At 64.7% G+C, this 43391-nt stretch carries 45 protein-coding genes and 2 pseudogenes; 15 read left to right on the forward strand and 32 right to left on the reverse strand.

All coding sequences use genetic code 11. The annotated features are described in order from the left end of the window. Window positions 1-139 precede the first annotated feature (139 nt). Window positions 140-400 (forward strand): annotated as a pseudogene (locus HB677_RS15365) (IS30 family transposase); the annotation flags it as partial. A 242-nt stretch (window positions 401-642) separates the two neighbouring features. Here the strand turns inward: HB677_RS15365 and HB677_RS15370 are convergent. Beyond that, a complete protein-coding gene (locus tag HB677_RS15370) occupies window positions 643-1143 on the reverse strand; it encodes a MarR family winged helix-turn-helix transcriptional regulator (protein ID WP_213816619.1) in 501 nt (166 codons plus the stop codon). Window positions 1144-1253: 110 nt separating this feature from the next. Here HB677_RS15370 and HB677_RS15375 point away from each other — a divergent pair, with 110 nt between their 5' ends. The 4 genes from HB677_RS15375 to HB677_RS15390 all read left to right on the forward strand — a co-directional run bounded on the left by HB677_RS15375 (window position 1254) and on the right by HB677_RS15390 (window position 4117). After that, window positions 1254-1814 carry an NADPH-dependent F420 reductase gene (locus HB677_RS15375; protein WP_213816620.1) on the forward strand — a complete coding sequence of 187 codons (561 nt, stop codon included), beginning with the start codon at window positions 1254-1256 and terminating at the stop codon, window positions 1812-1814. A 43-nt stretch (window positions 1815-1857) separates the two neighbouring features. After that, complete coding sequence (locus tag HB677_RS15380) at window positions 1858-2802, forward strand: VOC family protein (protein ID WP_255546662.1); 945 nt, start codon at window positions 1858-1860, stop codon at window positions 2800-2802. Next, a complete protein-coding gene (locus HB677_RS15385) occupies window positions 2799-3833 on the forward strand; it encodes an LLM class flavin-dependent oxidoreductase (protein ID WP_213816621.1) in 1035 nt (344 codons plus the stop codon). Before HB677_RS15380 ends, HB677_RS15385 begins: the two co-directional genes overlap by 4 nt. Before the next feature lie 119 nt (window positions 3834-3952). Beyond that, a complete protein-coding gene (locus HB677_RS15390) occupies window positions 3953-4117 on the forward strand; it encodes a hypothetical protein (RefSeq protein ID WP_213816622.1) in 165 nt (54 codons plus the stop codon). A 103-nt stretch (window positions 4118-4220) separates the two neighbouring features. On the opposite strand, the gene HB677_RS15395 is transcribed toward HB677_RS15390, so the two are convergent. Continuing rightward, complete coding sequence (locus HB677_RS15395) at window positions 4221-4439, reverse strand: hypothetical protein (protein WP_213816664.1); 219 nt, start codon at window positions 4437-4439, stop codon at window positions 4221-4223. 40 nt (window positions 4440-4479) lie between these two features. On the opposite strand from HB677_RS15395, the gene HB677_RS15400 reads away from it, so the two are divergent. Beyond that, on the forward strand, window positions 4480-5028 hold the full coding sequence (locus HB677_RS15400; RefSeq protein ID WP_255546663.1) for a hypothetical protein: 549 nt from the start codon (window positions 4480-4482) through the stop codon (window positions 5026-5028). Then, window positions 5025-5687, forward strand: coding sequence for an NADPH-dependent F420 reductase (locus HB677_RS15405; RefSeq protein WP_213816624.1), 663 nt, complete (start codon window positions 5025-5027; stop codon window positions 5685-5687). Before HB677_RS15400 ends, HB677_RS15405 begins: the two co-directional genes overlap by 4 nt. Before the next feature lie 264 nt (window positions 5688-5951). Here HB677_RS15405 and HB677_RS15410 read toward each other — a convergent pair whose 3' ends face one another. Then, window positions 5952-6728, reverse strand: a complete 777-nt coding sequence (locus tag HB677_RS15410; protein ID WP_213816625.1) for an alpha/beta fold hydrolase — start codon at window positions 6726-6728, stop codon at window positions 5952-5954. A 53-nt stretch (window positions 6729-6781) separates the two neighbouring features. Here HB677_RS15410 and HB677_RS15415 point away from each other — a divergent pair, with 53 nt between their 5' ends. Then, window positions 6782-7195: a MarR family winged helix-turn-helix transcriptional regulator gene (locus HB677_RS15415; protein ID WP_213816626.1), complete on the forward strand. Its 414-nt coding sequence runs from the start codon at window positions 6782-6784 to the stop codon at window positions 7193-7195. Between the two features lie 411 nt (window positions 7196-7606). On the opposite strand, the gene HB677_RS15420 is transcribed toward HB677_RS15415, so the two are convergent. The 4 genes from HB677_RS15420 to HB677_RS15435 form a co-directional block, all read right to left on the reverse strand. Then, the gene (locus tag HB677_RS15420; protein ID WP_307852621.1) at window positions 7607-8449 is read right to left on the reverse strand and encodes an aldo/keto reductase; all 843 of its coding nucleotides are present in this window, start codon (window positions 8447-8449) and stop codon (window positions 7607-7609) included. A gap of 193 nt (window positions 8450-8642) precedes the next feature. Then, window positions 8643-9596, reverse strand: a complete 954-nt coding sequence (locus tag HB677_RS15425) for an SDR family NAD(P)-dependent oxidoreductase (RefSeq protein WP_213816627.1) — start codon at window positions 9594-9596, stop codon at window positions 8643-8645. An 89-nt stretch (window positions 9597-9685) separates the two neighbouring features. Continuing rightward, window positions 9686-10573, reverse strand: a complete 888-nt coding sequence (locus HB677_RS15430) for an SDR family NAD(P)-dependent oxidoreductase (RefSeq protein ID WP_213816628.1) — start codon at window positions 10571-10573, stop codon at window positions 9686-9688. Between the two features lie 47 nt (window positions 10574-10620). Beyond that, window positions 10621-11364 carry an SDR family oxidoreductase gene (locus HB677_RS15435; RefSeq protein ID WP_307852622.1) on the reverse strand — a complete coding sequence of 248 codons (744 nt, stop codon included), beginning with the start codon at window positions 11362-11364 and terminating at the stop codon, window positions 10621-10623. A gap of 130 nt (window positions 11365-11494) precedes the next feature. On the opposite strand from HB677_RS15435, the gene HB677_RS15440 reads away from it, so the two are divergent. Next, the gene (locus tag HB677_RS15440) at window positions 11495-12127 is read left to right on the forward strand and encodes a TetR-like C-terminal domain-containing protein (protein ID WP_255546664.1); all 633 of its coding nucleotides are present in this window, start codon (window positions 11495-11497) and stop codon (window positions 12125-12127) included. Between the two features lie 518 nt (window positions 12128-12645). Here HB677_RS15440 and HB677_RS15445 read toward each other — a convergent pair. The 3 genes from HB677_RS15445 to HB677_RS15455 form a co-directional block, all read right to left on the reverse strand. After that, complete coding sequence (locus HB677_RS15445) at window positions 12646-13356, reverse strand: MerR family transcriptional regulator (RefSeq protein WP_213816629.1); 711 nt, start codon at window positions 13354-13356, stop codon at window positions 12646-12648. Then, window positions 13353-14258, reverse strand: coding sequence for a CPBP family intramembrane glutamic endopeptidase (locus HB677_RS15450; RefSeq protein WP_213816630.1), 906 nt, complete (start codon window positions 14256-14258; stop codon window positions 13353-13355). Before HB677_RS15450 ends, HB677_RS15445 begins: the two co-directional genes overlap by 4 nt. 250 nt (window positions 14259-14508) lie before the next feature. Continuing rightward, on the reverse strand, window positions 14509-15870 hold the full coding sequence (locus HB677_RS15455; RefSeq protein WP_213816631.1) for an MFS transporter: 1362 nt from the start codon (window positions 15868-15870) through the stop codon (window positions 14509-14511). 171 nt (window positions 15871-16041) lie between these two features. On the opposite strand from HB677_RS15455, the gene HB677_RS15460 reads away from it, so the two are divergent. Further along, on the forward strand, window positions 16042-16866 hold the full coding sequence (locus HB677_RS15460; RefSeq protein WP_213816632.1) for a helix-turn-helix transcriptional regulator: 825 nt from the start codon (window positions 16042-16044) through the stop codon (window positions 16864-16866). A gap of 20 nt (window positions 16867-16886) precedes the next feature. On the opposite strand, the gene HB677_RS15465 is transcribed toward HB677_RS15460, so the two are convergent. The 4 genes from HB677_RS15465 to HB677_RS15480 all read right to left on the reverse strand — a co-directional run bounded on the left by HB677_RS15465 (window position 16887) and on the right by HB677_RS15480 (window position 20794). Further along, window positions 16887-17309, reverse strand: a complete 423-nt coding sequence (locus tag HB677_RS15465) for a nitroreductase/quinone reductase family protein (protein WP_213816633.1) — start codon at window positions 17307-17309, stop codon at window positions 16887-16889. A 292-nt stretch (window positions 17310-17601) separates the two neighbouring features. Further along, a complete protein-coding gene (locus HB677_RS15470; protein WP_213816634.1) occupies window positions 17602-18483 on the reverse strand; it encodes an AraC family transcriptional regulator in 882 nt (293 codons plus the stop codon). A 79-nt stretch (window positions 18484-18562) separates the two neighbouring features. Beyond that, window positions 18563-19510: an alpha/beta hydrolase gene (locus HB677_RS15475; protein WP_213816635.1), complete on the reverse strand. Its 948-nt coding sequence runs from the start codon at window positions 19508-19510 to the stop codon at window positions 18563-18565. Window positions 19511-19924: 414 nt separating this feature from the next. After that, the gene (locus HB677_RS15480) at window positions 19925-20794 is read right to left on the reverse strand and encodes a helix-turn-helix transcriptional regulator (protein WP_213816636.1); all 870 of its coding nucleotides are present in this window, start codon (window positions 20792-20794) and stop codon (window positions 19925-19927) included. Window positions 20795-20932: 138 nt separating this feature from the next. On the opposite strand from HB677_RS15480, the gene HB677_RS15485 reads away from it, so the two are divergent. After that, entirely contained in the window at window positions 20933-21754 is an 822-nt protein-coding gene (locus HB677_RS15485; protein ID WP_213816637.1) for an SDR family oxidoreductase, read from the forward strand. 324 nt (window positions 21755-22078) lie between these two features. Here the strand turns inward: HB677_RS15485 and HB677_RS15490 are convergent, their stop codons facing one another. Both HB677_RS15490 and HB677_RS15495 read right to left on the reverse strand, forming a co-directional pair. Then, window positions 22079-22558, reverse strand: a complete 480-nt coding sequence (locus HB677_RS15490) for a DDE-type integrase/transposase/recombinase (RefSeq protein ID WP_213816638.1) — start codon at window positions 22556-22558, stop codon at window positions 22079-22081. 191 nt (window positions 22559-22749) lie between these two features. Next, complete coding sequence (locus tag HB677_RS15495; protein WP_213816639.1) at window positions 22750-23220, reverse strand: DUF2000 domain-containing protein; 471 nt, start codon at window positions 23218-23220, stop codon at window positions 22750-22752. Between the two features lie 110 nt (window positions 23221-23330). Here HB677_RS15495 and HB677_RS15500 point away from each other — a divergent pair, with 110 nt between their 5' ends. Next, window positions 23331-23810: an Lrp/AsnC family transcriptional regulator gene (locus tag HB677_RS15500; protein WP_213816640.1), complete on the forward strand. Its 480-nt coding sequence runs from the start codon at window positions 23331-23333 to the stop codon at window positions 23808-23810. Between the two features lie 272 nt (window positions 23811-24082). Here the strand turns inward: HB677_RS15500 and HB677_RS15505 are convergent, their stop codons facing one another. From HB677_RS15505 to HB677_RS15565, 13 genes are all read right to left on the reverse strand, one after another. After that, on the reverse strand, window positions 24083-24346 hold the full coding sequence (locus HB677_RS15505) for a hypothetical protein (RefSeq protein WP_213816641.1): 264 nt from the start codon (window positions 24344-24346) through the stop codon (window positions 24083-24085). Window positions 24347-24503: 157 nt separating this feature from the next. Continuing rightward, the gene (locus HB677_RS18970) at window positions 24504-24761 is read right to left on the reverse strand and encodes a TetR family transcriptional regulator (RefSeq protein ID WP_374193828.1); all 258 of its coding nucleotides are present in this window, start codon (window positions 24759-24761) and stop codon (window positions 24504-24506) included. 73 nt (window positions 24762-24834) lie between these two features. After that, entirely contained in the window at window positions 24835-26388 is a 1554-nt protein-coding gene (locus tag HB677_RS15515) for a multicopper oxidase family protein (protein WP_213816642.1), read from the reverse strand. Beyond that, on the reverse strand, window positions 26388-28031 hold the full coding sequence (locus HB677_RS15520) for a SulP family inorganic anion transporter (RefSeq protein WP_213816643.1): 1644 nt from the start codon (window positions 28029-28031) through the stop codon (window positions 26388-26390). Before HB677_RS15520 ends, HB677_RS15515 begins: the two co-directional genes overlap by 1 nt. Then, a complete protein-coding gene (locus HB677_RS15525; RefSeq protein ID WP_213816644.1) occupies window positions 28028-28390 on the reverse strand; it encodes a helix-turn-helix transcriptional regulator in 363 nt (120 codons plus the stop codon). Before HB677_RS15525 ends, HB677_RS15520 begins: the two co-directional genes overlap by 4 nt. Before the next feature lie 47 nt (window positions 28391-28437). Continuing rightward, window positions 28438-29574, reverse strand: a complete 1137-nt coding sequence (locus HB677_RS15530; protein ID WP_213816645.1) for an AI-2E family transporter — start codon at window positions 29572-29574, stop codon at window positions 28438-28440. A gap of 158 nt (window positions 29575-29732) precedes the next feature. Continuing rightward, window positions 29733-30407, reverse strand: a complete 675-nt coding sequence (locus tag HB677_RS15535; RefSeq protein WP_213816663.1) for a response regulator transcription factor — start codon at window positions 30405-30407, stop codon at window positions 29733-29735. Beyond that, window positions 30407-31651 (reverse strand): sensor histidine kinase, encoded by a 1245-nt coding sequence (locus HB677_RS15540; protein WP_213816646.1) that lies wholly within the window; start codon window positions 31649-31651, stop codon window positions 30407-30409. The genes HB677_RS15535 and HB677_RS15540 overlap by 1 nt, the downstream gene beginning before the upstream one ends. Beyond that, window positions 31648-32262: a DedA family protein gene (locus HB677_RS15545; RefSeq protein WP_213816647.1), complete on the reverse strand. Its 615-nt coding sequence runs from the start codon at window positions 32260-32262 to the stop codon at window positions 31648-31650. Before HB677_RS15545 ends, HB677_RS15540 begins: the two co-directional genes overlap by 4 nt. Further along, window positions 32262-32489, reverse strand: a complete 228-nt coding sequence (locus HB677_RS15550; protein ID WP_213816648.1) for a hypothetical protein — start codon at window positions 32487-32489, stop codon at window positions 32262-32264. Before HB677_RS15550 ends, HB677_RS15545 begins: the two co-directional genes overlap by 1 nt. Continuing rightward, entirely contained in the window at window positions 32486-33262 is a 777-nt protein-coding gene (locus tag HB677_RS15555) for a glycosyltransferase family 2 protein (RefSeq protein WP_213816649.1), read from the reverse strand. The genes HB677_RS15550 and HB677_RS15555 overlap by 4 nt, the downstream gene beginning before the upstream one ends. After that, window positions 33259-34143: a glycosyltransferase family 2 protein gene (locus tag HB677_RS15560; RefSeq protein ID WP_213816650.1), complete on the reverse strand. Its 885-nt coding sequence runs from the start codon at window positions 34141-34143 to the stop codon at window positions 33259-33261. Before HB677_RS15560 ends, HB677_RS15555 begins: the two co-directional genes overlap by 4 nt. 326 nt (window positions 34144-34469) lie before the next feature. After that, entirely contained in the window at window positions 34470-36287 is a 1818-nt protein-coding gene (locus tag HB677_RS15565) for a carboxylesterase family protein (RefSeq protein WP_213816651.1), read from the reverse strand. 101 nt (window positions 36288-36388) lie between these two features. Between HB677_RS15565 and HB677_RS15570 the strand changes: the two genes are divergently transcribed. Both HB677_RS15570 and HB677_RS15580 read left to right on the forward strand, forming a co-directional pair. Continuing rightward, a complete protein-coding gene (locus HB677_RS15570; protein ID WP_213816652.1) occupies window positions 36389-37015 on the forward strand; it encodes a TetR/AcrR family transcriptional regulator in 627 nt (208 codons plus the stop codon). 360 nt (window positions 37016-37375) lie between these two features. Next, a pseudogene (locus HB677_RS15580) lies at window positions 37376-38445 on the forward strand (alkene reductase). Window positions 38446-38786: 341 nt separating this feature from the next. On the opposite strand, the gene HB677_RS15585 reads toward HB677_RS15580, so the two are convergent. Continuing rightward, window positions 38787-39827, reverse strand: a complete 1041-nt coding sequence (locus HB677_RS15585) for an aldo/keto reductase (RefSeq protein ID WP_213816654.1) — start codon at window positions 39825-39827, stop codon at window positions 38787-38789. A gap of 122 nt (window positions 39828-39949) precedes the next feature. Between HB677_RS15585 and HB677_RS15590 the strand changes: the two genes are divergently transcribed. Beyond that, window positions 39950-40525: a TetR/AcrR family transcriptional regulator gene (locus tag HB677_RS15590; RefSeq protein ID WP_213816655.1), complete on the forward strand. Its 576-nt coding sequence runs from the start codon at window positions 39950-39952 to the stop codon at window positions 40523-40525. A gap of 723 nt (window positions 40526-41248) precedes the next feature. On the opposite strand, the gene HB677_RS15595 is transcribed toward HB677_RS15590, so the two are convergent. Continuing rightward, on the reverse strand, window positions 41249-41626 hold the full coding sequence (locus HB677_RS15595; RefSeq protein ID WP_213816656.1) for a MarR family winged helix-turn-helix transcriptional regulator: 378 nt from the start codon (window positions 41624-41626) through the stop codon (window positions 41249-41251). A gap of 67 nt (window positions 41627-41693) precedes the next feature. Continuing rightward, a complete protein-coding gene (locus HB677_RS15600; protein ID WP_307852623.1) occupies window positions 41694-42995 on the reverse strand; it encodes an MFS transporter in 1302 nt (433 codons plus the stop codon). Window positions 42996-43391: the final 396 nt, after the last annotated feature.

The following is a 43391-nucleotide window of genomic DNA, read 5'->3' on the forward strand; positions in this document are numbered from 1 at the left end:
CACCTCAGCGTGGAGTGCCTCACCGGTGGCCTACCTGGAGTCATCAGATACCAGGTAGGCGACCGCGGCCTCCTCGACCCGGCCCATCGTCGCGCAGTGGTAGTCGTGCTCGCGGCGCTCGGGTGCCGCTCCTCCTCCGATCGGCACCGACCTTCCAATCTACTTTTGCGAACCCCACAAGCCCTGGCAGCGCGGCTCCAACGAGAATACCAACGGTCTGCTGAGGCAGTGCTTCCCGAAGTCCACCGACCTCAGCATCCACTCGCCGGAGCGGCTTCTCGAGGTCGCCGCTGAACTCAACGAACGGCCAAGGAAGACCCTCGACGGCCGCACCCCCGCGCAAGCATTCCAACAGCTAATCTCGGAGCCGAAACATCCACCCGTTGCAACGACCTATTGAAACCGCCGATGGTCAACCGGGCGCCCACCACAGTTCCGGACAGGGTTGCTGTTGCTGTAGGAGTGGTGTCGCTGGTGGCCGCTGATGCGGAGGTGGTCGCGAGGAGCAGAGGAAGGAAGGCGGCTCCGGCGCCGATGCGTCACTGGTTTCAGTCACCTCGGAAGGCGGTCGGGCTTCGTCATGCTCTCGCTCCCGCGCTTGGCGTCTTGGCCGGCGCACGCTCGGTCGCGGGACTCCGCGATTTAGACCGTGTCGAGTTGGCGTTGCCGGTCGACGGGCGCCGCAATGTCGGGGTGCAGTTGCGCCTCGAGGGCTCCGGCGATGGTGCGGAGTTGTTCCAGTTGCTCGGCGGAGAGTACGTCCACCAGGAGGTCTCGGACGAGCCGGTCATGATGCGGCATCGCTTCAGCGAGCAGGTCTTCACCCTTCGCGGTGAGCGTGACGATGACGGCGCGGCCGTCGATAGCGCACGTCGACCTCGTGACAAGGCCGTCGGCTTCGAGTCGGGCGACGATGCGTGAGGCGCGGGGCAACGCCGAGCTGACGCAGGCGGCCAGATCGGACAGGCCGGTGGTCTTGTTTGGCTGCCGTTGCAGGTGGCCGAGCGCGTACAGGCTCACAAGCGGCTGCCCCGTGGCCTTCTGCAGTGTCGAGTTGAGGGCGGTGGGGAGGAGCTCGAGAACCGCAGCGAAGGGTTTCCACGCGGCGAACTGCTCCGTGGTCAAGGCCGCCTGTTCGCTCATGACCCCCACGCTACCAGTTAGTTGCTCTTGCAACTAGACGTGAGTATGGTGTGTGCCACAGGTAGTTGCAGTCGCAACAACCTCCGTTTTCTCGCACAAAGGATTTCGTCATGACCTCTGTCACTGTTTTCGGCTCCGGCAAAATGGGTTCCGCTATCGGTTCGATCTTCACCGCCGGCGGCGCCACGGTCGACCACATCACCTCCTCGACCCCCGACGCCACGGTCACCGGCGACATTGTCGTGTTCGCCGTGCCGTATGGGGCGATCGGGGACATCGTGGCGAAGCACCGGGACCAGCTGGCCGGGAAAATCGTCGTCGACATCACCAACCCGATCGACTTCTCGACCTTCACCTTCGTCGTCCCGGCGGACGGGTCCGGTGCGAACGAGATCGCGAAGCTGCTTCCCGCATCCACGGTGGTGAAGGGCTTCAACACCACCTTCGCGCAGACGCTCGCTGACCCGAGCCGTGGCGCGGTCGTTCTCATCGCCGGTGATAACGCCGACGCGAAGGCCACCGTTCTCGCCGCGATTCAGGCGGGCGGGTTCGCCGCCGTCGACACCGGCGCACTGGCCGCGGCACGGGAGCTCGAGGGCTTCGCGAAGCTGCAGATTCAGCTCGCCATGGGTGGCAAGATCGGCGGCTTCGCTGTCATCCCCGCCGCCTGACCACCACCGCACACCCCGCCGATCTCGAGGGAGGACCCCGATCATGACCACGCATAACATCACGCCGACACGGTTGAGTCGTAGGCCGGACAGTGAGCTGCTCGCGACCGACACCGGGATGGGCGCCGTCACCCTGCGAGTCGCCGACCTCGACACCGAGACCGTGTTCTACCGTGACGGGGTCCTCCTCACCGTTCTGGACGAGCACCCCGGGGATGCGGAGGGGCCTGCGCGTGTGGTCCTCGGCCGGCTCGGCGTCCCGATCGTGATCCTCGAGCACACCCCCGAGTTGCGGCATGCCGGCCCGCACGATGCCGGTCTGTATCATGTGGCCGTGGTCTTCGAACGGCAGGAAGACCTTGCCGCGGCCGTGTTCTCGATCGCGGCCCGCCACCCCCGCGCATTCACGGGGTCGTCAGATCACATCGTGAGCCAGGCGTTCTACTTCACCGACCCGGAAGGCAACGGGGTGGAGCTCTACTGGGATCGGGACCGCACCGAGTGGAGCTGGATCGATGGGCACATCAAGATGGGCGGGTCCTACCTCGACCCGAACCGGTTCCTCGACGAGCACCTCGACCAGGCCGCCCTCACCGGTGCCGGATCGGTGGGTGCGAAGGTCGGGCATGTGCACCTGTCGGTCGGTGACCTCGACAGTGCACGGCAGTTCTACGTCGACCGGCTCGGGTTCGAGATCGTCGCCGAAATGCCCGGGCAGGGACTCTTCGTCAGCGCTGGCGGGTACCACCACCACATGGCGATGAACATATGGAACAGCCGCGGCACCGGACGCCGCCAAACCACCCTGGGCCTCGGCCTTGTCCGCATCAACGTGCCCACCACCGACAACCTCGGCGAACTCGACGAACGCCTACATTACCACGGCATCACCTCCGGCCACGACAACGACGCCCTACTGTTCGACGACCCGTGGGGCAACGCTGTCGAAGTCGCCACCACAACCTCGCAAGGCGCGGCGCTGTCGTGAAGAAAATCGGGTTCCTCTCCTTCAACCACTGGAGCGCCCAGAACGGCTCCCGGGTGCGCTCCGCTCAAGAGTCGCTGTTGCAGTCCATCGAGCTGGCCGAGGCGGCCGAGGAGATCGGGATCGATGGGGCGTTCTTCCGAGTGCACCACTTCGCTGAACAGCAGTCCTCCCCGCTCCCGCTACTCGCGGCGATCGCCGCCCGCACCCTGACGATCCAGGTCGGCACCGGGGTCATCGACATGCGCTACGAAAACCCGCTCGCGTTGGCGGAAGAAGCAGCCTCCACCGACCTCATCTCGGCCGGGCGCTTGCAACTCGGGGTGAGCCGTGGATCACCCCAGCACGCCGCTGAGGGCTGGAAGACGTTCGGGTACACACCCGAGATCACCGACGCGGACATGGCGGCGGAGAAAACCGATCAGTTTCTCGCCGCCATCCGAGGGTTCGGTGTCGCGACCCCGAACCCGGAGCGGTATGCGCCGAACACGCCACGGCTCCCGGTGACACCCCTGTCCCACTCATTGCCGACGAGGGTTTGGTGGGGCGCCGGAAGCCGGGTCACCGCCACCGTCGCCGCAAACAAGGGAATGAACCTGATGTCGTCGACTCTCATGACCGAAGACACCGGAGCGTCCTTCGAACTGCTGCAACGGCAACAGATCGACCTCTACCGGACCGCGTGGAAGGGCGCCGGGTGGGAACACGACCCGTCCGTGTCGGTGTCCCGCGGCATTCTCCCCGTCATCGACGACGAGACCGCACGACACTTCGCCCCCAATGCGGGTGCGGGGGATCAGGTGGGGTTGATCGACGGGGTCATGTCCCGCTTCGGCCGCCAGCACGTCGGCAGCCCCGAACGCCTCGTCGATGTCCTCGCCCAGGACGAAGCCCTCGACGCGGCCGATTGGGTGCTGATCACGATCCCGAACCAACTCGGCGTCGACTTCAACGTCAAGCTCCTCACCGCCATCCGGCACATCGGCACCGAACTCGGCTGGACCCACCCCGCCCCAAGCCCCGCCCTCGCATGACGGCACGACGCCTAGCGAGGCGGCGGGCCGGATGAAGGTCGTCGGGCTCGAAGAGCACCTCGCCCCCCGACGTGCTCGCCGCATGGCGAAACCAGGGGTCTTTGATGGAGGACATGACGATGAGGTGGTCCGTCGCCGGGTCGACCGCCGCCGCCCTGACGAACCGCGGCGAGGGAAGGATCCAGGCGATGGATGAGGCCGGGGTTGACGTCGCGGTCCTGTCCCTGACCACCCCCGGGCTGCAGGCGTTCCCCACTTTCCCGCGCCTCCGTAATCGGAGCTGAGCATCTCACGTCGAATCGTCAGAGAGCGTCTCGCGTGCTGCCCGGTAGGGGCGACGCCGCGGCCCCTGTTGCGCCTGCCGATAGACGATGGGTCTATCGGGCGCTACGCCGGCTCGTCGGTCTCCTCGCCTGAGAGTGGCATTCGGTACGGGAGTTCACGGAGGTAGCGAAACAGGAGGTGAAGGGCCGTGGAGTCAAATGCGGCAAGCGCGGCGCCGATGAGTAGCCACCACACCCCGGTTACGAACGCAGCGACGACTAGCAGAAGCGCGAGCGCTCCAACGAGCTGGGCCGATATGCCGGCGACCTCTGGAACACGCATGCCGAGAATGCGACGACAGCGCCGTGGGCGTCCCCGCAAGTTGGCCCCGCCTCGGGCTGCGCTGAAACTGCTCGATTCCCTGACGCAGCCCGTCTTCATCGAGAACCGGCATTTCGACGTCCTGGCGTCCAACTCGCTGATGCGGGCAGTGGATCCTCGTCTGTTCGTCGGCGGCAACCAGTTGCGGGACATGTTCCTCGATCCGGCCGGACAGGCTCTCTACCCGGAATGGGCGTGCGCGACGGAATGCCTAGTCGCCAACTTGCGGCAAGCGGTCGGCATCGACGTTGATGACCCCCGATTCATCGAACTCACCGGAGAGCTCACCCTCGCCAGTGCCCGGTTCCGGAAACTCTGGGCCCGACACGAAGTCCGCGGACAGACCGGGGGCGTCATGAGATTCGATCACCCCCAAGTCGGCGAACTGACTCTGAACCGGGAACGCATGAGCGTCGCCGGCACCGACGGGCTGATGCTCGTCGTTTTCCACCCCGACGTCGACTCCATCGATGCCGACAAGCTCGCCCTTCTGGCATCCGTAACGACCCCCGCGCCGGTCGCCGCGCATGAAATTCGGAAGCACGCATGACGACCATCGGGATCATCGGCGCCGGCGAGGTAGGCTCCCAGATCGCCCGCAAAGCAATCGCCACTGGGTACACCATCGTCATCGCCAACTCGCGGGTCCCAGAAACCCTGACCGATCTCATCACGGACCTCGGGCCGTCCGCACGCGCAGCCACAGCAGCAGAGGTAGCCCTCACCGGGGATTTCGTCGTTATTGCCGTGCCCCTGAGACTCGCCAACGACATGCCCGCGGAAGAGCTCGCGGGCAAAATCGTGATCGACACGAACAACTACATGCCCGGCCGCGACGGCCGCTTTCCCCTTCTCGATTCCGGCCAGATGACCGTCCACGAGCTGCGGCAGGTCCAACTGCCCACCTCGAAGGTCATCAAAGCCTTCACCCACATCCAGGCACCAACCCTGTTCCCGTTCGCTCGGCCTCAGGGCGACCCCGACCGCATCGCCCTCGCCGTGTCCAGCGACTATCCCGAAGCCGTGGAACTCGTCACCCGGCTTCAAGACCAGTTCGGATATGACACCGTTGACAACAGTCCACTGAGTGAATCCTGGCGCACCGGACCCGGGACATCCGTTTGGAACCAATCCCTCATGGGGGGCCAGGATCGTGAAGCACTTGCCCGAAATCTGGTATTGGAGCCCCGACGACAACCGGGACGCTGAACGTTGCTATCCGCCTCCTAACGCTGACACCAAAAGGCCACTTGGCGGGGTGATTCCGTGAACTATCCGTGTGGAGTTGATCGCTAAGTGGCGGCGTTCCTTGATCGCTGGATATCGCTAATTCCCGATGACGAGGATGCTGTCCGCGGCTTCGATGACGTCGTCGGTGATGGTCGAAAAACTATTGAATATCGAGACTAGTTTTCTGTTCTCTGAGGTCGACCTGCGTCCCCGCGGGAATGCTCGACAGCGGGATGCGCGCCGTTAGGAGCGAGCGACGAACGGGTCGATGATTGCCCAGGTCGCTTCGGGGTTCTCGAGGTGGGGGAGGTGTCCGGCCGCGGGCACTTCGGCGAACTCGGCACCGGGGATGGCAGCGGCGACCGCTCGCCCGTACGCGGGGGTGACGACACGGTCGCTGTCACCGAACACGACAAGGGTTGTCACGTTCACTGCACCGAGGCGGCCGAGGAGTGACGGGTCGCTCATACCACGGCCGGCGATCACGGCCATGGTCTGCCCGTTGGACTGCTGGATCGCACGCTGCTGATCGGTGAAGCCGGCGGGGTCCATGTAGCCGCGATCGGGATTGTGCCAAGCGACCTCCGCAAGACCGCGGGCGTCGAGGGCGAAAAAGTCCGCGATCGGTTCGCCCTCGACAACCACACCCACACCATCAATATCGATGACGGCACCGATCAGGCCCGTGTACTTATCGTCTGCTGCTGCTTGGACGGCCATCTCGAGGGCGATCCAACCGCCGATGGAGGAACCGACCAGGGTCACATCGTGGCCGCCGTCAGCGAGGAGACGGTCCAGATACGCAGCGGCCAGGGCGGGGACGGAGTCGATGTCGTCGGGGCGGGATGAGCCGTTCCAGCCCGGGTGCGTCGGCGCAAGAGTGTGAAACGACGAGGCGAGGTGTCCGACGATCGGTGCGACGGTCTGAGGTCCGCCACCACCGTGCAGCACGAGCGCGATACGGGCGTTGGGATCGCCGGCTTCGAGAACTTCAAGGTCAGCGGGGAGAGAAGGGGTCATGGCAATCAACCTAACTAAATATGTTTATCTAAGAACGTTGATACCATAACACCATGACAACAGATTTGGAAGTGCTCGGGCAGACGCTCAAACAAGCGCAGTACCGCAACCACCGCGCGATGGATCTGGCCCTGCGGGAGGTGGGAGTCAGTCTGGTGCAGTGGGATGCCCTGCGCGCGATTGACCAAATGTCCGGCGCCTCCGGCCACGACCTCGCCGTCGTGACGTTTCAAAGCGACCAGGCGTTCGGAACCCTCGCGAACCGTCTGGTCGACCTCGGGCTGATCACGCGGTCTGCCGGGCATGGGCGACGCATCGAGCACACCCTCACTGACGAGGGCCGACAGGTGCTCACTGACGGGCACGCCATCGTCGGCGGCATACTCGATGGGCGATTCAGCCCGCTCGGTGAGGACGACCGAGCCACACTCCTCCGATTACTACAAACATTGACAGCTCGCGACTGACAATTATTCGAGAATGGGTGACAACCGTGGCCCGCTTGGTCGTCGAGAACTATGCCAGCGAGCGGACACAGAACACCGCGATTCAACGGTCAACTTCACAATGAGTATTCCTGCCATGCCGGCAGTCTCACATAAGGCCCCCTCACCGGAACCTATTTCGGACTGGTCTAACGGACGCGTCGTTTCCGCGCCATTCCGGGCTGTGACCGTTATCGCTTTGTGGCGGGGTTTTGTGATTGATCTCCGGCGTATCGAACGGAGTTTCTGCGCTCAACGAACAGATTCTTACTGAACACCGGACTCGTCGTATCCGTCTGTTGAGGGATCAAGGCTTTTGTCGCAACAACTGCTGTCTCGGCTGCCGTCTTGCGTCGTTTGTGTAGGAGTGTTGCTTGATAGGCGGCGCTACCGTCACATCGATTCGGGGTTGGGACCGGTCCGACCAGACTCTCCTCTGTCGAGGCGGTCGAGGCGTGACATCTGCTCGGTGGTAAGCGTGAAGTCGTACACGCTGGCGTTCTGCTGAATTCTTTCGGGAGAGCTGGCCTTCGGCAGCACGATGTGGCCGCGCTGGATGTGCCAGCGAAGCACTACCTGTGCCACGGTGCGGCCGGCCTCTTCGGCTAGGGCAAGAATGCCGACATCATGGAGTACTGAGCCGGCGCCCAGAGGCGACCAGGCTTCGACCGCGATGTTGAGATCGACGCAATACTGAGCGAGTGTCGTATTGGGCAGATACGGGTGGACCTCGATTTGGTTGACCGCGGGACGGACTCCTTCGTTATCGAGAATGCGGTGCAGCTGGCGTTGGTGGAAGTTGGACACACCGATCGAGCCGACTCGTCCGTCGCTCTGGGCCTTTTGCAAGGCCCGCCAGACCGCGGGATAGTTGCCGCGGCTGGGCATGGGCCAATGGATGAGGTAAAGGTCGATATAGGAACCGAGTTCAGCGACTGTCTTGTCGATCGCTCGATGCACCTCGTCGGCGGTCGAGGCGCCGATGGGTAGTTTGCTGGTGATCCACAGCTTGTCACGGTCGATACCTGAGGCACGAACAGCCTGACCGACGCCGGCTTCGTTGCGGTAGTAGCTGGCGGTATCCACATGACGGTAACCGGCCGCAATCGCGAACTCAACAGCCTCCGTGGTTTCGTTGGGCGGGATGAGGTAGGTGCCGAATCCGAGTTGCGGAATCCGTCGCCCATCATTGAGGAGCACCGTGGAGGAGTCGATGGGTTCGGCCGGTGAAGTCACGAAATCTCCGAATCGGGCTTTGCTGAGATTGAGCGATATCGAGGAGCCATCTGTGCTTGCCCATTGCCGTCGATGACTGCTCGCTCGGCGGCAACGAAGTCGTCCCAAGCTGCTGTGTCGCGAAGTCCTGGGAGACAGATGACCTCATGCGCGTCGAAAGCGCTCAGCCCTGCGGATGCGACATCGTCCGCTGTCATCGCATCGATTTTGCTATACGCTCCGCCGTTCCACTCCGAATTGGTCCGCGCGGACACAAGACAGTGACCGTCACGTTGGTGGCGTGGAGCTCTTCCGCCAAGGTGCGCCCGAATACCTCCACCGCAGCTTTAGCCGACGCGTATAGCGTGCGATGGGGCCTCCGCTGTTCGGGGCGCCCGTTGCCGCCGCTGAAGGCCAATCCCGATGCGACCAGGATGACTCCGCCGCGATCGTGTTTCACCATGCTGGGGACTGCCGCGCGGGCAAGGAGCAGCGATGCTGTCGTGTTCAGCTGCCAGTTGCGCTGCAAAGTCTGTTCGTCGGTCTGGGTGAACAACTCATACCCACTCGCGCCCGCGTTGGACACCAGCAAGTCCACGTCGCCACGGCGGAGCCGAGCGCATGCTACTTCGATGTCGGCGTGTTCTGACAAATCGGCGACCAGAATCTCGACGTCGACATGTTCGACCAACTCCTGGCGCAACGCGGCGAGGCGTTCTTCTCGGCGCGCGACCAGGACGAGGTCGTAGCCGCGATCCGCGAGTTGTCTGCTGAGGCTCTCTCCGATGCCGCTACTCGCCCCGGTCACAAAGGCTTTGAGGCGAGGTGCCGGGGGATGATACTGCTGTGCTTCGAAAGAGGACGTCGGATTTGCTGGCCAGCGCGGATCAGACGCGGACGTCGAATCCGTCGTCGCCTGGGTGCCGGCAACTTCTTGGTCATCGTGGTGGACGGCATTCCGAGGGTGCAGCCAGAACCGGAACAGCCGGGTCATGTTCGGCATAACGGCGTAGTTCATAACGGTGACGAGCAGGGCGGAAACGAGCAGGGTCTCGACGGGCAGGGGAACTGTTTTCAAGACCGGGGTCAGTAGCCAGAGGACGAGCGTGATGACGGGATAGACCGCGATCCAGTTGACCAAGACGAATCGATGACGGCGGCGGTGCATGGCGGGTCCTTTGCGGGAACTTCTGAGGTGGATGGTCTTCGAGGCCATCGCTGCGGGTTGTGTGCGATGGCCTCGAGGTCGGAGTGCTACTAGTCCTTCAACTCCAGCGTGTCGCCGAAGCCCATCCGGTTGACAAAGGCTTCTCTGGTGAGGTCGGAGAATGCCATTACGTGGTCCACGCCGGCCTCGGTGAAGTCCACGACCGAGCGGAAGGGCTTCTGCCCGCGCGGGAGGGCGAGGATGCGCGAGATCTCGTCGGCGACGCCCTGGGGATGGGCATGGACCCCGGGCCGAACAAGGGACGCGGTGGCTTCCTCGTTGCGGGCCACGAGCGGGTCGAGGTGGGCGTAGGCCGCGGTGACGGTTGCGTCCGATGCGTGGCTGGCGTTGGGGAAGTGCGCGGTTCCTTCCGTGATGGCGCCGGGCATCACGATGCTCGTCTCGATGCCGAACTGCGCCGCTTCATACGACGTCACGACAGCCAGGGCGTCGAACGCTGCCTTGGAGGCGACGTAGGGCCCGAGAAACGGCGGAGTTGTGACGATGATCGTGCTGCCGACATACAGGAGGGTGCCAGAGCGCTGGTCCCGCAGGTATGGAAGAGCTGCACGGTTGACGCGGTGGGCGCCAATCGCGTTGACGTCCAGCAGGTGTGCGATGTCCTCGTCGGTGAATGCTTCGACGTATCCGACGTAAAGATGGCCGGCATTCTGGACGACGACATCGAGGTTGCCACTGGTTTCGACGATGGTCCGCACTGCCTCGTTGGCGGATTCCTGCGAGGTAACGTCGAGGTCCACGGTGTGGAGCTCTGCCCCAGTGGCGCTGGCGAGGTCGGCGAATTCGGCTGCGGTCTTGGCGTTGCGGCCTTCGGGATCGCGCATGCTCGCCCAGACGATGTGCCCGTCGGATGCGAGCTTTTTGGCAGTGAGGTAGCCGATGCCGGTAGCGGCGCCGGTGATGAGGATGACAGACATGAGCTCTTCTTTCTTACGGGTGGAGCCGGTCAGGAGTACAGCGGAACTCAGGCGGCGCCGCCGTTGGTGTAGATAACTTGGCCGTTGACCCATCGCCCGGGACCGGCGAGGAACGCGGTCACCTCGGCGATGTCCTCAGGAGTACCGAGGCGCTCCATCGGATTCAGTGAGGCGATGTGCTCGATGACCTGCTGCGGCTTGCCCTCGAAGAACAATGGCGTCGCGGTTGGCCCGGGGGCGACGGCGTTGACGGTGATGTCGCGGCCGCGGAGCTCGCGGGCGAGAATGAGAGTGAGCGACTCGACGGCTCCCTTGGAGGCTGCGTAGGCTCCGTACGTGGGCATCTGCAGGCGGGTGATCGAGGTCGAGAAGTTGATGATCGCACCCCCCTGGCGCACCTGGCGGGCGGCCAGCTGGTCAACGACGAAGGTGCCGCGGACGTTCACGCGCTGGATGCGGTCGAATGTGTCGAGGTCCATGTCGGCGATCGGGGCGAGCGGCATGATGCCGGCGGTGTGGACGACTACGTCGACTCCACCGAAACTGGCGGTCGCAGCATCGAAGAGCTCGCTCATGGCGGTCTCGTCGGCGATGTCCCCGCCCACGGCTATCGCCTCGCCGCCGGCGGCGGTGATAGCGGCTACGGCTTCGTCTGCTTTGGCGGCATTGCCGCTGTAGTGGGCGACGATCGACATGCCATCGGCGGCGAGGCGCTCGGCGACCGCTCGGCCGATTCCTCCGGATGCGCCAGTGACGATTACGACGCGCGGTGTGGTGGTGGGTTCAGACACGATGGACTCCTTGAACTATGTGGACTACTTGTACACATAATGATAGGACTATGTGGCGGATTTGTCCACTAAACTAGACAACCACATTCTTCCGCGCTCTCGGCGCCAAATGATGCAGATGGAGACACCGATGGAAACCCATGCAGGAACGGAGGCCAAGCAGCGCCGCGGTCGTCGCCCCGCAGCGGAAGTTCGCGCCGAAGTGCTGGCCGCGGCCGCCGCGCTCATGTATGCGGATGGGCTGCCCGCCGTGACGTTCGAACGGGTGGCTGTGAGATCAGGGGCCAGCAAGACAACGATCTATAAGTGGTGGCCGTCCCCGGGAGCTCTCGCCGCAGAGGCTTACTTCGTAACCAATAAAACGGAACTTCAGTTCCCAGACACGGGCGACCTCGCCAACGACGTTCGGGCGCAGCTTCGAGCCTTCGTCCAACTCCTGACCCAAAGCGGCAGCGGAAGAATTATTGCGGAACTGATCGGCACAGCCCAGACCGACCAGGATCTCTCCGCCGCAGTCTCTAAGCATTACACGATGCCCCGCCGGATACTCGCGATCCGCTACTTCCAGCAAGCAGTCAAGCGCGGTCAACTCCGCGACGATGCCGATCTCGGGCTTCTCGTCGACCAGCTCTGGGGCGCCTGCTACAACCGGCTCTTGATTCCTGACGCTCCCCTTGACCAAAAATTCGCAGACGCCCTCGTCAAGAACACCCTCGTCGGCGCCGCGTCCAGCACGTATCGATCTCTGCTGCTGGGCACATGACGCCACTGGCAACGCTTGCCGGTGGGTATCCGATGGGATTGTCGCAAATACGGTCAACCCCGGAGGTGTAGCCACCGGGCTTCAGCGCAACTTCACCATTGAGCAGAAGACGTCGCTGGATGCCGCTGAATCAGCGGGCATTTTCACCTACAAGACGATCGAGCAGGGAGCCGGGACCACGATTGTTGCCGCGGTTCGTCTCGAGTTCGCGCACACCGGGGGCCACTACCTCTACGACGGCCAAGAGGCCTATACCGTCCCGAACGATGCCAGCCTCGCAGACCACCCCCATGGAGTGAAGGCCTGGGCCCTCAACTCCGAGTCCGCGGAACGCCTCTGGGAGATGTCAACGAAGCTCACCCAGCGCTGAAACGCGCCGCGTCACCCGTAATGACCTCCGCGTTGTCTGTCGATGTCGGATGGGGCCACGCGGCGCAGGGCCAACCCGATGTCGCAAGAACGCGATCGTTTCGCTATTTGAGTTGGAGACGCCGAAGGGGAGGGGATGACGCAGCCCGTCAGCGTAGCAAGCGATGCAACGCGCGGCGGATGGTGTCGCGCTGAGCTGATGAGAGCTGGTCATCGACATGGTCCTCAAGAGACTGGGCTGCCTCTCGGGTGAGCGGTAGTGGGGAGAACACGGGCTGCAAACGACGAAGCGCCGAAGCCAGTGCATCGGCAACGGCATCGATCCCTGCGTCCGGAGCGTCGTCCGGGAGGGCGAGGAGAGCCGCGGAAACATCGGCCAATTCCGCGATCTCTCCCTCATTCAGTACTGTGAGCCGCGCAGCTGAGCCCGAGTCGAGGAGCAATTCGAGCAGCACGGCGGCATCTCGCTCCGCCTCCACGGGCTGCGACGCCACGCCATCGCGTTGATCGAGCGCCGTTATGTATTTCTGAGCGAAAGCCGGTGTGTCCACGCGGACGGTACTCTGGCGCAACGCTCCGATTGCCGCTCGCCTCTGCTGGAGCTCCTCGATCTGCCGCACGTACTCCCGGTCGAGCAGTGCAAGCTCTTCCTCAGTATCGACTGCGGGGTCGATGCGCGACAGCGGCATCCCAAGATCTGCGAGCCGCCTGACTCTCAGGACCCGCACCAGGTCGGCCGCCGTGTATACCCGATACCCGTTAGCGGACCGATCCGGCTCCGGGAGAAGGCCGATCTGGTGGTAGTGCCGGAGTGTCCGCACCGACACGCCCGCAAGACGAGCGAGGTCACTGCTCCTCACGCCGTTGCCTCCTTAAGCTTTGGGTCGCGTCGCGTGAGCCACGGCGTCATCTTCCACAGTACGAGCGTCACCACGGTTATCAGGATGATGGGAATGAACACGATCGGTCCGGATGCCGATGACACCGATGCGAGCTCACCCGCGATGATCACGGGCAGCAGGACGAGTGTGTTGTTCACCGCGTGGATGAGGATGGGCACCTCTAGGCCACCGGTGCGCTCCGTCAAGACAGCGAAGCTGATTCCCATCGCGATGTAGTACGCGACGCCCCATGGGTCAGTCGCTCCGTGAATGAGTCCGAACTGCAGAGCGCTGACCGCGGTCGCGAGGGCGAAGGCCATGAGAGGGCGAGGGAACCTCGCGCCGATCGCGCGGAAGATCAGTCCGCGGAAGAGGTATTCTTCCCCTGCCGACTGCAGGGGGATGGTCGCGATGGCGACCAGGCAGAGAACGAGGTTCAGGCCGCTCCAGACCGGCGCTCCCGTGCCCAGGAGGGGCTGCATGATCAACGTATACACGACCCAGACGGGCAGGACGAAGACGGATGCCCGCATCAGGACCGACCACCGGAAGCGTCCCTCCAACGAAGACAGAGTGCCCGGCGCGGCGCCGTAGACGACCTTCTGCACGAGCATGCTGACCGGGATCAGCAACGCGATCAGGAGGTTCCCTGCCGCCCAGAAACCGGTGGTCAATGAGGGATCCGCGGGATCGAACGGCGTGACGCCGATCAGCGTGTCCACCGCCATCCCGACGGGAATCGCCAGGCCTCCCAGCACGACCAGCATAAAGAGGAGGCCCGCGAGTACTGCCGCGAGGGTGCGCCACAGTTGCGGGCGATGGCGAAGCGCCCCCACGTATCCGGACTGTCTCGGGTAAGCAACGGAAGACTGCAGATTCACGAGGTGACCTCTTTCCAAAGGGTGAGTATCTACCCAGGAAAAACTATGACGTTACGTCGGAGTCAAGTCCCGGGCCACGGGACGATGCCTCGGGTCCACCCGGCCGAGATCAAGCCCGGCGGATGCGACACAGATCTGCGCGGTGCGAGTGTGCGTTGCCTGCGAGAGCTGCTGCAGAAAGGCCGGAGCCTGTCCCGTGCGGCATTGGTGGTGTCCATGGTGCTCGTTGGTGGTGTCCGTTCGGTGGGTGTTAGTGGCGGGTGCGGACGGCGACCGCGATGATGCCAATGACGACAACGGCTGAAGCCACGGCGAGTCCGATCGCGTAGCCGGTGTCGGTGGAGCCGGTTCCTGTGGCAGCACTGCTGGCGATGGTTGTGATCGCGGCGAGCCCGATTGCGCCGCCGAGCTGTTGCCCGGTCTGGAGCAGCCCGCTGGCGACTCCGGTTTCGGCGGGCGCGGCGGTGGAGAGCACGAGAGTGGTTGCGGAGGTGATTGCCAGTCCCATTCCCACACCGAACACAACGGTGGCGGGGATGAATGCGGCCAGCGGGGTGCCTGCGGCGGCGGCGATCGAGAACGCGGCGGTGCCGGCTGCGACGGCGGTGAGTCCGATGATGAGCGGTCGGACCGGGCCGGTGCGGGTGATGAGCCGGGGTGCAAGGTTTGCGCCGATGATCGTGGCGACGGAGATGGGCAGCATCATCAGTCCCGCGGTGATGGGTTCGAAACCGAGGCGGCTTTGCAGGAGGACAGAGGCGATGAACATCACCGGGAACATGGCGATAGCAGCGGACGAAATCGCGATCACGCCGCCAGCGGAAGACCATCGGGTGAGGAGGTCGACGGGCAGGAACGGATGCGCGGAGCGGCGTTCAAGGACGCCGAAGACGATAAGCACGACGACTCCCACAGCGAACAGCGTCAGCGTGGCGGGTGAAGTCCATCCGATCTCCCCGCCCATGGTCAAGCCCGCGACGAGGGACCCGATGCCCACGACGGAGAGGATCGCGCCCAACACACTGGCGTGGGTTCCGCGGACGGCGGGTACGGAAGCCACGAAAATCGGGATCGTGATGAGGAGGATGGCCACGAGAGGGGCGTTGATCAGTAGGACGGCCCGCCAGTCGAACCAGGTGGTGAGCGCGCCGCCACCGAGGACGCCGATGGCCGCTCCTGCGCTGGCAACGGATCCCCAGACACCGAGGGCGCGGCGGCGCTCGATCGGATCGGGGAATGTCGCGGCAAGCAATGAGAGCACCCCGGGGCCGACTCCGGCGGCTCCGATGCCTTGCAGGACACGTGAACCGACAAGGACCTCGCCGGTCGGGGCGAGACCGGCGATGGTGGCGCCGACACCGAAGATGGTGAGGGCGATCAGGAGCAGTCGGCGTCTGCCGACGATGTCGCCCAGGCGTCCGGCGAGCAGCAGCAGGCCGCCGAAGGTCAGTAGGTAGCCGGAGACCACCCACACGGCGAGCCCTTCCGGGAGGCCGAGGTCCGCGATCGCGTCCGGGAGAGCGAGGTTGGCGCTGGTGCCGTTGAAGACGATGAGGAACTGCGCGGCCGCGAGGACCGTCAACGCGATCCCCGGACGAGGCCGGCGCGTCATCGAACCACCCGCACTGCGGAGGTTCTGTGTCTGGTTGGTAGTAATGGGAGCGGTCCTTTCAAAGACAATGACGGGTCGTGCTGTGGCCGCCCAGCGGGTGGTTTCCGAACCGGCGGAGTGGGTCACATCTATGCAACGCGCACACGGCAGCATCAACCAGATACGGCCTGTATGCCCCTGCTCCAGTTCTCGGCACCCGGGGCGGTGGGGGATGATGGGCTGATGCATCGTGAAGCGTTAGGAGACTTCCTCCGCACCCGCCGAGAACGCACAGACCCGGCCGAGCTGGGCTTCCCTACCGAGGCCCGTCGCACCCCAGGGCTTCGACGGTCAGAGGTCGCGGAGCTCGCGAACATCTCAGAGATCCATTACGCCAACATCGAACAGGCTCGCGGGTCCCAGCCCTCACCGGACGTGCTGGCCGCGATCGGCCGCGCGCTGAGACTCGACGAGTCCGAGACCGCCCACCTGTTCGAACTCGCCGAAGAAGTGCCACCACGGTCCCCGATCCCGAACATGGACCTCTCCGAACGCACCCGGCAACTCATCGACAGCCTTACCGGGCCGGTACTGGTCTGCAGCGCCCGGCTCGACGTCATCGGACAAAACCAGGCGGCAATCGACCTCCTCGAGGACTTCTCGACGCTACCCGCCCCGGATCGCAACCTCGCCCGACGACACTTCCTCGCCCAGAGCGACGACGACGTGTGGGGATCCCCGGGCCTTGCCGCGCTATCCCGGTTCGCGGCCGCTCGCCTCCGCGGAGCTCGCGCCCGCTACTCCGACGACCCGGCCACGATCGCGCTCATCGACGAGCTGCGCGCGCACAGTCCTCGCTTCGAGGAGATCTGGGCGGAGGAACCGGTCGGGTTCCTCCGCGACACCACCCTCGATGTCACCGAAGCACAAATCCGGCAACAGACCGTCACCTGCGAGATCTCCGACATTCCCGGACGAGACCAGTACCTCGTCTTCCTCCCCATTAAGCCCGAATAGTCCAGCAGGCAGGACGGGCTTCAGAGGTTCCGTCGTGGGATGAAGTGGAAGATCGGGAACACCCGGTCGGTGCGGGTCGCGAAGACCGCGAAGTTCGGAGACGCATCGAGAAAGCGCTGCCACGCAGCGGCCCGCTGCGGCCCGGAGAGTTCGGTGGCATGCACCCGAACGGTCTCAGTGCCGATACCGGGCAGCGGTACTTCGATGTCGATATCCGGATGCGCCCGAAGGTTGTGGGCCCACGCCGGGTCAGCAGGTTGCCCGCCTGCCGTGGCAGCGACCACCCAGCCCCCGTCGTGCTCGATACCCCGCGCCGCGGTCACCCTGGAGGCACCTGACTTCGCACCGATCGCGTGCATCACCACCAGATTCCGGCCAAACCGGTCCACCGTGCCTCCAGTGGCGCGGAACTGCCGAATCATCGGATCCAACCAGCGGCTCATTCCTAGCTCCCGCTTCCGGCCAGTTCACCCGACCACACCCCAAGTGAACGCGGCGCACGACAACCGAACCAGATACAGCGTGTATGCCCCGAGGCTGGCAAGCGTTGTCGGCTCCAGCGCTGTAAGGCTTCGCAATCCGGTAACACCGCATGGAGAATCTGACTCCACGATGCGCGCCGTTCGGGTTTTGGAACTGCACCCGAGGCCGTGCCGACTTGTCCGCGTCCCGGATCCGGCGGTCCTTCGGTTGGAACTCTTCGTGGCGACTTTGCGGGCGAGGACGGGTGTCGCTCTATCCGGAGCGCTTTGCATCGTGGATCGGGGCGGATCCGAAGGCGTGTTTGTAGTCGCGGCTGAATTGGGCGGGACTTGCGTAGCCGACCGCCTCGGAGATGGAGGTCATGCTGCGTGATCGCAGGGCTACGAGCCGTCGTGCCTCGTGCAGGCGCAGCATCTTGTGATATTGCATCGGTGTGGTGCCTGTGGCGCTCTTGAAGGCGCGGTAGAAGGTCGAGGGACTCATCTTCGCGCGTGTGGCGAGGTCTTCGACGGCGATCGGTGCGTTGAGGTGGTCGTGCATCCAGTCGGTCACCTGGCCGATGCTGGCGAGCGTCTCCTCGGCGCGCACCATCTGCAGGAGCCCGTCCCCGCCCTCGCTGCTGAGCACGCGGTACAGGAGCTCTCGTTTCACGCCTTCCGCGAGGATGCGGGCATCGGCGGGAGCTTCCATCAACTGCACCAGCCGGAGCGTCGCCGACCGGGCCGGATCAGGCAAGGGATAGACGCCCACTGACGGGCCTCGGGTCGGCGGCCGAGGCGGCATCTGCGCCACGAGCTCGCCGAGCACCTGCCGGTCTATCGCCAGCTCGACCGCCAGGTACGGGGTCTCTTCGGTGGCCTGGGTGATCTCGACCAACGCGGGAAGGTCGACACCCATCAGCACCAGCTGTCCGCCGTGATAATCGATCTGTCGACCGCCGAGAATGAGCCGCTTGGCGCCCTGCAGGACGACGTACAGCGTCGGGTGGAAGAGCGTGAGCATCGGCGCCACGAGCTCGCGGGTCACGTGGAGCGCGACACCGTCGATCGCGGCGTGTTCCTCCGGCCGGTCGAAGGCCGCGATGACGCGCGCACACAGTTCCGATTCGACGCCAGCCGTGTGACGAGGGCCCATGGGGTTCTGCTCCGATCGACGTTGAGGACGTGCCCGGTTCGCGGATCTCCGGGCACGTCCTACACGGTTGCTGCTTGTGTCACTTCATGTGGGTGTCGAACCAGCCCAGGATGCGCTGCGGGTGGCGCTGGAAATACTGGTAGGCGTCCCACCGAACCGATGCGTCGTCGATCCAGAACATGTCCTTCTCGGTCGCGCCCAGGGCGGCGTAGGCGTTCTCGAGATCGTAGGGGCGGGTGATGGCGTCGTCGTAGACGCCATAGGTCAGGGTGGGCATTGTGACCGACGGGGCCCAGTCGCTGACGTTCCCATCCGCGAGCGGCCTGCTCGTCAGCAGTCGGAATCGGCGGTCCACCTCGTCGATGTGCTCGCCCAGGCCCGCGCTTTCCAGCGTCGCCTCGACGAACACGCGGGGAGATAGCAACAGGGGCGCCACCAGGCAGGCGACGTTGTCGAACGCGCGAGGGTCGGAATGGATCGCCCGGAATGTCACGCTGGCCCCCATGCAGCGGGCGAAGATGCCGAGCGTCATGGGCGACAGATCCGGCCGGGAGCGGATGTAGTCGAGGGTCCCGATCACGTCACGGGTCTCGAAACTGTTGTTCGACATCCGGTTGCCGTTGGCGTCACCGCTCAGGCCGCAGTTGCGGAAGTCGAAGGCGAGCACGTTGTAGCCGTTGTCGTGGAGCACCTTGTAGTCGAGCGTGAAGTCGATCTCGGTGTCGTTTCCCGGTCCGAACGCGGACTTCCACGGCTCGACATGGCTCGGGAACCCGTACCGATTGAACCCGAAGGCGTGCATGCAGACGATCAGCTTGGTCGATCCCGCGGCGGGAATGAACCAGCCTTCCAGCGGAACGCCGTCGGATGACGGGTAGGAGATCTCTTCGTAGTCGAGGCCCTGCTCGGCGGGCGTCCGCAGAATCGGTGACCGAGAGGCGTAGCCGAGGCCGTTGGCCAAGGATTCGATGGTGGACTCCGCTGTGGCGTCGAGGTGCGGAGCGTCCAGGGTGGCGTGATCAGCCATGACTTTTCCTTTCAGGATCGCGAGTGAAATATCCGCGACTCCTCCACGTTAGACAGCTCTTACGCGGTAGTGAATGTCTCAGGCAGTCAATTGCTTGCCTGATCCTCGCAGCATCGTGGGCGGAACTGATTGCGGCTGCCGGAGGCTCCGTGCTCGGGTTCCGCACCCTCACCCATTACATCTCCAGAGATCTCCTTTGCGTTCGGCTGCGATCCAGGCGACGATCACCGGTCGTCTGCACGCGGTCGGCTGCGGCAGGGACACCTCGGCAAGGCCGCCTGCGCTGGCGCTGCTCCTGGACAGGCACCGGCGGGCGCGGCAACTGGCCGCGCACAAGCACGCCCGCCGCCTATCCGCCGCGGACCATTCCCGCTAGCCGCCGCAAACCGGGCCGGTGAGACCACGGCCGCGGGGTCACAGCGGCGGGGATGCCTGAAGATGACGGACATCGTGAGGTCCTGTCCTGTCCGACAGTGCGATTCGTGAGACGTGGTCCGCGGGTGTGTAGACCGTGACGCGGACGTCGGAGCTCTTGGTGATCCACAGCGGGATGCTGTCGAAGGTCATCGGTCCCGCTTCAGGATGAATGTACTTCTTGACGAGCCCGGTGCGCGGCTCCACATCGTGGCGTGCCCACAGTTCGTCGAACAACGCGATGCCTTCCAGACGTCCGATGAGGTCCTTCCATGCTGGTTCGCCGACGTGCTCGGCGTAGGCGGCACGGAAGTTCGCGACCGTCGTTGCGATGGTGTCCATCTCAGGGTCGATCCGCGCCTGCCAGACCTGGTTGGTGAACCGCAGCAGAAGCGCGTTGTGGTCGGCTATGGGGTAAAGGTCCATGCCCATCAACCATCGGTAGGCGTCGTTGAAGGCGAGGATGTCGAGCCGTGCGTTATAGACCGCTGCCGGAAGCGGATCGAGCCCGCGCAAGACGTCATCCACCGTGCCGGGCAGCTCAGTGCGCAACCCACTCTCGGCGGGCGGAAGCCGTCCGGCCAGGGTGAACAGATAGTCGAGTTCATGATGATCCAGCATCAGCGCCCGCCCGACAGCCATGAGCACCTGTTCGGAGACATTGATATCCCTGCCCTGCTCGAGCCACGTGTACCAGGTCGTGCTGACCCCCGCCAGATCCGCGACCTCCTCTCGCCGCAGGCCCGTCGAGCGGCGTCGCCTGCGGATCGTCAGCCCCCACTGCTCCGGGTCGATGCGCGCACGCCGCTGACGCAGGAACGCACCGAGCTCGCGCCGTCGGTCCGAACTGTGAGGCGTCGCTTCATCCACCGTCTTGCCTCCTTCGTGAAGCAGGTAGTGACAGCACTGGCATAACTGGCGCTCTCTTCCCGCCTAGTACCACCCTTACGCGCTCACAATAATAGTTTGCGCAGGCGAAAACACTGTTTCACTCGGGAAGGAACTCACATGCTGGTCTGGTTCATCACAGGTGCCTCGCGCGGCTTCGGGCGGGTATGGGCGGAAGCGGCACTCAGCCGTGGCGATCGGGTCGCCGCGACAGCCCGCGATGTGTCGACGCTGTCCGGTCTCGTCGACGCGTACGGCGACGCAGTCACGCCGATCCAGCTCGACGTCACCGACCGCGAGGCGGTGTTCGCGGCGGTCGACGGTGCGAGCGGGCACTTCGGCCGCCTCGACGTGATCGTTAACAACGCCGGATACGGACACTTCGGGTTCATCGAGGAGCTCACCGAAACAGAGGTGCGCCAGCAGATGGAGACGAACCTCTTCGGGGCACTCTGGGTCACTCAGGCCGCGTTGCCGCATCTGCGCAGTCAGCGGTCGGGCCACATACTCCAAGTCTCCTCGATCGGCGGCATCACGACCTATCCGCGTCTCGGCGCCTACCACGCATCGAAGTGGGCGCTCGAAGGCCTCAGCCAGACCCTCGCCGACGAGGTGCGCTCGTTCGGCATCAAAGTCACGCTCGTCGAACCGGGACCGTTCAGCACAGACTGGAGCGGGAGGTCTGCAATCCATTCGGTGGACCTGGACGCCTATGACGAGGTTCGTGAGAAGGTCCAGAGGGAGCGCGGTGCGCGGACAAGCGCGGTCTCCGCGTCGCCCGACACGACGGCGCAAGCGATCCTGACACTCGTCGATACGCCGGAACCGCCGTTGCGCTTCTTCCTCGGCAAGACTCCCTTCCCAGCAGCGATTGCCGACTATGGCCGGCGTATGCAGGAGTGGGCGAGCTGGCAGCCGGTATCAGAAAGCGCCAGCAACTAGACGTTGATACTGGAAATCAGCCGCCGTGGGGGTATGACCCTCAACTTGACTGACGATCGCCTCAGCGTAACTGTCTTTGTTTTGATCTGTCTGCCCCGGTGGGCATGACCTCATAGGGGCGTGATCCCTGGACCGGTCTCGTCAACGTCTTGTCTGCCCTACCCGGCCGGCACTTCCCATTGTGTGATTCGTCCTGGGTTTCGTTCCTATCGGCGGCTTGGGAAACGGTCACCCCCAATGGTGCGTCGAGGCAGCGTAGTAGTCGGCTTCCACCTCGGCGGGTGTGCGCATGTCGAGCTCTCCGTGGAGGCGCTGGTTGTTCCACTACCACACGTACTCGAGCGTCGCGAGCTCGACCTGCTCGACGGTGCGCACGGGCCGCGGCGGCGGATCAGCTCGGTCTTGTAGACCGTTGACCGCCTCAGCCATCGCGCTATCGAACGAATTGCCCACGGTTCCCGTCGAGGGCGTCGCGCCGAGTTCTTCGATCCGGTCTGTGTCGATCGACGGCGAGGTAGTTCGATCCGTGATCGGCGTGATGCACGAGCCCGTCGAGTTCCCGTCCGCAGCCCACGCCGCCATGTTGAGCGCTTGGAGCGGCAGGATGTCGGCTTTGAGTGTCGAGGCGATGTTCCACCCCACGCTTCGGCGAGAGAACACGTCGGTGACGACCGCGACGTAGGCGAACCCGGACCACGTCGCGACATACGTCACGTCCGCGACCCAGAGCCGACGAGGCGCATCCACAACGAACCATCGCTTCACGAGATCCTTCGGCTTCTCGCTCACCGGGTCGGGATTCATTCGGCAACGTCATCATCGAACGGCTCCGCTACGAAAGACCCTGACACGATCCCTGTCGTGGAGCCGTGACCATCGAAACGCGCGCCTCGCCATCGCTGCTCCGGGTATCCGACTCACCGGCGACGAAACCCCGCAGATCGAGTCCGCCTGCACGTTCCTCATGTCGGCCGGTTTCTCGAACTCCGACCCTGTCAGGGCAGCAGGGGCAGGCCTCCGATGATCCTGTCGACGCGGTTACGGGGCCCGACGATGCCCACGGCGTAGTACTCGAGCTCGTCTGCGTTCTTCCGTGCGACGTTCTCGAGGTATTCGTCGTAGACGCGGGTGAGCTGAGCGTCGGAGGGCATGTCGCACACGAGAACGCCCTCGGAGGACGCGGCCTTGGCGCGAATGGCCGCGAGGCGCTCGCTGGAAGCGCCGAGGATCGTGCAACCCGCCCAGGGGAGCCCCGGATGGAACGTCCCATCCGCATCAACCGCGTGAGGGCCGAGGAGGCCCGCCACGGCCGGGCCGGTGGCAGCCGCGACGCAGACCGCGGCATTGACCGCCCTGCCCGCAGGCAGGGCGTCGTTGACAACCACGACCCACTTCAGGCGGGCGGTCCGGGTGGGCGAGGCGGTGTCGATCTCTTCGGGGGTGAACCCGAACAGGGGAGTGGTCATAGCGTCTCCGTGCGTCAGAAATGGTCTAGAGACTAACTATGCTAATAAAATCTACGGTCACAAGAATAACTAGCCGTACTAAATAAGGCGCAAGAGGGGACAGATCGTTGTTGGACGAACTTGATGCGGCGATCCTCCGGGAATTGCAGTCGGATGCACGAAAGACGAACCGGGACGTCGCGGCCGCGGTGGGCGTCTCGCCGACGACGGCGCTGGACCGCACGCGCGCGCTGCGGCAGCGAGGCGTCATCCGCGGAGCGGCGCTGGAGCTCGACCTCGCGAAGATCGGACGACCGGTCCAGGCGCTGATCGCGGTGCGTATCCACCCGCCGTCGCGGCGGCATATCGAGGCGTTCCGCGACTGGGTCTCGGCGCAGCCCGAAGTGCTCGGGGTATTCGTCGTCAGCGGGGACGACGACTTCGTGATCCACGTCGCGGTCCCGGACAACGACCACCTCTATGCGTTCGTGATCGACCGGCTGACTGAACGAGCCGAGATCGCGAACGTGCGCACGACCGTCGTCTACGAGCATCTGCAGAACCGCGCCGTGGGCGTCGCCCGTACCAGCTCTGAGGCCCGAGCATCCTGATCGGAGGGAGATCGCCCTGGACCTCGAAGAGCGGCACAGGCAAGGTTCCTCACCAGGCTGCGCTCTCGGCGGCCTCATGAGGACGACTTGAGAGGGGGACCAAGAAGGGACCTCTCACATGGTCCTCGATGCGTCGCGGCGTGACTGGCTGCTGGTTCTGGCGGACCGTTTGAGGAACGCGTTGGCCTGCTCGGCGGCGGACGCCAGATGGCGGTCGTCCGGGTGCAGCCGTCGAGGATGAGCCGGTCGATCGCGGTACGTAACCAGATCGCCTACTCTGCAGGCGAGTAGCCGAACTGCCCGGCGAGTTGTTCGTACACTTCGTGCGAGACCAGCACCGAGAACGTCGCGACGGCGTTGTCCGCCTCGTCGGGCAGGATTAGGCCTCGTGAGACGAGCCACGGCCCGGCTATCGCGAGGTCCTTTGGTCGGCGTTCGAGCGCCTGGCCAAGGAGTCGGCGGATCTCGGGCTCCGCGTCAGCCGCCGCGCGGGCGGTCTGCCACAACGCGTCTGAGTGGGCGATCGACGCGCTCACCAGGTCCACTATTGATCCAGCGCAACGTCCGCGTCCTCCACTGCGAAAACGGCAGCCTAGGCAGGAATCTCGGTCAACGGCTGATCACTCTCCTCGCCGGTGAAGCCACCGTCATCGCCTTTGCGAGCAGTCACGATTTCGAGCCGGCCAGATTCACCTACTCGACCGACACGCCAGCCTGTGCGGCGATCGCTTTCATCGTGGTCCCGGCGTACCCGTTCTCGCCGAACAGTTCCGCCGCCGCAGTGAGGATCGCTACCCTCGTCCGGATGGCATGCGCAGAACGCTTCGGATACCGGTAAGCAGCGTCCGACAAAGCGCCCCTTCGAGTTGGTTGCAGTCCAACTGTGCTCAACTTGTCGGCGCAGGGAGACTGGAACTCCGAGTCGTCGATCTGGTGATCGCGCAACATCATCCAGAGTGGGGCTTCTGCTGGCGGTTGGGAGGCTGACGTGCGTGGGGCGTACTGCTCGTCGACCCTTCAGTGCTCAATGGTGGCTCTTATGTTCGTCGTCGTCGGGAGCGATCGCGAGTTGGCCGTTGGTAAGCGCGTATTGGGCCATCATTCCTTGGTCTTCGTGCCAGAGGAGGTGGCAGTGGTACATGTATGGTGTCGCCGCGTCTGCGAAGGAGCTGAAGGGCACGATCAGTTCGACGGTGTTGCCTGAGGGGATGAAGACGGTGTCTTTCCATCCCCGGAGGTGAGCAGCCGGCGGTGTTGCGTTGACAGTGTCGACGGTGAACTGTGTTCCGTGGATGTGGAAGTTGTGGGCGCGGTCGGAGTCGTTGATGATCATCCATTTTTCGGTGGTGCCCGCGGTGACGAGGGTATCGATGCGGTCCATGTCCATCGTCTTTCCATTGATGGTCGTGTCGCCGAGAGTGAAGTGTCGTTCGATGCTGATGGCCGGTGGTTGCGGCAGGGCTGTGGCAGGGAGTGATGCAGGGAGTGATGCAGGGAGTGATGCGGGGAGTGATCGGTCGGTGCGGCGGGTTATCGGGCGGGTAATGCGGAGGAGTTCGAGGGTGTCATCAGCGCCGGAGGTGATGTTGTCCCCTTGGCTCATTCCGAGATCGTGGGGAACGGAGCGGAGGACGATGTCTTCATCGGAAGGGATCTGGATGAGGATCTCGGCGCGTTCTGCGGGGGAGAGCAACAAGCTGGTGAGTGCGACGGGAGAGGGGAGGATGCCGCCGTCGGTGGCGACGAGGTGAAAGGCTTCCTTGGTGGAGAGTTGAAGGTTGTAGCAGCGTGCTGTGGAGGCGTTGAGGATACGGAAGCGCACCAGGCCGGTGGTCGACTCGAAGTGAGGCTGGTAGGTGCCGTTGATGATGACGGTGTTACCGATCCGGCCGATAGGAGCAGTCGTTGGAGTGCCTGGTTGCGTGCCGCCCGGTTGCAGGGAGATGTCCTGGATGATCACGGGAATGTCGTCGATCCCGTATTCCGTGGGCAGGTTGACCGGAGCGTCATCATCGATCAGGAAGAGACCCGCCATCCCTCGGCCGACTTGAAGCTCGGTCTGGCCATGGGGGTGTGGGTGGTACCAGAGAGTGGCGGGAGGCTGGTCGACCGTCCACGCTGCTGTCCAGGTGTCGCCGGGGTGGATGCTCTGGTGTGGAGTGCCGTCCTGGGCTGCGGGGAGGATCATGCCGTGCCAGTGTGCGGTGGTCGGCATGGAGAGGGCGTTGGTGACGTGGACGCGGACGTGTTCGCCGCGTGCGGCGCGGATCGTGGGACCGAGGTGCGTTCCGTTGAATCCCATCGTGCCGAAACGAGTGCCCGGCACGAGCTCTGTATCTCCCGCGTGCGCGGTCAGATGAAAGACGCGTTCTCCGTCGATGAGCTCCGACTCCAGCAGCGGTGGGATTCGCAAGGGATTCGTAAATGCTGACCCGAGATTTTGGCTCTGCCCTTCGGTGAGCCAATATCCGCCTGCGCCGATGATGCCGAGCGCGCCGATGCCGAGCAGCAGCGTTCGTCGACTGATGCGAATCGGTGGTGGTCCGTTGAACGGGGGCGGGGTGTCGTCGTCGCTCATCAGTCGTTGGGTGAGCGGGCGATGTGGGATCGGGCATGGTCGATGGCGGGTGGGAGTTCGGCGAAGAGGTGATTGGGATGGCGGAGGGAGTCGATGGTGCCGAGTCGTTCGAGCAGTTGCAGGTGCTCGGGTTTAATGCCTTTGATGAGCACGGTGATGCCGCGCCGTTCCAAAGCAGTGACGAGGTCGGTGAGGGTGTGTGCACCGGTGGCGTCGATGAGTTGCAGTTGCGAGAGACGCAAGATGACAACCTGAATGTTGTCATGTTCGGTGATGCGGTCGAGGACCCGTTCCGCGGCGCCGAAGAAGAGGGCGCCGTCGATCCTGAACACGGCAATCTGCTCGTCACCTTCGGCGGCAGGGGCGGGGAGGGCTTCTCGTTGGACGCCGCTGGCGGAGCTGAGGGCGCGTAGGGCGAAGAACGCGGCGACCGCGATGCCGATGCCGACCGCGACGATGAGGTCGAAGCTGACGGTGATGATCGCGGTGATGACGAACACGATCGCATCGGAGCGGGTGGAACGCAGTACCAGTCTGATAACGGTGGGGGACACCATCCGGGCGGCGGTGACCATGAGCACTCCGGACAGCGCCGCAAGCGGGATCACCGCGACGACGTTCGCCGCGAGATACACCACCGCCAACAGCGCCAGCGAGTGCACGATCGCCGACACGCGAGTGCGCGCCCCGGAGCGTACGTTGACCGCGGTGCGGGCGATGGCGCCGGTGGCGGGCATGCCGCCAAAGAAGCCGGATGCGATCGACGCGAGTCCTTGTCCGACGAGTTCCCGATCAGCGTTCACCGGTCCCGTGTCGGCCATCGACGCCGCAACCCGCGCGGAGAGCAGAGACTCGATCGCTGCCAACGCGGCGACCGCGAACGCCGGCCCCACCAAGCTCAATAGTGTGTCTGCGGAGAACTCGGGAAGCGTCGGCAGGGGGAGTGATTGGGGGAGCTCGCCGATCGTCGTGAGGGGGAGGCCGAGGAGGGTTGCGCCGAGCGTGACGATGATGATCGCGATGAACGATGCCGGGATCCGGCCGTTGACCCGTCCGAGGATCAGCATGATGGCCGCGATCACGACGAGGGCCGCGACGGGAACCAGCGCGGCCGGCCATTCGGCACGGGCGACGGACTCCACCGCGGCGGCCACCGCGTTTGTGCTGTGGCCTGCCCCGCTCACGCCGACCGCGGCGGGCACCTGCTGCAGGAAGATGATGATCCCGATACCGACCGTGAATCCCTCGATCACCGGCCACGGGATGAAACTCACCGACCGACCCAGGCGCAGCACCCCGGCCACCAGCACGATGAGGCCCGCGAGGATGCTGATGAGGGCTACCGAGCCGACGCCGTGGCTGAGCACGATGGGGGCAAGCACCACCACCATCGCACCCGTCGGCCCCGACACCTGCACGTTCGATCCACCGAACACCGCGGCGACCAGACCGGCGACAATCGCCGTGATCAAACCCGCTTCAGCTCCCACCCCGGAACTGACTCCGAACGCCAGCGCCAGCGGGAGGGCCACGATTCCCACGGTGATGCCGGCGACCACATCACCACGCCAACTCCGACGAAGCCCCCGATAATCCTCACGGGTGGGCAGTAGTGATCTCAGAGACCCCCAGGACGGCTTCATCGCGTCGACGAAATCTCGGGGAGCCCCTGGGCCGCGGTCTGGTGCTCTTGGGATAACACGAGCATCTCCGTCAGCAACTGCCGGGCAACGTGGAGCAGGTCAGCGACTTGCGGGAACGCCAGACGGTAGTAGACAACGCTCGCGCGACGCTCCGAGACCACCAACCCGTAGCGACGAAGTACCGATAAGTGTTGTGAGAGATGCGAGGCCTCCAAGCCGGTCTCGGCGATCATCACGGACACCGGCACCTCATCTCCGGCCGCGACGATCTCGAGCACCCGAATCCGATACGGATGAGCGAGACCCTTGAACAGATTCGCCTTGATCTCATACACGGGACGGGTCGTATCCCCGAGCATCGTTTACCCCTCGCTCCACTAAATGATTACTTGATAAACTCATCATATCAGGGCCGGGGCCGACCCGACAGTGGTTCTATCATTCCGCATTGGGGGTCGGGACCACAGCTAACGGAGCTTGTCGTAGCAGGGAACATGGTCGCCCCGGTTTGTTGCTGTTTTGCGTGGACCGTGTGTGCGGCGACGGCGATCGGCACCGCGAGCAGGGCACCGAGGATGCCGTAAAGGGATCCTCCGATGAGAGTCACGAGCACGATCATGACGTCGGGCATCGCGACGGCGCGACCGACGATCCTGGGCGCGATCACATACTCCTCGAGTTGCATGTAGAGGAGATACCAGATGGCGAGGATGATCCAGGTCGACGGCTGGTCGGGGGCGATGAGTGCTTGAGCCGACACGATCACGATTGCGCTGGCGGCAATGCCGACGAGGGGAATGAGGGCTGCGACGAGCGCGATGGCGGAGAAGAGCAACGGCAGTGCCGAGCCGGTCGCAAGAAGGATGATCAGGCTCAGCACGCCGTGGAGGAGCGCGAGTATCAGCTGGCCGCGGAAGTACCTGCCGACCGATTCGCCGACTCGAGATATCACGCGGATGCCCGTCAGCCGGTGATCGTGCGGCAGAAGCGCGATGAACTGCCCGCTGAACCAGCGTTTGGCCGCCAGGAAGTACACGGTGAGCACGAGGACGATCGTCGTGACGAAGACGCCGTTGCCGAGGGCGACGCCGACGTTCATCGCCCCGCTGGTCACCGTTTGCATGGTCATCCCCGAGACCAACCCGTCGAGGAGTCCATCGAAGAGGGCGCGGACGTCGAGCATACTGACCGGGACAAACTGCTGCAGATGCGCGGCCACAGGGTCCAGCCCTCCTGTCGCGGCGAAATCGTCGGCCTGCGCGACGAGGGAGGACGTCTGGTCGACGAGGGGCGGGAGGATCATGAGCAGCACGCCGCCGATGACGACGAGGCTCGACGCCGACACTGCGGCGATCGCAAGTGGGCGTCGCAGGCCCCGGCGTTCCAAGCGGTGTACGAGCGGGTGCAGCCCGATCGCGAGGAATGCCGCCAAACCGGCACACCACAGGATCGTGGCGAGCTGGCCGAGGAGGTTCCACATGGTGATTGCGGTCAGTGCGCCCAGCGCGAGGAAAAGGCCTGTTCGATACGGTCGACGGGTCACGTGTTAGCGCCGTCCTGTGCTGTGCGAGTTCTCATGGCCGGAACGTTAGGCGTGAGCTTGCACATCCCGCCTCACCTCACCGGGTTCGGCCGATCACCCTTCGGTGGTACAGCCGATGACACCGGCGTAGGGTCGTCGAGATCGGCTGGGGTTCCGGTTCAGAGCTCGCCGGGGCGGATCAGGCCCGTCTCGTAGGCGAGGACGACGGCGTGGACCCGGTCGCGGAGGCCGAGCTTGGTCATGACCCGGCTGACGTGCGTTTTCGCGGTCTGTTCGGCGATGTAGAGCGCTTGTCCGATCTCCGCGTTCGATCGCCCGCGCGCGAGCTGCTCGAACACTTCCCGCTCTCGTTCGGTGAGGTCGTTGAAGACCGTCTGCGATTTCAGCTTGCCCGTGGTTTGGTCGACGAACCGTTCGATCAGCCGCCTTGTCACCCGGGGGGCCAGCAGTGCCTCTCCGGCGCTGACGGTCCGCACCGCCGCGCACAGCTCCTCGCCTTCGGTGTCTTTGAGGAGGAATCCGCTTGCTCCTGCTCGGAGCGCGTCGTAGACGTAGTCGTCCAGATCGAACGTGGTCAGCATGATGACCGCGGGGATGTTTCCGACACCGTTGGGTGGGTTCGTGAGCAGTCGGGTCGCCTCGATCCCGTTCATTCCGGGCATCCGGATGTCCATGAGGACCACATCGGGTTGCACGGCACGGTTGCGGTCGATGGCCGCCTGGCCCTCGCCCGCCTCGCCCACGACGGTGATGTCGGCGTGCGCGTTGAGGATGGCGCTGACGCCGACCCGATACATCGGTTGGTCGTCGACGACGAGAACCCTGATGGTCATCATGTTCCTTCTCTCGCGACGGTGGGCAAGGTTGCTTCTATGAGGAAGCCGCCGCCCGGCAATGGTTCCTGCACGATATCGCCGCCCAGGAGTGCTACCCGTTCCCGCATTCCCCGCAATCCGTGACCGCCCTGCTCGTTGAGCGACGGGCGGGCGTCAGCGGGCGCCGGCGCCGTCTCGTTCGCCACGCGAATGCTGATCCCTGAGGACGTCGCCTGCAGCGCCACCGTAGCAGTGGCGCGTGGTGCATGCCGGACGATGTTGCTCAATGCCTCTTGGACGATCCGGTAGGCGGTCAACTCGACGATGGGACTCGTCGAGCCCGGCTTTACCTCGTTCGTGTAGGCGACGTGGTGTCCGATCTTCTGGGTGCTGTGCACGAGGTCGGGGATGTCGGCGATGGTTGGCTGCGGGGCGTAGAGGGTGCTCTCATCGTCGGGGCGTAAGGCTCCCAGGAGTTGCCGCATCTCGTCGAGCGCCGCGCGTGCGGAACGGGCGATCTCCACGAATTCCGTCCGGGCCGCTTCGTCGGTGATGCGGTAGCGGGCTGATTCGGCCTGGATGTGGACGATGGACATGCTGTGCGCGACGACGTCATGCAGTTCCCGGGCGATCCGCGCGCGTTCTTCGATCACGGATCGCTTGGCTTGCTCGAGTTCCACGTCCCTCTTCGCGGACTCCACGATCGCGCGTACTCGTTGTCGTTGTCCGATCATCACGGACACCGCGACGGCGATGAGGGTGACTGTGACGCTGACGAGCACATCCTCGCCCCACTCCGAGACCGACGTCCAGTCCTCGGTGTTGACGAGCACGGTGATGGTCATGGCCAGGAACGCGAGCCACCAGGCCAGGATCGCGACGATCCACCTCTCTCGCAGTCCGAGGATCACGAGGATGACGACGAGCGCGAGGAGGTTCGGAACAGGCACGGGCCAGAATTGATCGAAACTGTCGCGGGTGATGTAGCCGATCACGATCAGGGTAATCAGGTGGAGCAGCATCGCGCTGCGCGGGAGGCGGACCGCGAAGGGGAGGGTGAGGCACTGCAGGGTGGAGAGGACGAAGGCGCTGCCGATCGGTAGGTCGTAGAAGGCGACGAAGCTGGGAACGGACAGCCAGAACAGCACGACCGATGCGGTGATGATGACGATCCACCCGATCACGGGGAACGGACCCAGCGGAGCACGGCTCTCCAACGCGCGGATGCGGTCCTGCCAGCGCGGCCGAGCCGGAGCAGTCATGTCGCCTCTCCCTGTCGTCGTCCGTCCCGAGTCCAGGCTAGGACCCGATCGACGATCACACCGACGACGAGGGCTATCAGCATGGCATACACGGTCGCCAGGACGGGCTGCGTCGACAGGAACGTTCCGGCGAAGATCGCGATTCCTATGGTCAGCGTGGTCCACGCCGCCGAGGCGATGAGGCTGAGCACCAGGAACCGACGATGAGCCACGCCGGTGGCTCCGGCAGCGATGCTGATGAGCACGCGGGCGACCGGGATGAATCGTCCAGTCAGGATGATGCTCTCCGGCCGGCTAGCGAGCTCGCGAGTGACGTATCCGGTGACACGGGCCACGCGGGGTCGCCTCGACCACGCGAACCCGGCCGCCCCGACTCTCCGTCCGAGCAGGTAGGCGATGTTGTCGCCGAGCCACGCACCGCCCATCCCGGCTAATGCGACGATCGGGAGTGAGGCCGGGCCGGCCGTCCAGGCAACCGCTGCGGCAGCCACGAGGACGGTCTCTCCAGGGACCACGGGCAAGAACCCATCCAGCACACAGACCGCGAAAATGACCACAACGGCCCACGGGCTGCTCACCCACGATGTCAGAAGCTCAGCGAGCACATCCATCACTGGACGCGGGAACTGTCGGTACGGATGACAATCGTCTCGTGATCGTCCGTGCGAGGGCTCGGGCCGCGTCGGTCGCGGCGACCGGCGCGCCGCATCCCGCGCACAGTCCCCCTGACGACCGCCATCACGAGATAGATCACGGTCCCGACCAGCGCGGCCAGGGCAAACAGGGTAAACGCGATGATCCGCAGGACGGTGCCGAGGATCGTTCCGATGACGCTCATGCGCGGGCCTCCTCGGGCAAGGCAATCAATGTTGTCCGTCGACGCTGCGCGCTGAGGCGCTGCGCCCACCGGCGGTGCGGCAACTGCGCCGGCAAGTGAAGCGAGAACGTCCGGACCGCACGGGACAACCGTCGCCCGAAAACGCGGAGGCTGTCGAACGGTCGGCCGGAGATGCCGACGACCAGACCCCGGTCGTAGAGGACGTCAGCCGTTGCGGGAAGTCGGTAGCTCAGATCCATGTCATCGTGGATCTCGCTGTCATCCCGCGGGACCATCGCACTCACCGCACGCCAGACGTCGGCGCGGACCGCGCAGTTCGACCCGAACAGCACGGTGTGGCCGAGGAGGAGTCGCATCGACACGAAGTAGCCCGACAAGTACAGCACTTTCGCGGCAGCGCCGCTGATCGGCCCCAGGTCGTAGAAACTCGCCGGCCCCGTCACCGCCACGGCATCAGGGTGCACGGCCAGTGACCGCTCGATACGTTCGAGCCAGTCTGGGGACACACGGGAATCGGCGTCGCACCGGGCGATGATCATTCCCGCCGCCACGTCAAAACCGTGTGCAGAAGCAGCTGTGATGCCTCGTCGCGGCTCGGTGACCACGCGGGCGCCGAACCGGCGTGCGACGGTGACGCTGTCATCGGTGCAGCCGTTGTCGACGACGATGATCTCGTCCGCCGGTCGCGTCTGGTGTCGCAGCGCGTGCAGGCAGGATTCGAGCATCGCAGCGTCGTTGAGGACGGGAATGACCACTGAGATTGTGGCGCTCATGCCGTCACCGCGCCGTGGGTGCGCTCGAACGATCGCATCAACCGTGCCGGCCAGTAGATGCTCTGCAGCAGGAGTTCGGGAACCCGGAGATGCCAGTGGTCGACCCCGTGGTGAGCGTAGGTTCGATGGAACCGGCCCGTGTATTCACGGAAGGACGCCGACGAGCTGCTTAAGCGCCGCGCCGAGACCGCTCCGCGCATCGACGAGCTGTAGGCCACATCCAGACCCGCATCATGCAGATGGATCGACAAATCGATGTCCTCGTGGAAGAGGTCCTCGACGTCGAGACAGACGTCCTGCCGAATCGCCCGCCAAGCGTCGGCGCGGATGGCCATGTTGCTCCCGTACAGGAACGGATACGCACCACCCAAACGACGCAGTGTGCGCCGTGCAAAGTCATCGGAAAAACCGCTTCCACGCACCAACGGCACGTCGTAGTAGGTCACCGGACCGGTGATGGCCGCGACCATCGGATCACACATACCCTCGATCACGTTCTCCACCCAATCGCTGGCTATGACGGTGTCGGCGTCGATGCGACCGAGCACGTCTCCTGTAGCCATCGCGAAGCCGAGGTCTCTCGTGGGGACGAGTCCCTGGATCTCGGACTGATTGATGAGCTTGATCGGTGCAAGTGGATAGTTTGCGGCCACCCGCTGCACGATCTGCGTCGTGCGGTCGGTGGAGCGATTATCGACGACAAGGATCTCCCACGGGACAACGGTCTGCGTCACCGCTGCGAGAAGGCACCGCTCGATAGCAGATGCCTCGTTGTACGCGGGGATGATGATCGAAACCGTGAGAGCGGGAGCCGTGCGATCAAACGCAGCAACACCGTGCTGTCGCTTCTGATCGTGATGGAGGGCGAGCGCCGTAACCATGTGTTTGTCCTTTCCGGGAGTGCGGTACCGACACCCTAGAAACAAGCACTCATCGTCCACATCAACCCGGCAGGGCTACGACCCCCTACAGCGGTACTACTTCCCGCACCCCAAAGAGATGGCCCGAAAGCGATGGCCATCGCTCACCAGCAAGGCGCCCCCCGTCCACTCCGACATGCCCATATCCGAACCGTTACCCACCTCCTCGGAGCTTTCCGCCGTGACGGCCACCCGCGCGAGTCGCCGATGGCGCGGGGCGCCCGGCGATCCGGCGGCACCATGAAGGTGACCCCAGTCGTCCGCGCGCACTCTGACCGGTCATTCGCTTAGCTTCGGCGTAGCCAGAAGTCCACCGCCTGGGAGTTGGGACGAGGGGAGATTGTGGTGGTGTCGCCGAGTTCGAGGACCTGTTCCGGAGATTCCTGGCGGGTGGGCCAGTGTGGGCGGTCGGCACCGTTGGGGTCGCCGGTCGTGACGAATGCGAGCCAGTAACCGGTCATCTCTGCCTCGAGTCGGCGATCGATCGCGTCGTACACAGCGTGTCCGTCGGCGCCGAGGTTGCCATAGGCATACATCACCTCCGCACCGTGGTAGACACCGAAGCGCTCGAGGGAGGGGTCGGGTGGGATCCGTGTGAAGAAGTACATGTAGACGTTCGACTTGCCGGTCTCGGCCGCGGTCGTTCCCCATGCGCGCATCGTGCTGGTCATCGATCGGTCGGTTTCGGCGCGGACGCGGGACTCGAGCACCTGATCCGGGTCGTCACCGGGGTAGAGATCGAGGTAGGTGTCGGCGTCCTCACGGTAGACGTCGCGGATTTCCGCCTCGTATGCCGCCGGATCGGAGTCCATCCCGCCGAGCAGGCTCAGCGACGCCTCGTCGGCGTTGCTGCCCAGCAGCAAGGGAACGTCGTTCTGGTCGCCGGCTGCGTAGATCTCGGCAGGGGTGGCAGGGAGCACTGCGCCGTCGATGGTGGGCCACCAGTGCGTTGTGAGAGACTTGGCAGCTGTCTGGATGCGTTCGGCGGGCATGGCGCGCATCTCGGCGAGGCTTGCGCCGCCGAGGGCTTCGCTGAGCGCTGCGGCGGCATCGCGGGCGGTCTCTGGGGTGTCGTAGAGGTCGCCTGCGTCTCGGTCGCCGGCCGTTCCGAGGCAGCCGCCGCTTTCTCCGATGAGGCCGTGGAAGAGTCCTGCGGCGAGGGGCGATACGCCCAGGATGCATGCGCTGCCGGATCCGGCGGATTCGCCGGCGACCGTGACCTGGTCGGGGTCGCCGCCGAACGCGGCGATGTTGTCCTGCAGCCATTGCAGTGCCGCGATCTGATCGCGGAGGCCTTGGTTGCCGGCGGTGTCTTCCAGCTCGTCGTCGGCGAGGAAGCCGAATACGCCGAGACGGTAGTTGATGGTGACGATGACGGCTTCACCGCTGGCGGCCAGGGCGGTGCCGTCGTAGGCGGGCAGCGCCCCGGATCCGCTGGTGAATGAGCCGCCGTGCACGTACACGAGCACCGGGAGTTTCTGCTCGGGGGCCAGCGAGCTGCTGCGCCAGATGTTGAGCCGTAACGCATCTTCGTCTGTGGGGTAGTCGGTGAGCAAGGTGTGTTCGAGCGGCATATCCAGCAGGCGAGTCGCCGCACGGGTGACGAAGCTCGATTCGGACTGGATCGCCGAGGGACCGAAGTCGTCCGCAATCAGTGTCGTCTTCCGCTGCAACGCGGGGTGGGGTGCTGCCCACCGGAGAACACCGACAGGCGGTGCCGCATACGGGATGCCGGCGAACACGTCCACCGTCCCGCTCTCGTTACGGATACCGACCACATCGCCCTGCCCGGTGCTCACGGCGGCCGTGTGATCGCCGTCGATCGTTCGCGTCGCCAGGGGAGGGCCGGCGGCGACCGCGACCCCTCCGACGAGGCACGCGGTGAGAATCCACGCCGGGATCTGCACGAACCACCGTCGGCTGCCCCACATCTGCGCTGCGATCCCGCCCGCTGCCACTGTGGCGCCGACGATCAGCCACGCCCACCACAGCCCCTGATTCAGCCAGACCAGCACTGCGCCGATTGCCGCTACGAGCAGGAGCGGAACCCACCACCCGGCCCGTCGCCATCGCGCTGGTCGCCACCATGCTCGCTGCGTCGCCATAATCATCCATCCCTTTTTCATCCAGCTCAATACGTAATGTATTCAATACGAATTTCACTGAAAGTCAACTGCGGGTGCCTTTCTGGCTTTATATTCGGAGAATGAGCAGTAGCGAGCAGAGGCCGTTGCGTCGTCGTTCCGAGACGCGGCGACGACTCCTTGCGGCCGCAGCCGAGCTCTTCGACGAGCAGGGCACAATTCGTCAGAGCGTCGAGACGATCTGCACGCGAGCCGGCTACACACGCGGCGCTTTCTATTCGAACTTCGGCAGCGTCGACGACCTTTACCTCGCCCTGCACCATGAGCAGGCCGCCGGGGTATGGGAGCGGCTTCTGGTCGCCCTCGACACCCAGCTCGACAGTTCGACGCGCGATGACTCCCTCGACGGCGGGGTGGAGCGGCTTCTCGAGGCGCTGCCGCCCGAGCGCGAGTGGTATGCCCTCCGAGCGGTCCTCCTCGCACGAGCCTCCGCGGATACCGCCTTCGCGCAGGGCATGCAACTCGACCAGAACCCCTTCGTCGACGAACTCGGCCTGCGCTTCCAGGTCCTGGCAGCCGCCCACGGACGCGTGCCCATCGTCGACACCGCCCTTTTCGCGAAAGCGATCGTTGCCGCGCATACCGGGGCCGTGGGCCAGGCTGCTGTCGATAGCGATGCGTCACGGACACAGCTCGCGGCCGTCGCCGGCGTCATCCGAGGACTCACCGCACCGGCGGCAGCGATCTGAGCCAGTCGGCCAACCCGGGCGCCGAATGTATATCGCCCTCGTCGCGCAGTCGTTGATCGCAAACGCGCCCAGGCGGGGCGTCATGACGTTCAGGGAATAGCGGCAGTCGGATCGATGCTCTCCTGGAGGACCATGTCCATGAGCCCCAGGAATCGGGAGTCAATGTCCTCTTTCCGCAGTGCGTTCTCGCGTCGATTACCGACGTCTCTCTGCCAGATGAGGCCCGCTTCGCCCAGCACCCGAAAGTGCCTGGTGAGGGAGGACGCGGTCGCTTCGGCCCTAGTTTCGCTGCAACTGAGATTCGGACTCTGGGAAAGGTCGATCACGATTCCTCGGCGAACTGGGTCCGCCAGCGCGCTCATGATCGAGAAAAGGTCGAGCTCAGAGGCATACGAATTGGCGAACCGCGTCGTGATGGCTCCTCTGACGAGGATGAGAGCAGAAAATGGCGGGCTTCCCTGCGACCTGATCGTCGACTGCTGCCGTCAGCGGCCAGCGCCGGCCTGATCATCACCGAGGGGACCTTCCCGAGCCAGTACTCACAGGCGTACACCGGCGAGCCCGGCATTGAGACTAAGCAGCAGGTCATCGGATGGAGCCGGGTCGCGGACGCCGTGCATGAGCGCGGCGGTGCCATCGTGGTGCAGATCAAGCACGGCGGACGTGCCGCCCATCCTGCGATCAATGGCGGTCACGAGATTCTTGCCCCCAGTGCGATCGCGATCCAGGGGGACGCTCACGCCGGAGCGGAGAAGGTCCCGTTCGCTATCCCGAGGGCGATGACCGGAGACCACCTCCGCACCGTCGTCGCCGAGCATGTTACGGCAGCACGTCGGGCAGTTGATGCGGGACTAGACGGAGTGGAGATCCACTCGGCCAACGGATACCTGCTGCACCAGTTCCTTGCGCCGAGCTCGAACCATCGGTCAGACGGGTATGGCGGCATCCCGGTGAATCGGGCGCGATTCGCCGCCGAGGTCGTGGAAGCCGTGGCAGCCGAAATCGGCGGCGACCGGGTCGGAATACGCATCTCGCCGGCGCACAACATCCAAGATGTTTTCGAGTCGGATGCGGCCGACGTGCTGGCAACCTATGGCGCACTGATAGATCGGGTGCGTCCGATCGGTCTGGCATATCTGTCTATCGTTCACGCCGACCCCGCAAACGGGCTCGTGCAGGAGCTTGGGAGCCGCTTCGGGGGCAAAGTCATCGTGAACACTGGATTCAGTTCGCAAACGTCTCGGGAAGACGCGGAGTCGCTTTTGCAGCTTCCCCACATCGACGCCGTGGTGGTGGGTCGTGCTCTGATCGCGAACCCGGACCTCGTCGAGAGGTGGCGTGTCGGTCACCCGGAGAACAAGCCGCGGCCGGAGCTGTTCTATGCGTTCAACGCCGAGGGATACACGGACTGCCCGTTCATGGACCGATGACCTTCAACGCGTCCGTGCGCGTCCTGATGAGGGCGATGGGACGCCGCATCGCCACGCCCATGCCCTTCGCGCAGGACTGCTCGAGCGGGCGCAGGAAGTCGGCCTGATCCGCCGCGACGTCAAGCCGCTCGAACTGAGCACGAGCGCTGCCTTGGCCGGCGGTCGTAGGGTGACCATGGACGCCGTCGGGAATTGAGGGAGCAATCCCGCGACGATCATCTTGGAGGTGCTCATCAGGAACGCGACAGCACGAGCAGGTACGCGACATCGGGTAGCCACTCCGTGCCCGCGGGCCGGGTCTTCGCCGCAACCGACTGGCTTTGGGCGATTTCCACCATGGGTCAGACCGATGCTTCTCCGCTCGCGGCCCGGTCGGCGCCGGCGCGACGGCGGAGCGAGATATCGGTGACTGCCGGCGGGTTGTAGGCCATGTCGAGCTGACCGACGTCGGTTCCGGGCGGAACGATCGCGTCGATCTGATCGAGGACGTCGTCCGAGAGCACGAGTCCGGCGCCGGCGAGGTAGTCGTCCAGATGCTGCATGGTGCGCGGGCCAACGATGGCCGACGTGACACCGGGGTGGGCGATAGCGAAGGCGATGGACAGGTGGATGAGCTTGATGCCGGTCTGGTCGGCGAGTGCGATGAGCTGCTCGACGACGTCGATGCGGCGTTCGTCTCTGAGGTGGGTGAAGATCCTTGCGCGGCGCAGGTCGGTCTGCTGTCCCTTGCGGACGCGTCCGGTGAGCATTCCCTGGGCGAGCGGGCTCCAGACGAGCACGCCCATGCCGTGTCGCTGTGCGACGGGGAGGACGTCGCGTTCGATGCCACGGTTCAGGATCGAGTAGGTGGGCTGCTCGGTGCGCAGCGGCTCCAGTCCACGGCGCTCGGCGATCCACTGGGCTTCGACGATGTCGGAGGCGGGAAGGGTCGAGGTGCCGAACGCTCGGATCTTCCCCGCGCGGACAAGATCGGAAAGGGCTGACAGTGTTTCGTCGAGATCGGTCGTCGGGTCGGGTCGGTGCATCTGGTACAGGTCGATGTGGTCGGTGCCGAGCCGGCGCAGGGAGTCTTCGACGGCGGTCGTGATCCATCGCCGGGAGCCCCCGCGGCGGTTCGGGTCGCCTCCCATGGGCATTCCGAACTTCGTGGCGATCACGAGGTCGTCACGGCGGCCCGTGATCGCCTTCCCGACGATCTCCTCCGACTCGCCGTTCGAATAGACGTCGGCGGTGTCTATGAAGTTGATGCCAGCGTCGATGGCCTTGTGGATGATGCGGATGGACTCGTCGTGGTCCGGGTTGCCGATGGCGCCGAACATCATGGCGCCCAGTGCGTAAGGGCTGACCTGAATGCCGGTGTGTCCGAGCGTGCGGTATTGCATGTGGTTCTCCCTGGTGGCATCCGTCCGGCTGCCGTGCGATGATTGAAGCGGAACGTTGTCCCACTACGAATATACGGGACACTGTTCCATTTATCAACCGGATGTGATCTAGGAGTTCGCCCATGCCTCGTGCCGACGCGCAGCGAAACGTCGGTGCGCTGCTTGCGGCCGCGAAGGAGGAGTTCACCGCCCATGGCGTCGAGGTGAACGTTCGAGCCATTGCGGGTCGCGCCGGTGTAGGCACCGCGACCCTCTACCGTCACTTTCCGTTGCGGTCCGACCTCATCGCGGCCGTGTTCCGCTGGGAGCTCGACGAGTGCGTGGCCGCCGCGACGGTCATCGCCGAAGAGAACGAACCAGGCGACGCGCTCGAACTGTGGGTCCAGCGGTATCGGGAGTTCTTGGAGACCAAGCGCGGCCTCGCCGCCGCGCTCCACTCCGGCGACCCTGCCTATTCGGCTCTTCCCGACTACTTCCACTCACACGCCGGACCGGTACTCGACACACTCCTGAACGCTGCAGCACGTGATGGAGCGATCCGTCCCGGCGTCCGCCCACTCGACATTCTCGGAGCTATCGCCAACCTCTGTGTACCCTTTCCCGGAAGTGATCCAGGGACGGCCTCCCGAGCGGTCGCGCTGCTGCTCGATGGCCTCCGCTATCAGGCCACATCCGCAGGCCGCATGACCCGACGGTGACCAGCTGTGGTGCCGCCGAAGAGAGATCCACGACAACGGCTGGAGCCTTGGCGGCACCATCCTCAACGAGAGCGTGCTCGGACGGAACTGACCGGACTCACTTTCAAATCCGCGTCACAAGTTTCGCAGGGCCCTGTCGGCCTCTACGGTTGAGCGCTAAAGGAACGTTCGCTTCACGCTCGGGTGATTGTCAATCTGTGAATGACAGCACCGGATGGTACCCGCGCCGACCGCATGGTCGTACTTTTCCTGGACGGCCTCCGGCTCGGGCAGCGCTGATTCTGAGCAGGCGGAGCGGCACCGCTCAGGTTCGAACGCCGGTGACGGCCAGCGGTACGGTGGCGCGGTAGCAACTCGCCGAACGTCTGAGTGCGGCCCGGGGTGGGCGTCTGGCGCTCAGTAATTCATCGAGACAGCCCAGGGCAGCGGAGGGCGAACAGCCCGATCATGCGAGCGGTCCGATTCCTGGTCCGTTCGCTCCGATGCGCCGGGTCATGCGGTCCACCCCGAGCGGGGCGTCGACCAAATCGCCTCGCTCACGGAGGGAACACCCGGCCGCGACTGGCGATCGGGGGCTTATCACTGCAGGCGCCAGGACAGGGGCCCGTAACCCACAAGCGGTCGATGACGATCTCGCTTGCCAACTCCGGGGGTGCTCCGAAGAACGTCGTACCTCCATCTTGGAAGCTGTGACGCAGATATGGCTTGGCCGGTTGGCGTGACTTATTGCTCCCAGGTCGCGATGCGCTCGAGGGGGCCGAGTGCTTCGACGACGCGCTCGAGTTCGTCTGGGGCTAGGGCGAAAGTGAGGGCGCGTTGGAGCCATTCCTCGCGTTGAGCGAAGTTCGCGCGGATCAGTTCTGCCCCTGCGGGCGTGATCCGCACGAGGACGCGGCGGCCATCCTCGGGATCCGGTGTCGCTTCCACCAGGGTTTTGGTGCGCAGAGCGGCGACGATTTGGGCCATCGACTGGTGGCGCACGTATTCGGTCGCGGCGAGGTCGGTGATCGAGATCGGTCCCTCGCGTCCGATGCGGTAGAGGACGGACTGCTGCTGTCGTCCCAGTTCATCGGCCGCCGTTCCCCGTGCCTCGGCGCGCATGTGCGAGTTCAGTGTGTGTGTGTCAGTAGCCGCAGCCGACGGGCGGCCTGGGCGACATCCTTGTCGTTCATCGGGACCCCGTCCCGGCGGTACCACCGGTCGTCGTGTCGTCGAGTGTCTCCAGGGATTCCTCGACCTCGGCCTCTTGTTCAGATCGTTCGGCGGGCCGCGAGCGCAGTTGGATGAGGAACGCGACCGCCGCCAGAACGCACACGAACGCCAAGTAGAGATACAGCGTGACCGCGAATCCCAGCACGGGGGTCAGGAACCCATCGATGATGCTGGGGATGCCAAAGGCGAGATACGTGACGACGTACACACTGGACAGCGCCTGAGAGCGGGTGTTGTCCGGCGTTTCCGCCAGGATGAGCCGCAACCCGGACTGGAACGCGCCCCCGAAGCCGGCACCAGCGATCACCGTCGCGGCGAAGAAGCCCCATACCGACCCGTTCGTCAGAGCGATGATCGTGAGCACCCCGCCGATCAGCAGTGCGCCCAGCCCGAAGAAGATGACGGTGCGTGCATGGAAACGCGCCGTCGCCGAACCGGCCACCGCGCCCGGAACCTGGAGCGCCAGGATCGTGAGGCCCGACGCGAGGGGACTCGTCAATCCGAGCGACTGGTGGGTGATCGATGCCGCCGAGCCGACATACAGACCGGCCAGTGCCCAGGATGCGCACAGCGCGCCAAGGACCGCGAGGAACACGGACCGGGTCTGTGGCGGGATCGACAGCGACGGCCGCAACGACGCCAACGCGCCCTGTCGAGGGTGCACCGGCTCCGGAACGAACATCCACAGGATCGTGCACACGAGCACCGCGACGGCGAACACCAGGTACACCAGATGGGTCGCGTTCGCCATCACCACGGAAAGCCCGGCCGCGGCGATCGCCCCGATTGCCAGCGCCAACGGGGGCAGGGCACCATTGAGCACAGCCGACAAACGAATCTTGCCCGGCAGATGAAAGTCGATCAACGCCGCTCCCAACGCTCCTGCGATCAGGCCGACGCAGGCTCCCTGCAAGACCCTCCCTACGATCAGCGCGACCACGCTCCCACCCCACGCCAATAGCAGCAATCCGGCCAACGCCAGAATGCCGGCCGTGATGATCACCGGCTTCCGACCGATGTAATCGGACAGGGCACCTGCCGTCAGCAACACCACCAGCAGGCCAACCACATATACCGCGAAGATCACCGCCAGCATGACCGGCGATAGTCCCCACCGCTCCTGATACTCCGGATAGAACGGTGACGGCGCGGTCGTCTGCGCGACCAACACCACCATCGATACGACCGAAACCCAAAATCCATACCGAACCCGGCCACCACGCGTCACTGACACACCCATCGCTCCCTCAGTCGTCATGAGGATCTTAACTATACAGGAATCCTGTATAGTTATCAATGCGCAAAGGCAGTCGTGCGTGCGATCCGTGCAGACCTCGGGCAGCGGGCGAGTTGTCCATCAGGCGTCGGTGTCGATTACTCTTTCGAGATCATTGGGCTTCCGCTGACCCAGGGCAGGCAGTCGCCATGCACGACGTCAACGAGGGCCACGAGACCGTCGAGCGTGGCGGTGCGATCCGGGAGTCATCACTTCCTTCTGAAACGGTGGATCAGGGTCATCGGGCGATCCACAGCGTGCGCGTCCCACGAATGCGGACGGAGGGAAGGTGCGCGGCGTCACGGCCGACGAGTCCGCGTAGCGCGGCATCGTCTGCGGCACTCAACCGGTGCGGCATGGCTGGCCAGGCGGCCTAGC

This window comes from Glaciihabitans sp. dw_435, assembly GCF_018449675.1.
Classification (GTDB): domain Bacteria; phylum Actinomycetota; class Actinomycetes; order Actinomycetales; family Microbacteriaceae; genus Glaciihabitans.

What these genes read in the sequence shown, in the direction of transcription:
- HB677_RS15545 (WP_213816647.1), bottom strand. Translation starts at nt 32,262, where the DNA reads ATGGATGTGCTCGCTGAGCTTCTGACATCGTGGGTGAGCAGCCCGTGG.
- HB677_RS15440 (WP_255546664.1), top strand. Translation starts at nt 11,495, where the DNA reads ATGGAAACCCATGCAGGAACGGAGGCCAAGCAGCGCCGCGGTCGTCGC.
- HB677_RS15585 (WP_213816654.1), bottom strand. Translation starts at nt 39,827, where the DNA reads ATGCAATACCGCACGCTCGGACACACCGGCATTCAGGTCAGCCCTTAC.
- HB677_RS15590 (WP_213816655.1), top strand. Translation starts at nt 39,950, where the DNA reads ATGCCTCGTGCCGACGCGCAGCGAAACGTCGGTGCGCTGCTTGCGGCC.
- HB677_RS15395 (WP_213816664.1), bottom strand. Translation starts at nt 4,439, where the DNA reads ATGCGTGTTCCAGAGGTCGCCGGCATATCGGCCCAGCTCGTTGGAGCG.
- HB677_RS15465 (WP_213816633.1), bottom strand. Translation starts at nt 17,309, where the DNA reads ATGAGCCGCTGGTTGGATCCGATGATTCGGCAGTTCCGCGCCACTGGA.
- HB677_RS15405 (WP_213816624.1), top strand. Translation starts at nt 5,025, where the DNA reads ATGACGACCATCGGGATCATCGGCGCCGGCGAGGTAGGCTCCCAGATC.
- HB677_RS15425 (WP_213816627.1), bottom strand. Translation starts at nt 9,596, where the DNA reads ATGCACCGCCGCCGTCATCGATTCGTCTTGGTCAACTGGATCGCGGTC.
- HB677_RS15485 (WP_213816637.1), top strand. Translation starts at nt 20,933, where the DNA reads ATGCTGGTCTGGTTCATCACAGGTGCCTCGCGCGGCTTCGGGCGGGTA.
- HB677_RS15600 (WP_307852623.1), bottom strand. Translation starts at nt 42,995, where the DNA reads ATGACGACTGAGGGAGCGATGGGTGTGTCAGTGACGCGTGGTGGCCGG.
- HB677_RS15525 (WP_213816644.1), bottom strand. Translation starts at nt 28,390, where the DNA reads ATGCTCGGGGATACGACCCGTCCCGTGTATGAGATCAAGGCGAATCTG.
- HB677_RS15595 (WP_213816656.1), bottom strand. Translation starts at nt 41,626, where the DNA reads ATGCGCGCCGAGGCACGGGGAACGGCGGCCGATGAACTGGGACGACAG.
- HB677_RS15540 (WP_213816646.1), bottom strand. Translation starts at nt 31,651, where the DNA reads ATGACTGCTCCGGCTCGGCCGCGCTGGCAGGACCGCATCCGCGCGTTG.
- HB677_RS15555 (WP_213816649.1), bottom strand. Translation starts at nt 33,262, where the DNA reads ATGAGCGCCACAATCTCAGTGGTCATTCCCGTCCTCAACGACGCTGCG.
- HB677_RS15475 (WP_213816635.1), bottom strand. Translation starts at nt 19,510, where the DNA reads ATGGCTGATCACGCCACCCTGGACGCTCCGCACCTCGACGCCACAGCG.
- HB677_RS15430 (WP_213816628.1), bottom strand. Translation starts at nt 10,573, where the DNA reads ATGTCTGTCATCCTCATCACCGGCGCCGCTACCGGCATCGGCTACCTC.
- HB677_RS15460 (WP_213816632.1), top strand. Translation starts at nt 16,042, where the DNA reads ATGCCCCTGCTCCAGTTCTCGGCACCCGGGGCGGTGGGGGATGATGGG.
- HB677_RS15560 (WP_213816650.1), bottom strand. Translation starts at nt 34,143, where the DNA reads ATGGTTACGGCGCTCGCCCTCCATCACGATCAGAAGCGACAGCACGGT.
- HB677_RS15380 (WP_255546662.1), top strand. Translation starts at nt 1,858, where the DNA reads ATGACCACGCATAACATCACGCCGACACGGTTGAGTCGTAGGCCGGAC.
- HB677_RS15520 (WP_213816643.1), bottom strand. Translation starts at nt 28,031, where the DNA reads ATGAAGCCGTCCTGGGGGTCTCTGAGATCACTACTGCCCACCCGTGAG.
- HB677_RS15490 (WP_213816638.1), bottom strand. Translation starts at nt 22,558, where the DNA reads ATGAATCCCGACCCGGTGAGCGAGAAGCCGAAGGATCTCGTGAAGCGA.
- HB677_RS15410 (WP_213816625.1), bottom strand. Translation starts at nt 6,728, where the DNA reads ATGACCCCTTCTCTCCCCGCTGACCTTGAAGTTCTCGAAGCCGGCGAT.
- HB677_RS18970 (WP_374193828.1), bottom strand. Translation starts at nt 24,761, where the DNA reads ATGATGTTGCGCGATCACCAGATCGACGACTCGGAGTTCCAGTCTCCC.
- HB677_RS15375 (WP_213816620.1), top strand. Translation starts at nt 1,254, where the DNA reads ATGACCTCTGTCACTGTTTTCGGCTCCGGCAAAATGGGTTCCGCTATC.
- HB677_RS15565 (WP_213816651.1), bottom strand. Translation starts at nt 36,287, where the DNA reads ATGGCGACGCAGCGAGCATGGTGGCGACCAGCGCGATGGCGACGGGCC.
- HB677_RS15470 (WP_213816634.1), bottom strand. Translation starts at nt 18,483, where the DNA reads ATGGGCCCTCGTCACACGGCTGGCGTCGAATCGGAACTGTGTGCGCGC.
- HB677_RS15390 (WP_213816622.1), top strand. Translation starts at nt 3,953, where the DNA reads ATGAGGTGGTCCGTCGCCGGGTCGACCGCCGCCGCCCTGACGAACCGC.
- HB677_RS15550 (WP_213816648.1), bottom strand. Translation starts at nt 32,489, where the DNA reads ATGAGCGTCATCGGAACGATCCTCGGCACCGTCCTGCGGATCATCGCG.
- HB677_RS15535 (WP_213816663.1), bottom strand. Translation starts at nt 30,407, where the DNA reads ATGACCATCAGGGTTCTCGTCGTCGACGACCAACCGATGTATCGGGTC.
- HB677_RS15495 (WP_213816639.1), bottom strand. Translation starts at nt 23,220, where the DNA reads ATGACCACTCCCCTGTTCGGGTTCACCCCCGAAGAGATCGACACCGCC.
- HB677_RS15515 (WP_213816642.1), bottom strand. Translation starts at nt 26,388, where the DNA reads ATGAGCGACGACGACACCCCGCCCCCGTTCAACGGACCACCACCGATT.
- HB677_RS15415 (WP_213816626.1), top strand. Translation starts at nt 6,782, where the DNA reads ATGACAACAGATTTGGAAGTGCTCGGGCAGACGCTCAAACAAGCGCAG.
- HB677_RS15455 (WP_213816631.1), bottom strand. Translation starts at nt 15,870, where the DNA reads ATGACGCGCCGGCCTCGTCCGGGGATCGCGTTGACGGTCCTCGCGGCC.
- HB677_RS15570 (WP_213816652.1), top strand. Translation starts at nt 36,389, where the DNA reads ATGAGCAGTAGCGAGCAGAGGCCGTTGCGTCGTCGTTCCGAGACGCGG.
- HB677_RS15370 (WP_213816619.1), bottom strand. Translation starts at nt 1,143, where the DNA reads ATGAGCGAACAGGCGGCCTTGACCACGGAGCAGTTCGCCGCGTGGAAA.